This is a genomic window from Flavobacterium sp. LS1R10 (assembly GCF_003968825.1).
GTDB lineage: Bacteria > Bacteroidota > Bacteroidia > Flavobacteriales > Flavobacteriaceae > Flavobacterium.
Genome location: NZ_RYDH01000005.1, coordinates 91,034 through 148,704, shown reverse-complemented (window position 1 = coordinate 148,704; position 57,671 = coordinate 91,034). Strand labels below are relative to the sequence as shown.

Below are 57,671 nucleotides of genomic sequence, written 5' to 3'. Positions count from 1 at the left end.
ATCAGCAAATAAAACCGATGAAATACATGTTTTATAATTTTAAATAGAGATATCTCTTACAGCAAAATATTTTTTAGAGTGCGTTCTATAACTACTCTGTCAATGATTGAACTTCCTTTTTCTTAGAACAATTCTAATTAAATTTAGCTTCATCAGGACAAAATAAATTACAAAACACCTGACTGGCAGTATATTTTGGATGGATATTTCACAAATATGAGAGTAGTAATTTGCCCCAAAATTCAACAACAACAACAACAACAACAACAACAACAACAACAACAACAATAAAACTACATTCCCTAAAGCTCTTCGATGGCTTTTGCCAAATCAAGATCCTTATCCGTTACACCATCTGCATCATGAGTAGTCAGTCGAATGGTTACTTTATTATACACGTTGAATAATTCCGGATGATGATTTTTTTTCTCCGCTTTTATTCCTACTTGAACTATAAAACCTAAGGCTTGAGTAAAATCCAGGAACATAAACTTTTTCTCAATTCCATTATTAATATACTGCCAGTCTTTCAATTTTTTCAACTCTGATTGAATGGATTGTTCGGTGTACCTTTTCATACTTTTATTTATTTATGGGTTGATCTGCCTGTAACTTGCTGATGTAAAACAATATTCAGATTAAAACAATTATGAAGATCCAAATTTCAGGAATATAAAGTTAGTAAATTTTGATATATTGAAAAATAATTTAACTTTATTAACTAATTTTGGCGAAAAATATTTCTTTTTAATTTGAATTCAGCATACTCCTTTAAAATTTATACTACTACTGCGCAGCTCCATTCAAACTGGGATGACATGGCGATTTCGACTGTTTTTTTATCCAAAAAATATCTGGATGTTTTAGAAAGATCATCCCCTGAGAACATGATTTGTCATTATATTGGACTCTTTGAAAATGACACTTTAGTAGGGATTGCGCTTTCCCAATTTCTGGATTTAAACAAACTGGAATCTTTTGGAGAACGCGATAAGTGTATCAAGACAGCGGTACGAAATTTTGTTTTCAGGAACTTTGGATCTCATGTACTGGTTATTGGCAACAATATGTTAACCGGACAAAATTCTTTTGCTTTGTTAGACACCATTGATAAAAAGAGAGCTTTACAAGTATTGAATACTGCTGTAACTGAATTAAAACAACGCTTTAAATCCAAAGGCAAAAAAATTCACATTACCACCTACAAAGATTTCAATTGCGAGGAAATCAAAACCTTCCGTATTCCGGAATTCAAAAATGAATATCCGTTTTCGACACAGCCTAATATGGTTTTCACCATTAATGAAGCCTGGAAAACAGAACAAAATTATATTGACTCTCTTTCAAAAAAATACCGGGATCAATATAAAAGAGCAAGAAAGAAGGCAGATCAGATTGAAAAAAGAAAATTACACTTGGAAGACATCATTGCCTTGGAAGAAACGATTTATGATTTGTACCTTCATGTGGCTAAAAATGCTCCCTTTAATACTTTTTTTCTTCCAAAAAATCATTTTAGGATTTTTAAAGAAATTTTCAAAGACAAATTTCTTTTTTATGGTTATTTTTCAAAGGACAGACTAATAGGTTTCAATACTTTGATTAAAAACGGTTCCATAATGGATACCTACTTTCTGGGATATGATGAAAGTGTTCAGCGCGAGAAAATGCTGTACCTGAATATGTTATATGACATGATTGCCTATTCAATTAATAAAGGCTTTCAGGAAATTATCTTTGCAAGAACTGCTTTGGAAATCAAAAGTTCTGTTGGCGCTAAGCCCATAAAAATGTATGGATTAATAGGCCACAGCAATAGGGTTGCCAATCATTTTATGCCAAAGATATTCAAATATTTAGAACCTAAAATCAAATGGCAAGAACGCAATCCGTTCAAATAAATCCATAATCTGGATCAGTATATGGTACGGCAACTTTCATGTGTTTGGGTAAAATTTCGACATTTAGCTTAGTTTCGGATCCACAATATTCACCGTCAACTTGAAAGCTAACCGGCACACTAGTCGTGATTAAAGCATTTTTTACTGATATTATTTCTATATCTTCTGCATCATCTGTTGTTATATTTCCGGTAATAATTTTCCCAAGCACTACTAAATCTAAATTTTTCAAGATCACTAATTCAAATTTCCCATCGTCCATTAGTCCGTTAGGATTAATAGAAACTCCTGTTCCATATTTTTTTGAATTGGCAATAACAATCATTCTCGCTACACATTCAATAGTGGGAAAATCACCTGTTATTGTGGCAAAAAAAGGCTCATCTAAATCAATCAGAGTAGACACCGCTTGCAAAGCATACCCCAGTTTTCCCCGAATCGTACTTTTTTCATAGTTCTTAATCAATTCTGCATTAAGTCCAATATCACTTAGGTGAACACTTTTTTTTCCATTAATAGAAATCATATCAATCATCATGTACTCATTGTGAAAAGCAATTTCTAAGTTTTCCTCCAGTGTGGCAGGTAAATTCAAGTCTACTGCCAATCCATTAGCTGATCCGGCGGGTAAAATTCCTAAAATTACATCTTGATTTTCCATTGCTTCGGCTACCATTTTTATGGTTCCGTCACCCCCTGTAATAATAATTCGTTGTGGTTTGTAGGTTTGATACAGCACCTTTATTTTATCAATATCATTTACTCCCGAGGTATTATAAATTACCGGATTAAAATTTTCTTTTTCAGCAAAAAGTGCCACAGCATCAATAAATTCAGATTTATCAATGTCACCGGAAATAGGATTAACAACAACAATAATGTTATTTCTCAAACTTTATCTTCTTTTATTAATTAAAATTAATTAAATTCATCTCCAATCAAAAGTACTACAATAAATGAAACCAATTTTAAAATTATATCGTGGCTACGCTAATGAGCAAGAATTAATTGTCATGGGGCATGTGTTCAAACCAACAACAGTTAAAGAATATAATTTTCAAAAAAAGAACTTTAAAAATGCTACTTCAGTAATCAAAATGTTTCAAATAAAGACACAAGCAAATGCTGATGTGTATTTAGAACAAAACAATTCCAAAATCCATACCAGAACACTAAATGATGGTTATTTTAAGTTTTGCGTGCCACTAGATCAGGATTCTAAGTATGGCTGGATTGATTATAAAGTGAGTATTACTCATAATAACGAAACCATTACAGCCAAAGACAGTTATATTCGTCCACACAAAGGAAATCTGGGAATCATCTCTGACATTGATGATACTTTTTTAGTTTCTCACACGCTGAATCCTTTAAAAAAATTATATGTTTTATTGTTTAAAAACATATATAAAAGAAAAACTTTTGATGATGTAGTTACCCATTATCAAGCCTTGAGTTCGGCAGGAAGAACAAACAAACACGAGTTAAATGCGTTCTTTTATGTTTCCAGCAGTGAATGGAATTTGTATCGTTTTGTCATACAATTCACTGAAATTCATAAACTTCCAAAAGCCGTTTTATTACTGAAAGACATCAAGACGAGCCTGGCTGATTTTTTCATCACCGGAAGTGGGGATCACAACCACAAGTTTGACAAAATAAAACACATTCTAGAGTTTTATCCCAATTTAGAGTATGTACTTCTAGGGGATGATTCACAACATGACCCCTATTTATACGAAGCTATTTGTAAAATTTTCCCAGTTACCGTAAAAGCAGTTTATATCCGACAAACTGGGACTTCTAAAAAAGAAAAAATAATTACAATTATGGAAAATTTAGAAACCTTAAAAGTTTCTATTTGTTATTTCAAAAACAGTAGTGAAGCTATTGCACATTCAAAATCTATTGGGATTATTAAATAAAAAAAGAGCTCCAAAACCGGAACTCTTCTTTTTTACACAGTATCAATTTCTTCCTGAACAGCTTCCCAATCTAAAAGAAATTTGTCTAACTCAGCCTTTTTCTTATTGTACGCCATAAAAAACTTAGCATCCTCAATATGTTTATCATAATTAGAAGCCAGCATTTTATCATCTTGCTGAATGTCTTTTTCTAATTGCTTGATTTGGCTTTCGATCTTGCTTAACTTGTTTTGTAATGCTTTTCCTTTTTTCTGATCTTCGTATGATGCTTTATTGCTTTCTTTAGGTGATGCTACTTTCTGAGCCTCTTTTTTTTCTACTTCACGCATGTTTTCCATATTGCGTTGTTCTAAAAAATAGTTGATATCCCCTAAATATTCTTTTATTTTTTGGTCTTTAAATTCATATACTAAATTTGACATGCCCTGCAAGAAATCCCTATCGTGAGAAACCAGTAATAAAGTACCGCCAAATTTTTGAAGAGCGGCTTTTAACACATTCTTCGATTTGATGTCCAAGTGATTAGTAGGCTCATCCATCAATAAAACATTAATAGGTTGCAACAATAATTTACACAACGCCAAACGGTTTCTTTCGCCTCCGGAAAGGACTTTTACCTTTTTATCTACATCGTCACCACGAAACAAGAAAGAACCCAGCATATCGCGTACTTTCATTCGGTTCGTATCTGCCGCCGCATCTTCCATCGTTTGCAACAAAGTGATTTCGCCATCCAGATATTCAGCCTGATTTTGTGCAAAATACCCCAATTGTACATTATGTCCTAACTTGATATTTCCTTTATACTCGAATTCGTCAACAATAGCCTTAATAAAAGTTGATTTTCCTTGCCCGTTTTGTCCTACGAATGCTATTTTACTTCCACGCTCTACTAATAGATTGATATCTTTCAAAATCGTTTTGTCCCCGTAGCTTTTGGTCACATTTTCAGCTTCTATAACTACTCGTCCCGGTTCTTTCGAAACTGGAAAAGTAATATTCATAACGGAATTGTCATCTTCATCTACTTCAATACGTTCTATTTTGTCAAGTTTTTTAATCATCGATTGTGCCATGGAGGCTTTAGAGGCTTTGGCACGAAATTTTTCGATTAATTTCTCTGTTTCTTCTATTTTTTTTGCTTGATTTTTTTGCGTAGCCAATTGTTTTTCACGAATCTCATGACGCAATTCTAAATATTGAGAATATGGTTTATTGAAATCATAGGCTTTACCAAGGGAAATTTCGATTGTTCTGTTTGTCACATTATCTAAAAACATTTTATCGTGCGAAACAATTACCACCACACCGGGATAATTGCGAAGAAAACTTTCCAGCCAAATGATACTCTCAATATCCAAGTGATTCGTGGGCTCATCCAGCAGCAAAACATCATTGGCCTGCAATAATAACTTGGCTAATTCGATACGCATTCTCCATCCACCGGAAAAAGTTTCGGTTTGATTATCAAAAACATCTCTTTTAAATCCTAAACCAAGTAAAATTTTCTCCGTGTCCCCCACATAATTATAACCGCCCAATAATTCAAAACGATGGGTGTAATCCGATAAGTCTTCAATGATTTGACTGTATTCATCACTTTCATAATCCGTTCTGGTAACCAATAAGTGATTGATTTCTTCGAGCTTTTTCTCTACAATTTTAATCTCTGTAAACGCTTCATATGCTTCTTCCAGAACCGTTCTTCCTTGTTCAAAGTCAATATCCTGACGCAAGAATCCCATACGAAGGTCTTTCTCTTGAGAAATAACACCTGAATCTGGAGCAAAATCTTTTGCTAACATTTTAAGCATGGTCGATTTCCCCGCTCCGTTCTTTCCTACAAGACCCACGCGGTCTCCGGCACCCAATCGAAAGGTAACTTCTTCAAACAAATAGGAACCACCAAATGAAACGGATAAATTGTGTATATTAAGCATGTATTGTGATTTTATTCCTTTTTGAATGCGTAAATTTGTAACTCCAAAAAAGGAAAAATTAAATTTTTTGCAAATGTTAAAAAAAGGATCCAAATTATATAGCATTTTAACAGGAACTTGTCCTAAATGTCAGAATGAGAGTATGTATTTAGATAAAAATCCGTTACATCTAAACAAAATATTGAAAATGCACGAAAATTGCAGTCATTGTGGTTTAAGATATCAAATTGAACCTTCTTTTTTTTATGGCGCTATGTACGTTAGTTACGGATTAAATGTAGCAATAGGAATTGCTGCTTTTGTCATCTCTTTTGTTCTCTTCGAATCCAGTCTAAAAGTTGCATTCCTTGCAATAATAGTATCACTGGTTATTTTATTCCCTTTTGTTTTGCGATGGGCAAGGAATATTTACATCAACATGTTTGTTTCGTATGATCACAAATTAAATAAAAAATAACACTATTTTTTTCCTTTAGATACAAATCGATTGATGTCAATTACAGTGTCTAAAGGAATTTTATTTTCAATAGTGTCAAATAAAGCTTTTGCCATTGCAGGACCTAACATAACTCCTCGTGTGCCCAAACCATTCAAAATATGTACTGAATTATAATTTTGATGTGTTCCTACGAGTGGTCTTCTATCTTTTACCGTGGGGCGAACTCCGGCAAAATGAGCCACAATTTCAAAATCACAAGTAATAATCTCTTTTATTCTTTCCACTAATTCCGTTTTTCCTTCTGGAGTAGGTAAATCTGTTTTATCTTTCCAATTGTAAGTGGCTCCTACCTTGAACAAATCATTTCCAAGAGGCAAAATAAAGACACTTGTATTGACGATCACATCTAAACGCAAATTAGGTGCTCTAATGACAAAAAGCTCCCCTTTTGTACCGTCTAATGGCAAATGATTAAAATAAGGATTTCCATGCATTCCAAAGCCTTCGGCAAAAACAATATGTTTCGCTTGAATGTCTTTGTACCGAATACCATTTGAGTCAACCTGAAGCGCCTCATAATCAAAAGACTCCTCCTGAAACATCTTATTATGGATAAGATAGTCTCTGTATTTACGCAACAACAATGCGGTATCAACATAACCCGTCTGCAAAACTTCTCCGTATCCAAAGGGAGAATCAATTCCAGAAAATTTCTCAAAAATCAATTTTGTGGATAAAAATGGCGCTAACTTTATTTTATCCGAAGCTATAAACCAATTATTCTGTTCTTCGACGGAGAAAAATTTTCTCAAAATAGGTCTCTTAAAATCTACGGTACATTCTAATTTTTTTTCCAACAGCGCATAAAATTCATTCATCAAGACTAATTGCTCTTGTGCCTGCCAAACCTCACTGAATCGTTTTAAAATAACAGGGTTATACAACCCCCCGGCGATTCTTGAAGAATTTTGAGAATTATTATCCAGTACTAAAATACTTTTATCATTTCGCAGCGCAACCTCTGCAAATGAAATACCCGCTAAACCTGAACCAATTATTAAATAATCAATCATTTGAAGAAATATAATTTAAACTAAAGACAAAGTAAATACATTAAAACGCAAAACTCTTACCATCACAGTAAGAGTTTTGCGTTTATAGTAAAAAAAACTGAAATTAATAATTCCACATATCAGATTCGAAATTGCGAATTTTCTCTTTCACTCGATCGGATTCTAACAACTGATTCTGGGCATTATCTTTCATATACTCTTCAATGGATCTGTCTCCATAAACATTTTCTTCTTTGTAAATAAAACTATTAAAACGTCTTGAATTTAAGATTTGATCAAATGAAATCGGCATCGCTGAGTTTTTATCATTGAATGCTTTAGCATCATGCAACACATCTCTTGCTGCTGGAAAAAACACCCAAAACAACTCAATATAATCTTTTTGATCACTATTCATCGTATAAACATCCGGAGTCACTGGACAAATACCCAATAAACGATACTTTAATTCACTCTGCCTTTTATCAAAATACCAATACCCCTTAATTTTATACTGTGTTACGTCCTGAGCAGAAAGATCCTGTCTCAGAATATACTCTTCTGATATTTGATTCCCTGCATTTATTTGTTCTCTACCGGCGTCTGTAGTATCTATTCGAGTTAATGAAGCTTGGATGTCTTTAAATGATTTTTTAGTGTTAAAATAACTATCTGTATACACTTCTGTTAATTCACCACTTTTTATGGCTTTAGTCAGCACATCGTATAACGAACGTCTATCCGAACCAATATTTGCAGTATCTACAGGAAAATACAATGAAAAATTAATCTTTTCGTTTAAATCGATTATTTCCCAGGTTGTTTTTCCCATTAAAACATCTCTATCATGCACATATCCATAGGACAAAGGCCTATCGTTATCTGAAATTAATTGTGCATCAGATTTTAGACCTATTTCGTCAGGAGTTTTTGCATTAAGCAAATTAGATTGTGCAACCGAAGCAAGACTTCCTGTGGAACAGACTATAGCGATTAAAAAATTTCTTACATTCATCATAGTATCATTATAAGATATTGAAGTAGGTTTATATAAAAACGTACTAATTATTGTATTTCAAAAATTACTGGAGCTGTTCTTGGCAATAAGTAGCTTCCTGCACCAACAAGTTTGGTTTTAATCTCAGAAATGGTCACTTGATCACCTCTTCCTGCTTTTGATAATACGGCCTTACATTGTGCATTTAATCTGTTTCCTGATACAACTACTGTCGGCTGTCCGGTAACTTTTAAATTAAAACCAACTACATTTAAACCAACTTCAAAATCAAAATCAACTAATTTAGCTCCGATTGTAGCTATCTCTAAGTTTGATTTAGGACCTTTGACCACTCCCATTTCTCCCCTAATAGTTCCAGCTGGCCCCGGAATACCTTTGATTCTGAAAACTTTTTTATCAGTAGCCACTTTTCCGTCAGACATTTTTCCTGATACGCTGACTATAACTTCATTACCACCACCAGGATTCATAACGTATTTACCGTTGCCTACCTTTGATAAACCTGGAGCAGAAGCATTAACAGCATTATCCGGAATACCTGCAAAGGAAATAGTCATAGGATTGGATACGCCTCTATAAACGACATTCATCTTATCTGCTGAAATTGTTGCAGAATTAGGTCTTGGCACAACAACATATTTTCCAGCGAATGTTAAAGGGATTGTTTTACCATCCTCTACAAACGTAAATTGTCCTGCAATATTTTGTTCACCTACACCACCAGCTGTTAAAGCAATCTTAGCTTGTCCCGTAGCCGGATCTAATCTAGCACCAGTAACACTTGTTGGTTTGGTATTCTCGTCATAACGTCCCAAAACTACTTTACCTGTAACCTGTTCGCCCTGGAAATAAGCATTTTTATCCAATACTACAATAGCTTGATAATTACTGTAAGATGCCGCTGCAACCGCCGCTTTACCTAATGCCGTACTGTACACATCTGATTCTGCTTTTTTAACATCATTCTGCCAAGCAGATAGTTTAGCTAAAGAAGCAACTGCTGGAAAGCCTTTAAAATGATAATCTAAATAAGGTATCGCTATACCGTCTTTATTCTTAACATCTGCCAAACTAAACTTAGCTTGAACTTCAGATAAAATTGGCGCTAATTTTTTATTATCACCCAAAGCCAACTTCATGTCCGATTTATACTTTTCAACTGTTGAAATAACTTCTTTTCCTTTAGCGGAGTAACCTGCGGGACTGAACCATAAATTATCAATATTATCTCCTTTGTCCATAGCCTCATACGGTAGTTTACCCGTCTCCGGATCCACTTCGGTTCCTACTAAAACTTCCGCTTTTATTTGTCCAATATAATCGTAAAAATTTTTTGTTATCACTTCTACTTTATGAGCTGTTATGGCCGCTGCAGCAAATTCGCCTCCTGCTTCCGCTGCTTTCGCATCTAATCCAGCTAACATTTGAGCGTTTGATTGTTGAGCTGAAGCGTTTGACCCTTCAAATTTTTCATTCATTAATCCAAAAGCAGACAACACTTCTTTGGACATATTTAATGCTAACATTGCGATGAAAACCAAATACATTAGGTTAATCATCTTCTGTCTAGGGGTTAGTTTTCCTCCTGCCATATTTTCTAAATAATTAGTTTAATATTTTTTTATAGTTTGAAACTAATTATCCTTTATTATTCATTGCAGAAAGCATTCCACCATATACATTATTCAAAGAGGATAGGTTTGAAGTCAATGACTGCATTTGATCTTTTAATTTTAGGTTGTTTTCAGCAACTTCTTCATTAATTTGTACATTTCTGGAGGCGCTTTGTAATTGTATTTTATACAGACTGTTCAATGACTCCATTTGGGCTGCAGCCAAAGTCAACTCCTCGCTGTATTTTTTAGTAGATGTAATAGAATCTATTGTTGGGGCAATTCCCTTTGCTGCTGATTCGAAATTTTTGATGCTATTACCTAAACTAGCCATTAATTCCCCATCAATTTTGGCATCTTTTAACATCATATCTAATTTTTGAGACAACAATCCTTGTGCATCAGATGGTGTTTCTACTTTTTTAGTTGCTGGTTTAGCCTGACCGTTAGCTAATTCCGGATATACTAAAGTCCAATCCAAATCATTATCAACCGGTTCAAAGGCAGAAAGCGCAAAAATGGCTGCTTCTACAACAAGACCTATAGTTAGCATTAAATTTCCTGTAATAAAACCAAATTCAATATGGGTGATTTTGAATAGTGCGCCTATGATTACAACAGCAGCTCCCATGCCGTATGCGAAATTCATTGCTTTCTTACTTAATAATGCCATAATAGTGTTTTTAAAAAATGAATAGATTTGGTTTGTTTTAATTATCTCTTTTTTCCGATTCCGGTAGTTTGAACTCCCATGTAATCCTGAACGGTTCTAAAACCTATATAACTCCTGGCTGAATCAGCATATTCATAATCTCTTGTACCTACCTGTAGGAAATAAGCAACATCTTTCCATGAACCACCGCGCAGTACTTTGCGTTTATTTGAAGTATCCTGAACATTTGGATTCATTGACGATACATACTCATACGCATTTGGATCATATGAAGAATCGGTCCATTCCGAAACATTTCCTGCCATATTATACAAATTATAACCATTTGGTTCATACGATTTTGCTTCAACAGTATACAAGGCTTCATCTGCTGCATAATCGCCCCTGTTGGGCTTGAAATTTGCCAAGAAACAACCTCTGTCGTTTTTAGTATATGGCCCTCCCCAAGGATAAGTAGCAGATTCTAAACCTCCTCTGGCTGAATATTCCCATTCTGCTTCGGTTGGCAATCGAAAAGAATTGATTAAGTCTTGTCCTTTCTTTTTTGATTTGATATGGCTGTTTTTATATAATGTTCTCCAGGCGCAAAATGCTTTCGCTTGAGTCCACTTGACCCCTACCACAGGATAATCTCCGTAGGCTTTGTGCCAAAAATAATCATTATGCATTGGCTCATTGTAGGAATAGGCAAAATCTTTAATCCAAACGCTAGTATCGGGATATACATTTATTTCTTCGGTTTTGATATAGTCTTTTCGTCTTCCGTCTTTTGCTTTGGCAGCAGCCTGAATATCCATCCAAGAATAACGGAATTTCAATTTATTAACATCAATAGTGCGAAGACCATTGTATGATTCTTCTATTGGCAAATACATAGAATCCATTACTTCAGTATAATATTCATCCGGATATAGTTTCGTATCCATTATTAATTTTACTTTTTTATTCAGCTTTCTACCGGCATAAGGATCGTCAGCGGTTCCTACACTATAATAATTATCATACATGTATTTGTCATAGGCTGTCATTTTCTCTGGATCCGAATCATTAAAAGCAAAGTCACCTATACTTCCTGAATTTTTACCCTTAGCAGCTGTTGGATCAGCTGTTTGTCCGCTCATGTCTGCCATAATTGCTAATCTCACCCTCATTGTAGAGTCTTTTACCCACTCTACAAACTGACGGTATTCACTATTGGTAATTTCCGTTTCATCCATATAAAAGGAGCGAACCGTAACTGTTTTTGTTGGAGCGTCCTCTACATTGGCTAAATCAGCATCTGACTTACCCATTATAAAAGCGCCACCTGGGATTAATGCCATTCCAAGAGGTTTTTCCGGATGCCATTTCCCTCCATTAATACCAACTAGTTCTCCTCTGTCGCTTGATTTACCACAGCCAATTAAAAGGGTCAAAATTGACGTAAATGCAATGAACTTCTTCATATAAATTTGGTTATATATTCATTATTTTTAAGGGTGTAAACCTATTTATTATTTTTTAAAAAAACAATTTTTTTAAACTAAACAAACTCTATTTTATAAAAAAAGAATAAATAAGCATAAAATTATCCTAAATGATGTTTTTCCTCTGCGCTTTCCACCATCTTTCGGGCAATTCCTGATTACAAGCCATTAAATATTCTTCATAAGAACATGGTAATAACGTGTTTCTTTTTAATTTATTATTAACATTTGAAATAAATGGAATTTCGATCCACCATCGGTCTGTTTTATCACTTTTATAAAAAACAAGATCCTCTTCTTCCATGGGAACTATATATTTCAAGTAGTTTTCTTTACTTCCAAAAGGATACTCATGCGAGCGATAATGAAAGCCTTCTATGAAATACCAAATTATTTGTGCTATGATCACTGATTCTTGTGCGGAATTATTGTGATTAAAGATCCCCAATGCGGAAACTTTATCACTTATTCCTGCATATCGTGACAGCGCACATATTTCTTTCCCGTTAAAACCATTGGGTGCAAATGAACTAAAATTGCCGGAATCAGATGATTTTACAGCATTTAAATCAATACTGACCACATCTGCATCTCTGAAAACAGGTTCAGATATAGCTATATTATTCGAAACCTCCCCTAATCGATAGGCATCAAAAAACAATTTCTCTATCAAATCTATTTCTTCTTGCGAATTAAAATACGTTTGATAGCCTATGTTACAATAATTAAAGAGATTGTTCGGCTCGTCTATAATTATTTTTGTCAAATAAGAAGTGGCCGAGGCCTGTTCATTCTCTTTTCCAAAATCAAACTTATTATCGATAGCAACTAAATTCACCATCTGTTCTAAATCATCATACGCTCTGTACAAAGCATAGGTCAGATCCTGAGAACCCCCAATAACAATAGGAATAATCTTCTTTTTTATTAAACTTGCTGTTACTTTTTTTAAGGCAAAGTAGGTATCTTCCGTAGAGTTTCCAGCAAGAATGTCACCTAAATCAGCAATAGATGCATCCCAGTTTCCAGGAAATAATCCATATAATTCTTTCCTAACCGAGAGTAAATCAACAGTGGACACCGCATTGGCATTGCCTCGGTTTTCTAAAACACCTAGTACGGCAATTTTAATCTTGTTTAAATCAGGGAATTGTTCCTGGGTATGCAACACAATTTTACCGCCCAGTTGCTGTGAAGTCAATCCATTTATATATTCCAGGATTTCATCATCAACGGGCTTTAGAAAATCAAATTCCATTTTTATATTTTTTTCCCTTAATCACAACTCTTAACAAAGAGCGATGAAACCGGAATTAGTGACTAATTACTTTTTTGCGACAGGTTTCTTAACGGCTGTTTTTTTGACAGCTGCTTTCTTTGCTGGTGCTTTTTTGGCGGCTACTTTTTTAGCAGGCGTTTTTTTGGCAATCATTTCTTGGACTTCCGCCAATGTTAATTTGGCAGCATCTACGTCTTTACTCAATTCAATTTTGAGTTTTCCTTTGGTGATTACAGAGCGACCCCAGCGGGCTTTCTCGACCAGAATACCTTCATCCTCCCAATTATGCAATACTTTATCGATATTTTTTTGCAATTTATCTTCAATCAATGCTTCTATATCAGCTTGAGACAAATCATCAAAATTATATTTCTTACTTACATTAATAAACAAGCCATCCCATTTGATAAAAGGACCAAAACGACCAACGCCTTTTTGAACACCTTCGCCTTTATAAACGGCAATTGGAGCATCGGCAATAGCCTTTTCGTCGATTAATTCCTGAGCCCTTTCAAAATCAACATCCAGTGGATTTTCTCCTTTTGGCAAAGAAACAAAAGCCGCACCATGACGAATATAAGGGCCGTAACGACCATTACTTACCTCAACTTCTTCGCCTTTATATTCTCCAAGATTTTTTGGCAATAAAAATAGATTCAGCGTTTCCTCTAAAGTGATGTTCCCAATATTTTGATCATTCATCAAACTCGCGAACTTTTTTTCTTCATCATCAGCGGCACCAATTTGAGCCATTGGTCCAAATTTTCCTAAACGAACCGAAACCGGCTTTCCTGTTTTTGGATCGGTTCCAAGAATTCTCTCCCCGCTTTCACGATCTGCATTGGCCTCTACATCTTTCACTATAGGGTGAAATTTATCGTAGAACTCCTGCATCATTTTAGTCCACTCAATATTTCCTTCCGCTATTTCATCAAAATCCTCTTCGACTTTTGCAGTGAAATTATAATCCAAAATATTTCCGAAATTCTTTACCAAGAAATCCGTAACAATTGTTCCAATATCTGTAGGAACTAATTTTCCTTTATCAGATCCGGTGTTTTCTTTCAGCACCTTCGCTGCTACTTTTCCGGATTGCAACATCAATTGCACGTAATTTCTTTCTTGCCCGTCCAGATTTCCTTTTTCTACATAATTCCTGTTGATAATCGTAGAAATTGTTGGCGCATAGGTAGACGGACGACCAATTCCTAACTCTTCTAATTTTTTTACCAATGAAGCTTCGGTATATCTTGCAGGCGCTCTAGAATATCTTTCGGTTGCTGAGATGTAATTGTTTTGTAATTTTTCATTGACTTTCATTGCCGGCAACATGCCTTCCTGCTCTTCTTCATCGTCATCATGCCCTTCAAGGTATACTTTCAAGAAACCTTCAAAAAGCAAAACCTCTCCGGAAGCCGTGAATATTTCACCATGATTATTCGCTTCAATTTTCACGTTAGTACGTTCTAATTGTGCATCACTCATTTGCGAAGCCAAGGTTCTTTTCCAGATCAAGTCATACAAACGCGCTTGATCTTTGTCTATATTTACCGTATGACGGGACATATCCGTAGGACGAATTGCCTCGTGTGCTTCCTGTGCTCCCTTACTTTTATTGACAAAAGTTCGAGGTTTAGAGAACTCTTTTCCGTAGGATTTAATAATTTCAGCCTGAGCCGCTTCCATCGCATCTTTAGATAAATTCACACTATCCGTTCTCATATACGTGATCAGTCCGGCTTCATACAGGCGTTGTGCCAGTTGCATGGTAATTCCTACCGGCAAATACAATTTACGAGCGGCTTCTTGTTGCAATGTTGATGTGGTAAATGGAGCTGTTGGTGTTTTTTTGGTAGGTTTAGTCTCCAAATCGGCTACCTTATATGTAGAACCTATATTTCTATTTAAAAAATCTTCGGCTTCTTTTTTAGTATTGAAATTTTTAGGCAGTTTGGCTTTGAATATTTTACCGGTTTCATTAGTAAATTCTGCCACAACAGAATACGTAGCTACAGCATTAAAGTTTTGAATTTCCCGTTCCCGTTCCACTATCAAACGAACTGATACTGATTGCACACGGCCTGCCGAAAGCCCTCCCTTTATTTTTCTCCAAAGTACAGGAGATAATTCATAACCTACCAATCGATCTAATACACGACGCGCTTGCTGCGCATTGACTAAGTTATAATCAATTTCTCGTGGATTATCAATGGCTTTTAGAATTGCAGTTTTAGTGATTTCATGAAAAACAATCCGCTTGGTTTTGGTCGCGTCTAATTTTAATTCTTCGGCTAAATGCCAAGAAATAGCTTCTCCCTCGCGATCCTCATCACTTGCTAACCATACCATTTCAGCTTTTTTAGCAAGTCCTTTTAATTTAGTAACCAATGCTTTTTTATCAGCAGAAACTTCGTATTTGGGTTTGAAGCCATTTTCTACATCAACACCAATTTCCTTAGACGGCAAGTCAGCAATGTGCCCATAACTTGACTCGACCTGAAAATCTGCTCCTAGAAATTTTTCGATTGTTTTTGCCTTTGCAGGTGATTCCACTATAACTAAATTCTTTGCCATATTCCGATTGTTTATGTCGGCAAAAGTAGAAGATTTTTTTAAATTTTAAGTTTTTTAAATTTTAAAAGTCAATTTAATCATTCAGTTGCAAGTTTTGAATGATTTGAATCCTATACTTTAAAAAAAATAAATCACTGCGGTTTTATTAAAAATACTGCCTTTTTATGATCTATTTCCTAAAATCCAACTGCAATTAAGTATGTGAAAAGTTTAAAAGTCGTCAAGTCAAAATAAAAAACATAGCCAATAGTATCTTAAAATCAACTTGTTCCATCATTTTCTCTAATTTTAAAACACCCCATTATACAATGATTGTTACTTAAAACTTAAAAGAAGCCCTTTTACACAACAACGACATTCAACCCCATTTCTTCCAGTTTCGTTTTAGTTTCGATATCGATACCTTCATCGGTAATTAAAACATCAATTTTTTCTACATTGCAGATTTTACCAAAACCCCTGACATTCATTTTAGTTGAATCGGCCAAAACAATTACTTTTTCGGCTACATCAATCATCGCTTGATTCAAATGAGCTTCCATAGCATTTGAAGTACTTAAACCAAACTCTAAATGAAGCCCATCAGTTCCAATAAATAATTTATTACAGGAAAACTGGCTCAAAATTCCTTCAGCAATAGCACCCACAACTGAAGTTGATGCTTTTCTAATATCACCACCCAGTTGAATGGTATCAATTTCCGAATGTTTGCAGAGCTCTAAAGAAACTTTAAGCGAAGGAGTCAGTACAGTTAATTTTTGAAAGCCCCCCATCACTTTAGATAAATTATGAATCGTAGTCCCGGAGCCCATAATGATGTAATCATTGTCATTAATGTAACTCAAAGCCGCTCTTGCGATAAGCTTCTTTTGCTCTACCTGAAGCAATTCTTTATCACTTACATTTCTTTCAAACGCATAAATGGGCTGTTTACTAGCGCCTCCATGGGTACGATGCAACAGATTCTTGCTTTCTAAAAAACTCAAATCCTTCCGTATGGTTACGGACGAAACCTTGTGTGTTTCGCACAGCTCCACCACATGAACATACCCTTTTTGATTTAATTCCTCTATTATTAGTTCCTGTCTGATATTAATTATAGTCATACTACTGTTTAAATATTGAAATAAAGATAGGTATTCTTTTAGAAATAAAAAATAAAACAGGTTATTTTGAATAGTTTCATTTTGTTTCGATTTATTTCGTTATGTTTGTAAAACGAAATATTGTGTTACGGTATAAAAACAATAAAATGAAAAGATCAGAACAATTAATTCAACTTACACAAACCAAAAATTGGGATGTAATTATCATTGGCGGTGGTGCTAACGGATTAGGAATAGCGCTAGACGCAGCTAGCAGAGGTTTCAAAACCATACTGTTGGAATCAATTGATTTTGCCAAAGGAACCTCCAGTCGAAGCACAAAGTTAGTTCATGGTGGGGTTCGGTATTTAGAACAAGGAGACATTGCTTTGGTACGCGAAGCCCTAAAAGAAAGAGGCCTAATGGCACAAAACGCTGGTCACTTGGTGAAAAACCAATCCTTTGTGATTCCAAATTATAATTGGTGGGGCGGTTATTTCTATACCGTAGGATTAACCATATACGATATGTTAGCCGGACGATTAAGCTTAGGCTCTTCTAAATATGTGTCCAGAAAAAAAACAATAGAATTGCTTCCGACCATTACACAAAAAGGATTGGTTAGCGGCGTTGTATATCAAGACGGACAGTTTGATGATTCGCGTTTGGCAATCAACATTGCGCAAACAGCCGTTGAAAAAGGAGCTACGCTTTTGAATTATTCGAAAGTGATTAATTTATTGAAAGACGATAAAAACCAAGTTACGGGAGTAGAATTTGAAGATAAAGAAACCGGCACCAAATATAAATTAAACGGAACTGCCGTTATTAACGCTACCGGGGTTTTTACCAACTCAATCATGAAAATGAATGATTTGGAATACAAGAAATATATTGTTCCAAGCCAAGGGATTCACTTGGTTTTTGACAAATCGTTCTTACCAAGCGAACATGCTTTAATGATTCCAAAAACAAGTGACGGACGCGTTTTATTCGCAGTGCCGTGGCATGATAAAATTGTGGTAGGAACCACCGATACTTTGGTTAAAAAATCGAGTCTGGAGCCAATTGCCTTGGAACAAGAAATTGATTTCGTTTTAGAAACTGCTCAAAGATTTCTAGAGAAAAAACCAACAAGAGGCGATGTTTTATCAGTATTTGCAGGCTTAAGACCTTTGGCAGCGCCAGAAAAAAAAGGACAAAGTACCAAAGAAGTTTCCAGAAGTCATAAAATAATTGTTTCGGATACCGGATTAATCACCATCACCGGAGGAAAATGGACTACGTACCGAAAAATCGCTGAAGACGTTATTGGCAAAGCCATCAAAGTCCATAATTTACCTAAAAAAGGATGTAAAACGGAACACATCGCTATCCACGGCAATAAAATAACTTCCGTAACAGACCGAGAGAATCATTTATACATTTATGGAACTGACATTCCTAAAATACTGAAATTACAGGAAGACGAGCCTTTATTAAAAGAGAAACTACATCCTGATTATGATTATACCATGGCAGAAGTGGCTTGGGCTATTCGTTTCGAAATGGCCAGAACCATTGAAGATGTATTGGCCAGACGCGTGCGACTTTTGTTTTTAGACGCCAGAGCAGCGATTGATTCTTCTGAAAAAGTTGCTCAATTATTAGCCAAAGAATTAGGCCGTGACACCCCTTGGGCCGAAGCTCAAACAGCTGAATTTAGAACTCTGGCCAACGGTTTCCTTTTAACAGAATTTCAAGTAAAATAATATACAACTCTATTAACATAAAAACACCCAAAATGAAAAACAAACTAATTCTTGCCCTTGACCAAGGAACTACCTCCTCCAGGGCAATTGTCTTCAACCACGATGGAGAAATTGTCAACGTGTCTCAAAAATCTTTTGAACAAATTTTCCCAAAACCAGGATGGGTAGAACACGATCCAAACGAAATCTGGTCCTCACAAATGAGCGTAACCGCTGAAGTTATTGCAAAAGTAGGAATCTCAGGAAAAGAAATCGCCGCCATTGGCATCACCAATCAAAGAGAAACCACAATTGTTTGGGATAGAGAAACCAGTATTCCAATTTATAATGCCATTGTTTGGCAAGACCGGAGAACTGCAAAATATTGTGACGCATTGAAAGCTCAAGGGCACGGAGATATGATCAAAGAAAAAACAGGACTGGTTTTAGACGCTTATTTTTCTGCCACAAAATTAAAATGGATTTTAGATAATGTGGAAGGGGCTCGTGAAAAAGCAGAACAAGGAAAATTGTGTTTTGGAACTGTCGACACTTGGCTTATTTGGAAATTGACCCGAGGTAAAATGTTCATGACTGATGTTTCTAATGCTAGTCGTACGATGATGTTAAACATTCATACTTTAGAATGGGACCAGGAATTATTAAATTTATTCGATATCCCGCAATCGATATTGCCAGAAATAAAACAAAGTAGTGAGGTCTATGGAGTAACCTCAACCACGCTGTTTTCTACAAAAATCCCTATAGCAGGCGTTGCAGGAGACCAACAAGCAGCTCTTTTTGGACAGTTGTGTATCAATCCCGGAATGGTAAAAAACACGTACGGAACCGGTTGTTTTATGCTAATGAATACTGGCGAAAAGCCCGTTTATTCTAAAAATAATTTATTAACAACCATAGCCTGGAAAATTAACGGAAAAACAACTTATGCATTGGAAGGCAGTGTTTTTGTGGGTGGTGCAGCCGTACAATGGCTAAGAGATGGTGCTAAAATGATTGATGCTGCCCATGAAATTGAAGAACTAGCAGCCAGCGTTCCGGACAACGGAGGTGTGTATTTTGTTCCCGCATTAACAGGTCTAGGAGCTCCTTACTGGGACCAATACGCTCGAGGAGCCATAGTTGGGATAACCAGAGGAACCACAAACGCGCACATTGCGAGAGCAACTCTTGAAGGAATAGCGTATCAAGTCTATGATTTAGCAAAAGCCATGGAGGCCGATTTTGAAAAAAAAGGAACAGAACTACGAGTGGATGGCGGAGCAGTTGCAAATAATTTATTGATGCAATTTCAATCGGATCTTTTTAATTTCAAAGTGATTCGCTCAAAGACATTAGAAACAACAGCCCTAGGAGCAGCTTATTTAGCCGGTTTAGCTATTGGATATTGGGACAGCGTAGATGAATTACAAAAACAATGGACAATAGACCGTGAATTTTCACCCGAAATGCCCAGAGACACTGTCACTGAATTGGTAAAAAACTGGGATAAAGCGGTAGGCCGAGCTGGAAACTGGATAGAAAATTAATCACTAAAACCATACATTATGACTCCATTTATTGCAGAAATTCTCGGTACCATGCTAATGATTTTATTAGGTAATGGCGTAGTTGCCAATGTAGTTCTTAAAGGAACCAAAGGAAATAATTCCGGATGGATTGTCATCAGTACAGCATGGGGTTTTGCCGTTTTTGTAGGCGTTGCTGTTGCCGGTCCGATTAGCGGTGCGCATTTAAATCCTATTGTCACCTTAGGCTTGGCACTCATAGGAAAATTTGCCTGGTCACAGGTTGCTTCCTACATCTTGGCTCAATTCATTGGAGCTATGCTAGGAGCCTTTTTAGTTTGGCTTTCCCATAAAGATCATTTTGCAGCCACAGAAGATGAAGGCGGAAAACTTGCTTGTTTTTGCACAGGACCCGCGATTCGGAATTACTCCTCCAATTTAATGAGTGAAATCATCGCCACTTTTGTATTAATTTTCGTGATATTCTATATTGCCGGTCCAGAACTGATCATGAGTTCTGATACTGGCGCTGCAATTGGACTTGGAACTGTTGGCGCTTTACCGGTCGCTATTTTAGTTTGGGCTATAGGATTATCCTTGGGAGGAACCACAGGGTATGCTATAAATCCTGCAAGAGATTTGGGACCTCGAATCATACACGCTATTTTACCCATAAAAGGCAGCAGCGATTGGAGATATGCCTGGGTTCCTATCGTTGGCCCTATAATAGGTTCCTGTTTGGCCGCAACCTTATATATGTTACTTCTCTAACCTTCTTTTTTAAAAGTAAAATCATGCGAAAATTATTTTTTACCACTATAATCTCTATTATAGGGCTAGCTGGATATGCCCAAGAAACTCCTGTTGCCGATACCATTCCAGCAGCTGTAGCAAACACAAAAACGAACCGACTAGATTTTGATGTAGAATTAAAAACGAGCCACCTCTGGAGAGGACTGGTTATCAACGGAAGCATGACTGCCATGGGAAACATTCATTATGCTTTGGACAAAAAACGAAATCTAACCGTGGGTCTTTGGGGCGGGAATGGGTTTGATGGCGAGTACAAAGAAATTGATTATTACATTCAATACAAAAAAAATGGTTTTTCAATCGCCTTATGGGACCTATTCAATACTACAAATATTGAAAACCCTGCCGTTTTTAATTACGATCGAAAAACAACCACGCACATTCTTGACTTAAGAACATCCTATCAATTTCCTGACCGATTTCCTTTGCGGATAGAAGCTGATTTTCTGCTTTACGGTAATGATCGTGAATTAATGAATAACCTCGATTATAAAAACAGATATTCCACCTATGTTGAATTAGGATATCCGTTATTGAAAAATCAAAAAATCACTTTAGAGGCCTATTTAGGAGCCGGATTTGCCTTAAACGGAGAATCCCATTTATATACAAATGATCCCAACAGTAATTTTGATATTGTAAATACCGGAATCAGGGCGTATAAAAACATTCACATTCTAAATTACAAACTTCCTGTTTCCGCAGTAGCCATGTGGAATCCAGCCCTTAAAATTGCCCGAATTCAATTGGGTGTGGTATTGTTCTAATTACAACAACAACACCTGGTTTGATAACGAAAACGTTCTTTTAGAAACAAAAGAACGTTTTCGTTATTCCAAAATTAAAACCCAAAATAGTGTTAATTCTTAATCTGACATCTTGTCATATTTATTTCAATTGCGTTATCTTTGCACTTTGAAAATATGCAATGGAAAAGATAATAGAAGAAAGCAAGCAGGGAGAAAGTCTTGTTTTAGAAAACAAACCCGAGAACACGAAGAAACTTTTTATTGAGAGTTACGGTTGCGCAATGAATTTTTCGGATAGTGAAATTGTAGCTTCTATATTATCCTCAAACGGATATAATACGACGCAAATTCTGGAAGAAGCCGATTTAGTTTTGGTGAATACCTGTTCTATTCGGGATAAAGCAGAGCAAACAATTCGCAAACGTCTGGAGAAATACAATGCCGTAAAACGCATTAATCCAAAGATGAAAGTGGGCGTTTTGGGCTGTATGGCAGAACGTTTGAAAAGTAAATTTCTGGAAGAAGAGAAAATTGTTGACCTCGTTGTAGGTCCTGATGCCTATAAAGATTTGCCGAACCTTTTGCAAGAAGTAGAAGAAGGACGTGATGCCATTAACGTGATCTTATCGAAGGATGAAACTTATGGCGATATTTCTCCTGTTCGATTGATGAGCAACGGAATTACGGCTTTGGTTTCAATTACTCGTGGTTGCGATAATATGTGTACGTTTTGTGTGGTACCTTTTACCAGAGGACGCGAACGCAGCCGTGAACCACAAAGTATAATGAAAGAAATTCAGGATTTGTGGGACAAAGGTTTCAAAGAAATTACACTTTTGGGACAAAATGTGGATAGTTTTCTTTGGTACGGCGGCGGATTAAAAAAAGATTTTGAGAACGCTACCAAAATGCAAAAAGCAACTGCTGTTGACTTTGACCAACTCCTTGAAATGGTAGCCGTAGGTTTTCCTAAAATGCGTATTCGATTTTCAACCTCTAATCCGCAGGATATGCATGAAAGTGTGTTGCACGTGATTGCAAAACATCCTAATATTTGCAAACACATTCACTTGCCTGTCCAATCTGGAAGCAATAGAATTCTGAAAGAAATGAACCGTTTGCACACGCGTGAAGAGTACATGACTTTGATTGACAAAATCAGGACTATTATTCCAAATGGTTCCATTTCACAGGATATGATTGCTGGTTTCCCTACAGAAACCGAACAAGACCATAAAGACACCTTGAGTTTAATGGAATATGTAAAATATAATTTTGGGTATATGTATTCGTATTCCGAACGTCCGGGAACTTTGGCTGGAAGAAAAATGGAAGATGATGTTACCGATGAAACAAAAGCAAGAAGACTGCAAGAAATTGTCGATTTACAACAAAAACATGCTTGGTTCCGCAGTGAAGAATTCATTGGACAAACCGTAGAAGTTTTAGTAGAAAAAGTTTCGAAAAAATCGACTGAGGAGTTTTCCGGCAGAAATTCACAAAGTATTACCGTAGTTTTTCCGAAAGAAGATTATAAAATAGGAGATTTTGTTTTGGTTAAAGTTGAAAGTTGTACAAGCGGCACTTTGAAAGGGAAAGCAGTTGGTTTGAGTGAAATGAATTAATAAAATTAGTGGCTAATTTTTAATTCATTAGAAATAAAAGAATTTAAGTAATTATTAATGAGATTGCTTCGTGCCTCGCAATAACAATATGGAATCAGTTCAAAACATAAAACAACGATTTGAGATTATCGGGAATGACCCGAAGCTTAATCGTGCGATAGAAAAAGCCATTCAAGTTGCTCCTACTGACATTACCGTTTTGGTAGCCGGAGAAAGCGGAGTTGGAAAAGAAAATATTCCCAGAATTATTCATTCGCTTTCGCACAGAAAGCACGGAAAATACATTGCTGTAAACTGTGGCGCCATTCCAGAAGGAACCATTGACAGTGAGCTTTTTGGGCATGAAAAAGGCGCTTTTACCGGAGCAACAGGAACTCGGGAAGGTTATTTTGAAGTGGCTGATGGAGGAACTATTTTTCTGGATGAAGTGGGCGAATTACCCTTGACCACCCAAGTGCGTTTGTTGCGTGTTCTTGAAAATGGTGAATTTATAAAAGTAGGTTCTTCACAAGTACAAAAAACAAATGTGCGAATTGTGGCGGCCACAAATGTCAATTTATTTGATGCTATCGAAAAAGGGAAATTCCGTGAAGACCTCTATTATCGTTTAAGTACAGTGGATATTACTTTGCCCCCTTTGCGCGATCGAAAAGAGGATATTCACTTATTGTTTAGGAAATTCGTCGCTGATTTTGCCCATAAATATAAAATGCCGCCTTTGAAACTGGATGAAAGTGCTGTGCAATTATTGCAAAAATTTCGTTGGAGCGGAAACATCCGACAATTGCGAAATGTAGCGGAACAAATATCCGTTTTAGAAACCAACAGAGAGATATCTGCAGTGACATTACAATCCTATTTACCCGTACAAGGAAACAATTTACCTTCCGTTATTAAAGACCAAAAAAACGAAAGTGATTTTAGTACCGAAAGAGAAATTTTGTACAAAGTACTTTTTGATATGAAAAGCGATCTAAATGATTTAAAAAAACTGACCTTAGAACTCATCCAGAATGGCGTTTCTAAAGTCCAGGAAACAAATCAAAACTTGATCAAGAAAATATATGGATCTAAGGAAAATGATAGTGAAATTGATTTTGAAGAAGAACCAAGAGCAACTTTAATAGCTGTAAAAAACAATGACAACGATTATCAGGAAAGGGATGATACTTATCTTTTTGCCGAAACTGTCGAAGAAGAGGAAACCTTGCGTCTGGAACAAAAGGAAATAGAAATGATTAAGAAATCATTAGAAAAAAATAAAGGAAAACGAAAAGCCGCTGCAGATGAATTGGGAATTTCCGAAAGAACTTTATACCGGAAAATCAAACAATTTGATTTATAATGTAGTCCGAAAAATACAACTTGTTTAATTGAAAATGAATATATTTGACCCGAACATTGGTGAGCCGGCGAAGCAATTTTTAAAAAATAAAATGAAATATCTAAAACGTATACTTCTCTCCGTACTTATAATAAGCATCAACAGCTGCTCGGTTTACAACTTTACAGGGACGGGGAAAATTGATGCTGAAACATTTCAAGTGGGCTTTTTTCAGAATAATGCTGAATTAATTGAACCCGGAATTGACCGGACATTTACACTAGAACTTCAAGATTTGATTCAGAATCAAACCAATTTAAACTTGGTACAAAATGGTGCAGATTTAACCTATGAAGGAGAAATTGTTGATTACAGAATTAGCCCTATGACAGCAACGGCAGACCAGCAAGCTTCTCAAAACCGTTTGACAATTCGTGTGAATGTTCGTTTTACCAATAAGAAAAAAGAAACAGATGATTTTGAAAAACCATTTACTTTTTTCTTTGATTATCCTGCACAACAACAATTGACAGGCGCAACCTTGAATGCTGCTTTAAAAGATATTTTTGAAAGAATAACACAAGATATATTTAATGAATCTCTGGCTAAATGGTAAATAAAGAAATATCCAGTTGGCAGTTTTTAGTATTCAGTGCAATATACTAAAACTTGAAGCCTAATTGTTGAACATTGATTACTGAACATTGAACACTTGAAAAATGAATGTAACTGATTATACTTATTTGATTAACAAACCTGATGTTGTACATCAAAAGCAAACAGAAGCTTTGGAAAAAGTATTAAACGAATTTCCTTATTTTCAGAGCGCCAGAGCACTTCACCTAAAAGGCCTGTACAATGAGAACAGTTATAAATACAATGGTGCTTTAAAAATAACGGCTGCTTATACAACGGACAGATCCATTTTATTTGACTTTATTACCTCCGATGTTTTTACTTCAATTCACAAAAGTCTCTTTACTAAAAAAGCACTTGAAATCCTTGACATTCCGGTAGTTGAAAGTGAAATTATTTCGTTTCAAGAAAAAAAAGAACCCAAATTAAATCCTTTAGAACAATCCATTCTTACCTCAATAAAGGAAGCTTCTCCAACCGCCCCAATCCAAACGAATTCTATACCAATAGCAGAAAAAATGGATCTTGGAAAACCGTTGGATTTTTCGGCAAAAGAACAACATTCCTTCCAAGAATGGCTACAGCTCTCTCGTACAGAACCTATAGAAAGAGAGAATGAGGATTCTAAAAAACCGGATGCTCCAATGGACGAGGAGAAAAGAAAAAAATTAGACTTAATCAATAAATTTATAGAAACAAGTCCAAAGATTTCTCCTGTAAAACACGGCGCTGCTTCCTCAGTATCCTTAGACCTAAATGCACCAGATAACTCGTACTTGATGACCGAGACTTTAGCCCGAGTTTACTTGGAACAAAAAAAATATCAAAAAGCGATACAAGCTTATGAAATATTAATTTTGAAATATCCAGAAAAAAGTAGTTTCTTTGCAGACCGCATAACGGATATTAAGATTTTACAACATAATAATAATTAAACAATGAGCACATTTTCAATTTTTTTAGTTTTAATAACTATAGTTTGTTTTCTATTAATCGTAGTAATCATGGTTCAAAACCCTAAAGGTGGTGGATTATCCTCTACAATAGGTGGTTCTCAAATGTTAGGCGGGGTACAAAAAACAACTGACTTTTTAGACAAAAGCACTTGGACATTAGCAACTATATTAATCGCACTTATATTACTTTCAAGCTTGAGCTTTACAGGAACATTAAGTGATACTGATTCTAAAATCATTGACAATATGGGAACCGCTGCACCAAACACAACTACTCCTATAGCAGTACCTGCTCAAAACACACCTGCAGCTACAAATCCAGTAAAATAAATCACTTCTACATATTCTAAATGCCAGCCTGTCAAAGCTGGCATTTTTTATAAGAAAATGTGTCAGTTTGATTAAGATGGCACAATTTCTGAAATCTTCATCTTTATTAATTAATATTGAATACTAAAAAATATAAAATCATGGATTTAAACATTAAACCTCTTTCAGACAGAGTCCTTATCGAGCCCGTTGCTGCTGAAACAAAAACGGCGTCAGGAATCTTCATCCCTGATACTGCCAAAGAAAAACCACAAAAAGGAACTGTTGTTGCTGTAGGAAACGGAACAAAAGACCACACTATGACAGTGAAAATTGGTGATTCTGTTTTGTACGGAAAATATGCTGGTACTGAATTGAAACTAGAAGGAAAAGATTATTTGATCATGCGTGAAGACGATATTCTTGCAATTATCTAAATTAAAGTACGGACAAGTCGTGACTTGTCCCTTCAAATAAACATTAAACAAAATTTAAAATGGCAAAAGATATAAAATTTGATATAGAAGCACGTGACGGATTAAAACGTGGTGTTGATGCATTGGCAAATGCAGTAAAAGTAACGCTAGGGCCAAAAGGTCGTAATGTTATTATTGGAAAAGCTTTTGGCGGACCAACCGTTACTAAAGATGGTGTAACTGTAGCAAAAGAGATTGAATTGAAAGACCCACTAGAAAATATGGGCGCACAAATGGTAAAAGAAGTAGCCTCTAAAACGAATGATTTAGCCGGAGACGGAACTACAACTGCAACCGTTTTGGCACAAGCGATCGTAAAAGAAGGATTGAAAAATGTTGCTGCCGGAGCCAATCCTATGGATTTGAAACGCGGGATAGACAAAGCAGTTGATGCTATTGTTGCTGATTTGGCTAAACAAGCCAAAGTAGTAGGTACGGATTCTGAAAAAATCAAACAAATCGCTTCAATTTCTGCTAACAATGACGAAGTAATTGGGGAGTTAATCGCTGCTGCTTTCGCAAAAGTGGGAAAAGAAGGGGTTATTACTGTTGAAGAAGCTAAAGGAACAGATACGTATGTTGATGTTGTTGAGGGCATGCAGTTTGACAGAGGATATCTTTCTCCTTATTTTGTTACCAATTCAGAAAAAATGGAGGTAGAACTAGAAAATCCATACATCCTTTTATATGACAAAAAAGTTTCTTCTTTAAAAGAATTATTACCGGTTCTTGAGCCTGTAGCACAATCTGGGAAACCATTATTGATTATTGCTGAAGACGTAGATGGGGAAGCATTGTCTACACTAGTGGTAAATAAATTACGTGGAGCCTTGAAAATCGCCGCTGTAAAAGCGCCTGGTTTTGGAGACCGAAGAAAAGCTATGCTAGAAGACATCGCTATTTTAACTGGTGGAACTGTAATTTCAGAAGAAAGAGGATACACTTTAGAAAACACAACTATCGAAATGTTAGGTACTGCTAAGAAAGTGACTATCGATAAAGATAATACTACAATTGTAAGTGGTGCAGGTGATGCGGATATGATCAAAAATCGTGTCAACCAAATCAAAGGTCAAATGGAAGCTACCACTTCTGATTATGACAAAGAAAAGTTGCAAGAACGTTTGGCTAAATTAGCTGGTGGAGTTGCTGTACTTTATGTAGGTGCTGCATCTGAAGTAGAAATGAAAGAGAAAAAAGACAGAGTAGATGACGCACTTCACGCTACTCGTGCTGCAGTTGAAGAAGGAATTGTTGCTGGTGGTGGAGTTGCTTTACTGAGAGCTAAAAATGCACTTAGTGCTATTAAAGCAGATAATGCTGACGAAGCAACCGGAATTCAAATTGTATCTCGTGCAGTGGAGTCTCCATTGAGAACTATTGTTGAAAACGCAGGTCTTGAAGGGTCTGTAGTTGTTGCAAAAGTCGCTGAAGGTAGTGGTGATTTTGGTTATAACGCAAAAACAGACGAATATGTCGACATGCTTAAAGCAGGAATTATTGATCCTAAAAAAGTAACTCGTGTAGCTTTAGAGAATGCAGCTTCAGTTGCCGGAATGATATTGACTACTGAGTGTGCTTTGATTGATATTAAAGAAGATAATGGTGGTGGAAACCCAATGGGTGGCGGCATGCCAGGGATGATGTAATCTCAATTCTTTTCAAATAAAAAACCGTCCCGATAAAAAATTGGGACGGTTTTTTTATGAGTTATAATTTGTTTATTCTTGAACTTTAGCTTTTTTGCTAAACTTATAAATTACCGGTAAAACAGTAATCCCTACTAAAATCAATACAATTAATTCGATATGCTCCTTTAGATCAATCTGATAATTCTCAAGTAAAAAACCATATAAATAATGTCCGGCAAAAATTAGGGTGAACGACCAAATAAAAGAACTTAAAATATTATAAAACATAAACTTCTTCTTATCCATTGAAACGATTCCGGCAACTATTGGTGCAAAAGTCCTCAATATTGGAAGAAATCGAGCAAAAATAATTGCCTTACCTCCGTATTTTTCAAAAAAATCTTTTGATTGAACCAAGTACTTTTTCTTAAACCAAAAACTATCTTCCTTGTTGTATAGATAATACCCGCTTTTAGAACCAAACCAGTAGCCTACTACGTTTCCTAAAATTCCTGACAATGCGACAAGTGTGGATAAGAGAACCACATTTAGAAAATCGTTATTGATAACTAAAATATTCTCTATCAATTCGCGACTGTAAATTCCTGCCAAAAACAATAAACTATCTCCTGGCAGAAAAAAACCTGCAAAAAGACCCGTCTCCGCAAAAACAATAAATAAAACTATATAAATACCCAATTTAATTCCATTAACATCAAAATGAATATAAAAAAGTGGGTCAATTAAATTCTTCCAATCAAAATCGTTCATTCTAAGGTGTTTTATGCTAAAATTATTCGTGCGTGAAAGTACGGATAATATATCTCAACCACAATTTATGATACTATTTTAAAGTTTTATTAACTATTTAAAGTAGCAGAATTATCTTTACATTATTTACAGCCAAAAGTTGTTTATAAAAATCCTGATTTTAGTTATGTGTATAACCGTTTTTCATAGTTAACAACTACAATTTTTACTCAAAAAAAATTAAAGTATGGCATTAAAAAAACCAAAGTTTTCACTTTGGCGTTTCTTTAAAATTATTTTCGTTTATATTGACAACAAGCATGAAGACTGTCATAATCTTCCTTTAAAGCCCTGGCTCCCTCTGTGTCGTGACCTACTTTCGCAATCGCTTTTTGAATTGTTGGAACATTCGTTTTTTGTTCGTTTATAATCAGATATAAAGTACCACAATCCATATGCCATTCGGCAGATTTCACACCAGAAACACTAAATGCCACTTTTTCAATTCTCTTTTTGCACATGTCACAATTCCCGCTCACATGAAATTCAACCTTAGCATTTTTGCTTTTCCCTTCTTGAGCCTGAACCGTAAACCCAACAAAAATCAGTAACATTACTAGTGTTATATTTTTCATCATTTAATTTTTTTTAACCTATTTAATTTTAAAACGTAAACCCGCATAATACATTTGTCCAAAAACTGGACCATAAACTATTGACGCGTCAAAAGTAGGTCCAAATGGATTTTCATTACCCAAGATAACATTGTCCTGCTTGTAATTACCAATGTTTTCTCCGCCAATATAGATTTCGAAAGTTGGAGAAAAAGATCGTGTAACCTGTATATTCATCACAGAAAATGAAGGTGAAAATTCAGGCAGCCTGTCAACTTCAGGATTGATTGACGTATTGGGTAATTGTTGTTTTCCGAGCCAGTTAAGCGTATAATCAAACTTCCATTGTTTTCCTTCTTCTAATATTTGCGTTTCAAATCCTAAATTTCCAAAGAAACGATGTTTTGCCTGTAGTGGTCTTTGATAGGTTCCTGATAAATAATCCGTTTGAACATCATAGTATTTGTAGGCTGTTCTCAAATTAAAACGCTTTATTGGTTCATAATTAAATTCTACTTGCAAACTATTCGCATGCGATTTTCCGTTCAAGTTATAAAACAAAACCTGTTGCGGACTTTGCATTATATCAACAATTGCTTGGTTCTGAAAATCAGTTCTGTAGAAATCAAAACCAACATCAGCACTTTTGCCAAAAAACAAAAAACCCTGCATAAAACTCAATCCATAATTCCATGCAATTTCAGGATTTAAACCGTATATTTTTCCTTTGGTATCTAAAAATTCAAAAGTTCTTGAACTAGCTAAAAGCTGTTGGTTTTCAGCAAAAACATTAGCACTTCGTTTCCCTCTACCTGCTGAAAATCGCAAAACACCTTTCTCCCAAGGATTGTATCGCACATGTAATCTTGGCGTAGCAAAAGTCCCTAAACGATTGTGATTATCTATTCTGCCGCCTAGAACTACGCTAAAATTCTCCGTATTATCATACGTATATTCAAAAAAAGCACCTACTGAGTTATCAATTCTGCTGTAATCATTCACATTGACAAACTCACCGTATTTATCATAGGTAAAGTTTAGACCTGTAGAAAATTTATGCATTGTATTATTAATAATCGAATTGAAAATCAGGTTCGAATAATAACTTTTTTGTTCAATATTATATTGATTTAGTCCAAAATAAGAGTTTTGATCGTGACTGTTAAAGGCATTCTGAAAACCAATACTTTGATATGGCATGTCAGGAAAAACATAGCCTAATTTAGCGGAAACATCAAAACGTTCCGTATTGATTTCGGAACCCCAATAATTTGTCGTTCCCCTGTCTCTATCCGGATCAAAATTTAATTCTCCTGTTTGTTTTTGATCATTCATATATCGGAAATTGATGAAACTCACCCACCCTTTTTTGGCATTGGTATATTGCCAACGATTTAAAACATTGATTTGTTTTGCTAATGGATTATCAAGAAAGCCATCGTCATTCATATCGTTTTTTGCAACTCTGGTATTTCCGTGTACAAATAAACTACTGCTCCATTTATCAGAAATTTTAGTATTGAAATGTGTATTTAATTCAAATCGAGAATCTGTCGAACCATAGACATTTAGAAAAAATGGAATATCGCTGATTGGTTTTATTAATTCGGTATTAATTTGTCCCGAAATACTTTCGAAGCCATTGACAACACTTCCTGCACCTTTGGTAATTTGGATACTTTCTACCCAAGTTCCTGGTGTAAATGACAACCCGTAGGCTTGAGAAGCACCACGTACCGAAGGAATATTTTCCTCGGTAATCATCAAGTAAGGACTCGTCAATCCTAGCATTTTTATTTGTTTCGTTCCCGTCAAAGCATCCGAAAAATTAACATCAATTGAAGGATTTGTTTCGAAACTTTCTGCCAGATTGCAACAAGCGGCTTTCAGTAATTCTTTGCTTGTCAGTGTTGTAGTATTAGTTGTTAGTTTGTACGATTTTTTTAAACTTTTGCTGCTGCCTTGTATTTTTATCTCTTGCAAAGTATCTTGCGAATAAGAATTAAAAACACATAAAAGAAACAATAAAAATATTGAAATTTGTTTTTGCATGATTGATTTTTAATGTTAGAATAATGTAAAACCACTAAAGTGTGATTCAAGTTCTACTAAAACATTAAAAGCTACGCGTAGAAAATATATTGGTGGTATAATTTAAAAAAAAGCGGCGCATTTGTATCGAAACAATACGACGTAAATTGGCTGTTTTGAAAATTTGAAATAAATGAAAAGACATAAGGATTCCATTCTTTTATTGAAAATGTAAAATCTGTATCGGCAGAAACTGTTTTTTGGACTAATTTATCAGTCTTCTTTTGAAAATTAACCTCTTTGTCTTCGCAACAATTTGATTTTTTTTCAACAACATTACAACATTTTTTTTCTAATTTTTGATCTTCAACAGGAGTTTTAAGAGTAATAGACGAAATTTCATTTCCGCAATAACGCAGATTAAATGCTACTCCTACATTGGAAACCAATAGGAAAAAAGCAAGAAGAACACTAACCAGTCCTTTGAATTTCATCATGCAAAAGTAGTGATTTAATCAAACTCCAAAAGCTAAATTCAAGTTAAAATCTACAATTCAAGTTCTTGTCCCATCAAAGGAACTTTACATTCAAAACTATATTTTTCCTGGACTTTGATACGGAGTTCATCCAGTGGCTGATTTTCACCATGCGCTGACAACCTTTTTATTTCCTGAATTTTTGCTTTTACCGGATAATATTACCCGCGAATATTAATTCCTTTTGCCCCTTGTATCAATTTTCTTTCTCGTGTTCCTTCGGCGTGATACCCCACTGTAATTATTATAAATCCCCTCCATGGCTTCCTCATAATCCGAAACTCATGAAAACATTTTACTCATTTCAGCACATTCTCCTAGCGGTAACTTGTGCCATTTTTTATTAGTAGAAAAAATATTCAGTGCATTGATTCCCATTGAAGCATCAATAATATAAGGGATCTTGGAGATTCTGTCTTCTTTCTGAATTTTAGCGCTATCCAAAAGGATTTAAAACGAGACCGAATACACCTCGGAACTTTCACATCCGTAGCAACCTCTCGACCCGTATCATACTTATATTCGACCATAGCGATCGTTTCGTTTTTTTGACCAGCACATCTATTTCATGCGAGACACATTTACCTTGTAAGGTCAAATTATTAATTTGATTTATAATGCTACGCGAAATAATTCGTCCTATATATTTTTCAAAAAAACTGCAGTACCTGAGAGTCCAATTGTTTCTCTTAAATTATAACGTGTGACATGAAAATCAGCTTTTTCTTCAATAATGAAAAAGCCATTTTGTAGATTTCCTTTGTAGAAATACCCTCATACATCTGCTTTTTTATAGCCTGTAAAATTGCGTCAACCTCCATAATGCTAGCACCAGATTTGATCAGTGATTTTTTAAGTTTATCCGAATTAAATTAGGCTATATAGTCAGAATGTTTCACTGTTTTAATAGCAATAGAAATTTGATTTACAGACACTTAAATCGACATTGAAGACAAACAAAAAAGACTACTTATTTTGTTTCTGATAATAAAATCCAGGAACAAACAATAATAAAAAAATAGGCTGAATTAGAAACCGACGGATATAAAACAATATCCAATTGTGGTTTCCCCAAATAAAATAGATGATGTAGAAAAAAGCAACCATTAAAATCATAAAAAGAAAATAATACAGCACAAAGGCGAATTTCACCATCATTATTTCTTTAAAAAGCACATAAATAATCCCCAATGAAATAGCGGTATTTAATGTATAACGAAACAATAGCCCATAAAATAATTGGACTGCATTGAAACTTGGCAACGGTAACTTCGCAAAATCTTTCTTGAAGAAATCCAGAAAAGGATCATAAAACAACTGATTTTCAAAAGCACGAACAAGCACCAGTAATACAACAAAAAAAAGAAATTGCAGTACGCGAACTTTGTTATTAAGAATCTTTTGAAGCATATCTTGAAAATTTACGAACCCAAATTAACCACAATACAAAAACTAAACTATAAATGTACAAAGGAAAAAGAACTCCGTGCAAGAAGGGTTCCTGTTTTGGAAAATAAAAAATAAGTGCGCTTAAAACAGCTATTCTCAAAACATTCAATACATAAATAAACAGACTTCCGCCAAAGATAAAAAGCAGCGTCGTTAGTAGTTTTCCAGAAAAGGCCACGACAAATGAAATAAACAAAATAATTACGCTAATTGCATTACATCCTTCTACAATTCGGGCTACATATTTCTGGTTATAAAACAACTTCATATAAGGAGATGCAGTGCTCTCTTCAATTGAAGATTCATCATTAAATAACTGCAGCACTTGCTCTGTATTTTCACTTACCATTCTGGTAACAGAATCTATTTGATTTTCTTCAAAACCATTAAGAAACCGCTGATACAAAAAAGTCAGCACTATATAAGTTAAAAAAAAAGTACCTAGAAAAATCAAAAAAGGCTTGTAGAGAATAAAATATTTTTTCAAAATTTATTTTTTTAACAAATTTATGTAATTTTTAAAACTGGCTTTAAATACTTTTGTACAAATAAAAATAAAAAAACATGACATTTCAAGAACTACAACCAAAAGTAACAGAAATCACATTAAATACAACGTTGTCAAGAGATGAAAAACTATTGTCTATTTGTGAGCTGCTTAGTAACTCTGTTGCCTATTATAATTGGGTAGGATTTTATTTTGCAAATCACGAGTCTAAAACATTGCACTTAGGACCCTATGTGGGAGCAGCAACAGACCATACGGTAATCCCTTTTGGAAAAGGAATTTGCGGACAAGTGGCTGTTTCAAACGAAAACTTTGTAGTTCCTGACGTTGCAGCGCAAGATAATTATATTGCTTGTAGTTTTACCGTGAAATCAGAAATCGTTGTACCCCTTTTTGTAAACGGAGAAAACATAGGACAAATTGATATTGACAGCCATGTCATAGATCCATTTACAAAAGAAGACGAAAAGTTCTTAGCCTTTGTGAATGAGGAAATTGCAAAATTGTATTAAGATTTAAAATAATTCATAATTCATAATTCATAATTCATAATTATTTTTTACTTTTGCACCCGTCTTACAATAGCTGTAAGGCATACATAAAAATCATTAAACAAATATTGGAATGTATTTAACTAAAGAGATTAAAGAAGAAATCTTCGCTAAACACGGAGAAAAAACAAACACTGGAAAATCAGAAGCTCAAATTGCTTTGTTCACTTTCAGAATTAGCCACTTAACGGAGCACTTGAAAAAAAATCGTCACGATTATAATACAGAGCGTTCATTAGTCTTGCTAGTAGGTAAAAGACGATCTTTGTTGGATTATTTGAAGAAAACAGAAATCAACAGATACCGTGAAATTATCAAAGTATTGAATATCAGAAAATAATCAATATGTAAAGAGGCGCGAGAGTGCCTCTTTTTGTTTTTATATTTCCGCGTCCAAAGTTCATTTTATAATCCTGACACAAAAGGGATTAGAATTAAGACCGCATTATAAGGTAAGTACCAATTTGTATTTGCAAATAAAAAAGTTTCGTTTTTCATTGGGTTTTAAGCATTAACTACGCAAAATAACTACAACACAACTAAAATCCATTGTTTAATCAAGAAAATACAATTATGATTCCAAAAGTTTCAAGAGAAATTATCGATTTAGGAGATGGGAGAAGCATCTCAATCGAGACCGGAAAATTAGCCAAACAAGCTGACGGTGCCGTAGAAGTACGAATGGGAAATGCAGTGTTGCTGGCAACAGTTGTATCTGCCAGAAAAGCAAGCCCAGGAATTGACTTCTTGCCCTTAACATTAGATTATCGTGAAAAATTTGCTGCCGCCGGGCGTTTTCCAGGTGGTTTCTTTAAAAGAGAAGCAAGACCAAGCGATAATGAAATATTAACTATGCGTTTAGTGGATCGTGTATTGCGTCCTCTTTTCCCAAAAGATTATCATGCAGAAACGCAAGTGATGATTCAATTGATGTCGCATGATGAAAACGTAATGCCAGATGCATTAGCCGGTTTAGCCGCTTCGGCAGCTTTATCTTTATCTGATATTCCTTTTTCAACTTTAATTTCTGAAGTTCGTGTAGCCAGAGTTGACGGTCATTTCATCATCAACCCAAGTCGTACTCAATTAGAATTGTCTGATATTGACATGATGATTGGCGCTTCAAAAGAATCTATCGCAATGGTAGAAGGAGAAATGAAAGAAATTTCAGAAGCCGAAATGGTTGAAGCGATTAAATTTGCGCACGAGGCAATCAAAATTCAAATTGCTGCTCAAGAACGATTAGTTGCTGCTTTTGGTAAAAAAGAAGTACGAACTTACGATCAAGAAAGAGAAGATGTGGCTATTTATGAAAAAGTAAATGCTGCAGCTTATGACAAATGTTATGCAATTGCAAAACAAGGAACAGCAAAACACGAAAGAACAGCTCAATTTGCGGAAGCAAAAGAAGCTGTAAAAGCATTGTTTACTGAGGAAGAATTAGCTGAAAACGGTGATTTAGTTTCAAAATATTTTGCTAAATCCAGTAAAGAAGCCGTTCGTAATGTAACCCTTGATTTAGGCACACGTCTGGACGGTAGAAAAACAAATCAAATTCGTCCAATTTGGGCTGAAGTTGATTATTTACCTTCAGTTCACGGATCTGCTTTATTTACAAGAGGAGAAACTCAAGCATTGGCAACAGCTACTTTAGGAACTTCCAGAGAAGCAAACCAAATTGACTCTCCATCACAACAAGGCGAAGAAAAATTCTACTTGCATTATAACTTCCCTCCTTTTTCTACTGGTGAAGCAAAACCATTAAGAGGAACTTCAAGAAGAGAAGTGGGTCACGGAAACTTAGCACAACGTGCTTTGAAAAACATGATTCCTGCTGATTGTCCTTATACCATTCGTATTGTATCTGAAGTATTAGAATCAAATGGTTCATCTTCAATGGCAACCGTTTGTGCCGGAACATTAGCTCTTATGGATGCCGGGATTCAAATGACCAAACCCGTTTCCGGGATTGCAATGGGATTAATTTCTGATGAAAAAACAGGCCGATTCGCTGTATTGTCTGATATTCTTGGTGATGAAGATCACTTAGGAGACATGGATTTTAAAGTAACCGGAACCGCAGATGGAATTACCGCTTGTCAAATGGACATAAAAATTGAAGGATTGGCGTACAACATCATGGAAGAAGCTTTAGCTCAAGCTCGTGAAGGTCGTTTGCATATTCTTGGAAAAATTATAGAAGTTTTAGCTGCTCCAAAAGCAGATGTAAAAGCGTATGCTCCAAAAATCATCACAAGAACAATTCCTGGCAACTTTATTGGTGCATTGATTGGACCTGGTGGAAAAGTGATTCAAGAATTACAAAAATCTACAGGAACTACTATCGTTATCAATGAAGTAAATGAGCAAGGAGTTATTGAAATTCTAGGAACAGATCCTGCCGGAATTGAAGCGGTATTGGCTAAAATTGAGTCCATCACTTTCAAACCACAAATGAACGAAGCTTACGAAGTGAAAGTAATCAAAATGCTAGATTTTGGTGCCGTTGTAGAATACACAGCTGTTCCAGGAAACGAAGTTTTATTACACGTATCCGAGTTAGCTTGGGAACGCACTGAAAACGTTTCGGATGTGGTCAATATGGGCGATGTCTTTATGGTGAAATACCTTGGACTGGATCCAAAAACCAGAAAAGAAAAAGTGTCCAGAAAAGCACTTTTACCAAGACCTCCTCGTGAGGAAAGAAAAGAGTAATCAGATCTTAGTTTACTAAAGGTTTATTTATAGGGAATCCCGTTTCATGAATTTGAAACGGGATTTTTGTTTTATATAAATTTATTTTAAAACAATTGTAACTTTTAGGCAACTTCATACGTATAACCATTTGTACACTTAAAATTTAGGAGACAAAAAAAACATGAGACAACTAAAAATCACCAAGCAGGTAACCAATCGTGAAACCGCTTCATTAGACAAGTATTTACAAGAAATTGGTAAAGTTGACCTTATTACCGCAGACGAAGAGGTAGAATTAGCACAAAAAATTAAAGCCGGCGACCAGAAAGCATTAGAAAAATTGACGAAAGCCAATTTACGTTTCGTAGTATCTGTAGCCAAACAATACCAAAATCAAGGATTAACCCTTCCCGATTTGATCAACGAAGGAAACCTTGGACTTATAAAAGCAGCACAACGTTTTGATGAAACACGTGGTTTTAAATTCATCTCGTATGCCGTTTGGTGGATTCGTCAATCTATCTTACAAGCATTGGCTGAACAATCTCGTATCGTTCGTTTGCCTTTGAACAAAATTGGTTCTATCAATAAAATCAACAAAATGTACGCTTTATTAGAGCAATCTAACGAGCGCCCACCTTCTGCTGAGGAAATTGCAAAAGAACTTGATATGACCGTAAATGACGTAAAAGAGAGTATGAAAAACTCTGGCCGTCACTTATCCATGGATGCGCCTCTTGTAGAAGGAGAAGATTCTAACCTTTATGACGTTTTACGTTCCGGCGAATCACCAAATCCAGACAGAGAATTAATCCACGAATCATTGCGTACCGAAATCGAGCGTTCCCTAGAAACATTGACTCCAAGAGAGGCTGATGTAGTTCGTTTGTACTTTGGTCTTGGTGATCAACACCCAATGACCTTAGAGGAAATTGGCGAAACTTTCGACCTGACTCGAGAACGTGTTCGTCAAATCAAGGAAAAAGCAATCCGAAGATTAAAACACACTTCAAGAAGCAAAATACTAAAAACCTATTTAGGATAAAACAGTCAATTTTTTAAAAATCAAAAGTCATAACGTTCTACAACATTATGACTTTTGATTTTAAACTTGTGACTAATAGCTAACGACGGTCTGATTAACTGTTCGTTTTTTGATTGATGATTGAAACTCCGGCTGATTACCGGAGTTTTATTTTTTTAAGCAAAACTCCATTCAGTTCGCTTAGCTCGGCTCGGATATCAGGAGTTATATTTTTAAAATCTAAATTCTTCTCACCATTCATTTCTCACTACTATGGCGTAACCCTCCGTAAAAACTTCGGGTCGGGCTATCGGCTGTATCTCTCCGCTACGCTACGAGGATGCCGCCTCTATCCCTTACGCGCAATGTACGGACAACTCGCGAGTTGTCCCTTCTAAAAAAACTTTCACCAATTGCTGCAAAAAAACTACTTTTGCACAAACAACACAAACTGTAAAGATGCACTACAGTGCATCTCTATAAAACAACTACACAATGAAAAATACTCTTATTGCACCATCAGTACTTGCGGCCGATTTTGGAAACCTGCAACGCGATATCGAAATGATCAATGACAGTGAAGCCGATTGGTTTCATATTGACATCATGGATGGTGTTTTTGTACCTAACATTTCGTACGGAATGCCCGTTTTGGAAGCCATAAACCGCCATGCAAAAAAAACAATCGACGTTCACTTGATGATTGTAGATCCAGATCGCTACATCAAAACTTTTGCTGAATTGGGCGCCAATATTCTAAGCGTACACTACGAAGCTTGTACCCATCTTCACAGAACCCTGCAAGCCATCAAAGCCGAAGGAATGAAAGCTGGAGTCGCCATTAATCCACACACAAATATCGACCTATTAGAAGATGTAATCAACGACATTGATTTGGTTTGCATCATGAGTGTAAATCCAGGTTTTGGCGGACAATCATTTATCGAAAATACCTATGCTAAAATTGAGAAGCTAAAAGCTTTAATCACTAAAAAAGAAGCAAAAACAATTATTGAAGTAGATGGCGGTGTTACCAACAAAAACGCAAAACAACTTGTAGAAGCCGGAGCTGATGTACTGGTAGCCGGAAGTTATGTTTTTAAAGCAGAAAATCCAACAGCTACAATTGCTGATCTGAAGAAATTGACAAACCTATAATACTAAAAGTCCCGATTCAATAGTTATTAGATCGGGACGGGTTTAAAATGAAAATAGCAATTACAAAAACCAACTAGAGGCTGTCACGGTCAATGCAACTTTTATAAAGGAACGCTCTGAAAAACTCATTGAGCGCTTTAAAGACAAAATAGAAAAAGCTTAAACAAACAATTACGGATTTAAAAGACCAATCATCTAAATTTTCTCGCTGTGGTTTAAGGTTGAAACTGCAACTAAAAACGCATTACTACTTACTTTTTCTTCAAACTACCATACCATTCCTGTAGCGAAGGATAAATGAATCCAGCTGTTTTTTGGATTGGATTATAAAAAAGAGAATTATCCAGCGTCTCTTTTTTGGCCAACAGATGGTTGTAGTTAATCTTCTCGAAAACCGCGAAAACAATACCCAGAATCAAAACAGTTTTCAGCACCCTGAAAAAACCACCTCCCAAAGCATTCAACCAGCCCAAAAAAGCAAAATCAGCTACTCCTGTCAGGAATTTACCTAAACCTGAAACCACAACAACTACAATAATGAACGTAAGAACAAAAGCTACTACTTGAATGGTATTAGGATTCCATTTGACAAATCCCACTAAAATATCCCGCATATAGGAGGAAAATTGTACTGCAATATAAATACCGGCCAGTAGTGAAATTAGTGATGCTAACTCCACAAAAAGACCGTTTTGAAGGCCTTTGTAAAAAGCAAAAGCAAGCAATACACCCAAAATGATATCAAAAAATCCCATACTTAATTAATTTGCAACGATCAAACAGCAAATATAAAAGAATTATTCTTTACCATAGTCAATTTTCAAGTTCTTATCTTTGCGCAAAATAATTTTATGACAAATGAATTAATAACTCATGACTCATAATTCATAATTCAACAAAAATGTCAAGAGACACACAACTTAAAGAACGCTGGGAACAGCTTGTAAATATACTTTCCAATCAATTTTCTCAAGGGGAAGATTTAGATTTAGACGCTATTATTTATCTAATTGGCGTACAAGAACTCGGGAAAGTACATAACGAATACAAGAAAGACGAAAAACTAAACCTAATGCATATCGCGATTTGCAGGTTATTAGAGCCTTATGGATTCTATGAATTTGAATTTTTTGACGAGGAAGGTTGGCCACATTACAAAGTAAAAGAGGAATTACCACCGCTAAAAGCTGGAGAACAATCCGTTTTAATGAAAGAAGCCATTGTGAATTATTTCCTGGAGAAGGAACTTATTGATTGATATTATTTATTGTACGGGCCAGTCGTGACTTGTCCCTATCAACAAAAATCACTAAATTTGCATAATTAATTATTGGAATGAAAATGATAGATAAGATAAAAGAATATATTGGCGAAGCAAATGCTTTTTCAACGCAAAACGCAGCAGAACTAGAAACGTTCCGAATCAAATTCTTAGGAAGCAAAGGGCTTTTAAAAGACCTTTTTGCGGAATTCAAAAATGTGCCTAACGATCAAAAAAAGGAATTCGGACAAGTAATCAACCTGCTCAAAACATCTGCCGAAGACAAAGTAAAAACCCTTCAGGAAGCTTTAGAAAACAAAGAAGAAACCAAAGGCTTTTACGGGGATCTCACGCGTTCGGCTGAACCAATAACTATCGGTTCCCGCCATCCTATTTCATTGGTGAAGAACCAAATTATTGATATCTTTTCAAATATTGGTTTCAATGTTTCCGAAGGTCCTGAAATCGAAGACGACTGGCATAATTTTACCGCATTGAACCTCCCGGAATACCATCCGGCTCGCGACATGCAAGACACATTTTTCATACAAACCAACCCTGATATTTTGTTGCGCACACACACGTCTTCCGTACAGGTACGTTACATGGAAGAAAATAAACCGCCAATTCGGACCATTTCTCCGGGAAGAGTTTTTCGTAATGAAGCCGTGTCCTCTCGTTCTCACTGCATTTTTCACCAAGTGGAAGGGCTGTATATAGACAAAGATGTTTCTTTTGCCGACTTAAAACAAACCCTTTTGTATTTTACCAAAGAGATGTTCGGAAAATCAAAAATCCGTCTGCGTCCCTCCTACTTTCCTTTTACGGAGCCAAGCGCTGAGGTTGATATTTATTGGGGACTTAAAACAGAAACTGATTATAGAATAACCAAAGGAACCGGATGGTTAGAGATCATGGGCTGTGGAATGGTGGATCCAAACGTTTTGAAAAATTGCGGCATCAATCCTGAGGAATACAACGGATTTGCCTTTGGAATGGGAATCGAAAGAATTGCCATGTTGTTGTATCAAATAGGCGACATCCGTATGTTCTACGAAAATGACGTACGTTTCTTAGAACAATTCAAATCAAGTATATAAAAATTTAAGAGCACTGATTTTTGATTTTAGAAGTTTAAATCTGAAATCAAAAATCGGTAATCATCACTCAACAATCAAATGAAATCCGACATCATCACCCCCGAAGTAGAAAACGTATTCCTAGCTGCAGTCCAAGAATGGAGCGACGATTTCATGGAAAAAGTATGGTACGCCTATTTAATAAATGACAGTGACTTTTTAATCGAAAGCGTCATGGTTGTTTCTAAGGCATTTGGAACCATCAACGGTGAAATGAAAAAAACATCCCTCTTGCGCCACGCTTTTGTAGCAGTTCCGCCAGTTTCAGTAATGAAAATCGAAATGATTGAAAAAAGCGTTTTAGCACTCAACAATGAATTCATGCTGACTTTCTTTATCGGAGACAAACTATACGATAAAAAATACATTTTCAAAGCACAATCCATCTGCGAATCAGCAGTCGAAGAAGTGCCTATTTTATTTATTGATGGTATTATCGTGAGATAAATCAGCACTATTGTCGCGTTTATTTTTTTTCTTCCAATTTAAATATCCTATTACAAATATTCCGAATAAGACGAAATAAAGCGTTCGGAACAGGTTTCTTTTGGAGAAAAAAGCATCTTCAAAAGAGCGTTCGAATAAGTCAAAAACGAGCAAGCTTAGGGAAAGAATAATTCCCCAACGCATTCCGTTTTTAATCTGAAATCGCCACCTTTTACTCATAAAAATGATTTAGCGATTTTGTTGTTTAACTTTAGATTTCCAAGTAAAATAACCTAAAACAAAAATCCCTACACCGATATAAGCAGCTGCTCGAATATAAAAATTAGGCGTAGCAACCTGTACTGAAAAAGGGATTTCTTTAATGTCGAATAACACATTGAAAACTGTCATAAATACACCCCAAATTCCGCCAGTTTTAATTTGATATTTCCATCTTTCACTCATGACATGATTGTATTTTGATTATTAAATATATAGCAGAATTAATCCAGTTTGTCGGTCAGTTTCTTAAATATGGTTTTCGCATCTTTTCCTTCGTATAAAACCTCATAAACGGCATCAATAATAGGTGTTTTGGCACCATAAGCCTGATTTAGCTTATAAGCACTTTTAGTAGCGTAATATCCTTCAGCAACCATGCTCATTTCCATCATTGCTGATTTCACCGTGTAGCCTTTACCTATCATATTACCAAACATTCTGTTTCTCGAAAAAACGGAATAGCCTGTAACCAGTAAATCGCCTAAATAAGCAGAATCATTGATGTTGCGTTTCATTTTATGAACTTTCTTGATAAATTTTTTCATTTCCCTGATCCCATTACTCATCAATACGGATTGGAAATTATCTCCATAACCCAGTCCATGGGCCATTCCTGCAGCAATGGCATAAATATTCTTTAGCATCGCAGCATATTCAGTTCCTATAATATCATCTGTAATTTTAGTCTTAATGTAATTTCCAGCAAGAGTATCGGCAACAATTTTTGCCTTATCAGAATCGCCACATGCGATTGTCAGATATGATAACCGCTCCATAGCCACTTCTTCTGCGTGACAAGGACCAGAGATTACACCAATGTTATAATAAGGAATATCATATTTTACATGGAAATGTTCCCCTACAATCAAACTGGTCTCAGGAACAATCCCTTTTATAGCCGAAAAAATAATTTTATCTTTCAACGAAACAGTCAATTTTTCTAATTCACCCTCTAAAAAAGCGGAAGGAATAGCAAAGATAATGTAGTCCGCATAGGCTACTGCTTCATTAATATCATTGGTTAGCTTCAATTTTTGGGTATCAAATTCAACAGAGCTTAGGTAATTTGGATTGTGTTTGTAGGTCTTGATGTGTTCTATAGCAGCATCATTGCGCATGTACCATGAAATTTCGGTAAGATTTACGCATAACATTTTAGCTATGGCTGTTGCCCAGCTCCCACCACCAATTACTGCAAATTTTATGTTTTCAGTCATTTTTTATTGAATTTAATCAAAAGTACTTAAAAACTATGAATCAAGCCAAAAAAGCACCGCCTTAAATCTGGGATTCACAGGGGTTTTCAATAATAATATCACAATATATTAAATTAAATTTAAAACATTTGATTTTCAAACACAATATAAACACATTAATACCGTTATTCTTTTATTATAGTTACTGTTTTAACAAAAAAAACAGAATTGAATTAGTTAGTTATAATTTGAATTTTAAAAGGCGTTCCCATACAAAATGAGAACGCCTTTTTATTTAAAAATACTTCAATCGGTAATCTGATTATTTGAATTAATAACTCATTTCTACAATTGATTTCACTTTTTCTAAAGTGATATTTTCTTTTTCTCCTAATCCCAGCCAACCTCTTTCTTTGAAGCGGTTTACTATAAAATCAGCCGTTTTATCATAGTCTTTGGTGTAATCCGATAATTTAGTCTCCATTCCCATTGTATGGAAAAACTCAACTGTTTTATTGATCGCTTCGTTTGCTATTTCATCTTCGGTTCCAGTCAAATTGAAAATACGCTTTCCGTATTGTGCCAGTTTTCCTTTTTTAGTTTCAAACATCACTCGGTATAAATTTGGACCTACAACCGCCAATGTTCTAGCATGATCAATTCCGTACAAAGCGGTTAATTCATGGCCAATCATGTGTGTAGCCCAATCCGAAGGAACTCCTTTCTGGATTAATCCATTTAGAGCCATCGTACAACTCCACATAAAGTTAGAAGCCAAAGCATAATCTTTAGGATTCTCAACAACATCAGGACCAACTTGAATCAAGGTCTGTAAAATACTTTCGGCAATTCTATCTTGAAGATATCCTTCATGTGGATAGGTTAGATATTGTTCCAAAACATGGGTATAGGCATCAACAACTCCGTTTTCCAATTGTCTTTTGGGTAAAGATTCAATGACGGTTGGATCGCAAATAGAAAATTTTGGAAACAAGGCGCTACCACCAAATGATAATTTTTCCTGTGTGGATTCAATAGTAACAACTCCGCCAGAATTCATTTCACTTCCCGTTGCCGGTAAAGTTAAAACGGTTCCAAAAGGAATAATTTTAGATACATCTTTAGTCAACACTCGTTTTTGAAGAATATCAATTGGGTTTCCGTCAAAATTTACAGCAGCCGAAATGAATTTTACCCCGTCAATTACAGAACCTCCACCCACAGCAAGGATAAAATCGATATTTTGTTCTTTGATAACTGCTACTGCTTTCATCAAAGTTTCAAAATGTGGATTTGGCTCAATTCCCGAAAATTCGACGATTTCAAAACCTTTTAAAGCATTAACTACCTGTTCATGGATTCCATTTTTAAAAATACTTCCGCCTCCATAAGCCAAAAGAATTTTTGCGCCCTGTGGAACTAAAGTAGAAAGTTTTTCAATTTGTCCTTTTCCAAAAATTAAATTAGTAGGATTGTATAATTCGAAGTTTAACATGTTTTTATTTTTTTAAATTCAATTGATTTAATAATTTTTCTGCAACGAGTTTAGATGAAGCCGGGTTCTGACCTGTAATCAATAAGCCATCTTCTACTGCATACGGTTGCCAATCCCCTATTTTTGAATATTTGGCCCCGTTAGCTTGCAACGCATCCTCTAATAAAAATGGTACGACATCAGTTAAGCCTACAGCTTCCTCTTCCGTATTAGAAAATCCGGTTACTTTTTTTCCTTTTACCAAAAAATCCCCATTTACTTTTACGTTTTTTAAGACTGCTGGTGAATGACATACAAAAGCGACAGGTTTATTATTCGTATAAAAAGCTTCAATCAAAGCGCTTGAATTTTCATCCGTGGCTAAATCCCATAACGGTCCATGACCTCCTGGATAAAAAACGGCATCATAATCCGATTCTTTTACATCGGCTAATTTGTGCGTATTTTTCAGTTTTGCCAATAATTCAGTATCAGCATCAAATCGTTTAGTATCTTCAGTTGCTGCAGATGGATCTTCACTTTTTGGATCTATAGGTGGTTGTCCTCCTAACGGGGTAGCAATATCAATAACAACTCCTTTATCTACTAATTCATAATATGGCGCGGCAAGTTCTTCTGTCCAAAATCCTGTTTTTTCTCCCGTGTTACCTAGTTTATCGTGACTCGTAACAACAAATAATACTTTTTTCATACTTTTTTTATTTTGTGCAGTTGCTGTAATGCAACTTACTGTTAATGCTATAATGGCTAAGAATGCAATTTTCTTCATTTCTTATTTTGTTTCTACAAATTTAGTGCGAATATGCTATTAGTAAAAATAATTTAAATTATGTTTGTGATAAATATATTTATATCATGGTCAATCTCGAATGGTACAGAACGTTTAAATCCGTTTATAAAAACGGTAATTTTTCGTTGGCTGCCAAGGAATTATTTATCAGTCAACCCGCTGTAAGTCAACAAATATCAATGTTGGAAGCGCATGTAGGATACAAGCTTTTCAATCGAAAGTCAAAAGGTGTGGAGCCAACGGAATACGCTAAGTTACTCAATAATCTAATCATCGAGGCGTTGGACCGATTGGAAAATGTGGAGAATGGTTTTCGTGCCAAAGCGTTTGATGCGAATCGATTAATATCCATTGGCATCTCGAAACACTTGATGATCAGTTTGGGAAATGCCTTAATTTCAAAATTTGATTTTATCGATTTTAGTTTCCATGAGAACGACACACTTTTTGAATTGGTCGATTCTAAAAAACTCGATTTTGCTGTTGTTACCAAACAATATGACACGTTTGACACCATTCAGAAAAAGGTTGGCGAAATCAAACAAGTGATTGTTGGTTCCAATAACATTGATGCTTCTGAGTTAAAATCTAATATCAAAATAAAGAATTTCGCTGCAACTGAACAGTGGTTAAACGACCAAAAGTGGTTCAGCCACAATGCACAGATTCCGCATATAAAGTTGTTTTGGCTGCATGTTTTTAGTAAAAAAAGGCCCTCGATGATTCCCAATTATATCATTCCGTCCGAGTATGAAATGCTAGAAATAATTTCGAAAAATACCGGAATAGCCGTTGTTTGGGATATAAACGTAAAAAGTTTAATAGCAGAAAATAAAATCCAATTGATGTGGAACAGCAAGCAAATGCCAAGTACAGAAGTATTTGTGTTATCCGGTAAAAATGATAATTTGAGTCCTGTTTTTGAGAATATTCAATTGGAATTAAAAAGAATTCTGGCGTAATTACTTCTTATAAAAGTTATTGTGATCAATACATTCCCAAACTTTAGCGGGCAATAAAGGCTGTACATTTTTCCCTTTTTTGATATTATCCCGAATAAATGTAGATGATATTTCAACAACCGGAGCGTCAATCAGGTGGATTTTTGGGTGATTCTTGAAAGTTAGATTTTCTACTTCCAAAGAAATAGCTTCACCGGTTTGGCCCTTGGTTTCGAGTCTAGGATACACATAAATCTCGTGATGCGCCAGAATAGCTTCGTAGTTTTTCCATTTGTACAACGACCTTAGATTGTCTTCGCCCATGATTAACGAGAATTCGTAATTGGGGTATTTTTCCTGCAAGTGAACTAAGGTATTTATTGTATAATTGGGCTGTGACAATTTAAACTCAATATCCGAAGGTTTGATTTTTGGAAAATCTTCAGTAGCAAGATATACCATTTGCAACCGATGGTAATCATCAAGCAAAGTATTTTTTTTCTTCAAAGGATTGTGTGGCGTAACCACCATCCATACTTGGTCTATATTAGCATGCTCGGCCATGTGATTGGCAATGATAAGATGTCCAATATGAATGGGGTTAAACGTTCCGAAATAAAGTCCTATTTTCATAATATTTTGTTTCACGAAGATTCACAAAGTGTTTATAAAATTTTCGTATGAGCCTATTATTTCCTTTGTGCCTCTTTGTGTTATATTTTAATCCTTTACAAAATTCTTTACCAATTGATAAGCTTCTTCCAAAGCAATATTTAAATCGTAGTTTTTTATAATCACATCAAATTGTGGCGCTGTAGCCAATTCAACAGAAGCTTTAGCGATGCGCATATTGATTTTGTCATCACTTTCGGTAGAACGTTCCTTTAATCTTCTTTTTAGTTCATCTACGCTTGGTGGTTTCACGAAAACGGCTAACGTTTCTTCCGGGAATTTATGCTTGATGCGCAATCCACCAGAGACATCAATATCAAAAATTACATTTTTTCCTTTTGCCCAGATGCGCTCCACTTCACTTTTTAAAGTTCCGTAGAAATTATCGCGGTACACTTCTTCCCATTCCAAGAAGTCTTCGTTCTTGATGTGTTTTTTAAAGTCTTCGGTAGACATGAAATAATAGTCTTTTCCGTTTACTTCTTCGCCTCTTGGTTCGCGGGAAGCTGCCGAAATAGAAAACTCCAGATTCAAATCTTCTTTGCTTAATAAATGCCTAACTATGGTGGTTTTCCCAGATCCTGATGGTGCCGAAAAAACGATTAATTTTCCTCCTGTGCTCATTTTATGCTGAATTTATTTCAGTATCTATATTATAGAACGTTCAATACCTGCTCCTTTATTTTTTCCAATTCGTCTTTCATCTGAACGACTAATTTCTGCATTTGTGCGTGATTGGATTTAGAACCCATCGTGTTGATTTCACGTCCCATTTCTTGGGTAATGAAACCTAATTTTCTACCGTTGGCCTCCGTTCCGTTGATGGTTTCCAAGAAATAATCCAGGTGATTCGTCAAACGTACTTTTTCTTCGGTAATGTCTAATTTCTCCAAATAATAAATCAATTCCTGCTCAAAACGGTTTTCGTCTACATTCACTTTAAGTTCAGCAATTGCAGTTTGCAAACGGTCTTTTATTGCCTGAACACGTTCTGGATCAAGCGCCAAAGCTTCGGTCATATACTGCCTAATGTTACCAATTCGCAATTGAAATTCTTTTTCAAGAGACATTCCTTCATCTCTTCTAAAGGTCAAGATGTTTTGCAAGGCTTCTTCGATAACGGTTTGAATTTGTACCCAGTCGTTATCATCGATTTCATCGCGTTCTATTTTCATGGTGTCCGGCATACGGATCGCCATTTTCATCAGTTCCGTTTCATCTGCATCAGCATACACTTCTCTTAACTGATTGATGTACCCTTTTACAATGGGCACATTTACTTTCGTAGAAGTTTGTTCGGCGGTAGTTTCGATAAAAATAGAAAAATCTACTTTGCCTCTTTCCAGCTTAAGTGCGATTTGGTTGCGTAAACCCAATTCCATTTCGCGGTACAGCGAAGGCATTCTCACATTCAAATCCAAACCTTTACTGTTTAAAGATTTCACTTCTACCGTGATTTTTTTGGTTGGTAATTGCAAAGTAGCTTTACCAAAACCCGTCATTGATTGTATCATATAATTTTCTAAAAGAGGTCAAAGATACTAAAAAAGTGGTCAGTGGTCCGTTTTTAGTAAACAGTGACTCGGCATAAGTACATATTTAGTAATCAGATTTTAATTTTTGAGTTGATATAAATAGCCCAACGAACGTTATAAAAGACAATAACCTGCAATTTAGGCGCTGAACACTAACAGCTGATTACTGCACACTCTTTTTCTGTGTCACTAAATAAACGCCGATAAATATCAAAACTGCCGAACCAATTTTTACCAAACTCAATTCGTCTTTGCCCAAGCTTATCGCAAAAATAGTGGCAAATAGCGGTTGCAAATAAATAAAAACGGCAACCGTCGTTGGTTTTAATTCTTTCATCGAAAGCAAATTAAGCAAATAGGTCAGAAATGTAGAAATGACGACAACAAATCCAATTTTCCAGCAAATATCCATGGGAACCAAAGCCCAGTCCACCGTTTGAAATTGGCTCCAGCCAAAAGGCAAAACCATAATAAATCCAAATAAATAAATCCATTTTACAAACGTAAACGCATTGTATTTATCCATTAATTTCTTGACGATAATCAGGTAAAATCCATAGGAAATAGCATTGACCAATACCAGAAAATTCCCCAATCCGGCATTTGTGGCGCTGCCAATGGATTTTCCGTACAGAATAAGAAAAGCAGTCCCTATCAGACCAAGTATGATCCCAAAAACCATTCGTTTTTGCATGCGTTCCTTCATGATAATGGCCGAAAGCGTCAACACAATCATTGGTGTGGAAACCATGATAACTGCAGCACTAATAGGCGAAGTAAGGCTTAATCCTTTGAAAAATGTAAGCATATTAAATGCTACGCCAAAGAAAGCTGCGGCAATAATTCGGGGAAAGTCATTGAAGGCAATTTTTTCCTTCGGCATAAAAAGCCAAAAGATCCAAAACAAAATCATTGAACCACCTACGCGCAACAGTATAAAACCATAGGCATCAATATACAACGGCATGACATCTTTGGCAATAGTAAACGTGACTCCGTAAATAATAGAGACAAAAGTGGCACCAATTAGTGCAAGATTTCTTTTGGACATTATGCCAAGGCTTTCATTACCTGCAACATATTTTGTTGGGTATTCCCGATATAAATCTTGTCTTTGATGATAAATACAGGGCGACTCAAAAACGTGTAATGTTCCAGAATGTATTTTTTATAATCGTCTTCGGTCAAGGATTTATTTTTTAAATCCATCGATTTGTACAGTTGTGCTTTTTTGCTAAAAAGCGCTTCATAACTTCCTGAAAGTTCGCGCATTCGTTCTAATTCGGCAACAGTAATTGGATCTTGTTTGATGTCGTGAAACTTAAAATCATGCTCTTTAGGAAGTGATTTTATGATTTTTCTGCAGGTGTCGCAAGAAGCGAGATAATATATTATGTCCATATAAATAGCAATTTCTTTGTGCAAAGAAAATTCATTTGACACGGAAAATGATTATTTTTATCAAAAAATAAAAAAATGGATCAAATATTAGACATTACTTTAACCAGCCGAAAAATAGTTTCACAGTTTTTAAAAGGATATACTTTAGCGCAACTTAACACGATTCCGGAAGGATTCAACAATAACCTGATTTGGAACATCGGTCATATAATAGTGACACAGCAAGTATTAGTGTATAAATTATCGGGTTTACCGATGATGGTTTCTGAGGAAATGGTAGAAAAATATAAAAAAGGAACTAAGCCGGAACATATTGCAACACAAGAAGAATTAGCCGAAATGAAGGATTTGTTATTTGAAACTATCAATCAAACTAAACTTGATTTTGAAAATAAAAACTTCAAAAACTTCACTGAATATCCTACATCAACAGGGTATACGCTAAAAAGTGCTCAGGATGCAATGGCTTTCAATGATTTTCATGAAGGGCTTCACATTGGGATTATGATGAGCATTAGAAAATTTATTTAATCTCTTTTGGCAAAAGAAAAATTCCCTGTTACTTGCTTTGTTTTTCATTAAGACACAGCCCTGAAAAGGAAGCACAAGCAGTTTGGTTTTTTGTACTTGAATACCAAAAAAGGATTCTTTTTTCTAAAAAAAGTAGTAATTTGTATAACTCACAGCGTATAATAATAGCAACATGCAAAGACCTTCATTTTCCATATACGATGCATCAGCTGGATCCGGAAAAACCTATGCGCTTGTCAAAGAGTACCTCAAGATTATTCTTGTTGCAAAAAAAAATGATGCCTATCGCACTATACTGGCCATTACGTTTACCAACAAAGCGGTGCACGAAATGAAAAGCCGAATTGTGGGTAGTCTTTCTGAATTTGCAAAAGACGAGCCCAGCCACAAAGCCCAGGACTTGATGCAGGATTTAGCAATAGATACAGAACTTTCGATCCTCGAAATCAAAACTAAATCACAGCAAATTATCAAGCATATTATTCATAACTACGCTGCATTTGATATTTCTACGATTGATAAATTCACCCACAAGGTAATTCGGGCCTTTGCGCATGATTTGAATTTGCCCATGACTTTTGAAGTCACCCTGGACACTGAAAATTTATTAATTGAGGCTGTAGATGCTATAATTGCTCAGGCCGGTGAAGATGAAACGTTAACAAAACTGCTCATCGATTTCACGATGGAAAAAACTGACGATGATAAATCTTGGGATATTTCCCGTGAAATTCTAGAGACAGGCCGTTTGATCCTCAATGAAAATAACAGAAACGAAATCACGCAGTTTCAGGATAAATCCATCGCTGAGTTCGTTGCAATAAAAAAGAAATTAGTAGAAGCCAGTAAAGATTTAGAAAAACAGACTGTTGTTTTTGCAACAGCGGCCTTGTTATTAATTGACACCAATGCAATTGACATAAAATCGTTCTCGGCAGGACATTTTCCCAAACATATATTGAGCATTCAAGAAGGAAAATTCAATCCAAAAAACAAAACCTTTCATGAATTTGAGGATATCAAAATCAATAAAACGGCAAAAGATCGTGCGATTATTGAAAACATAATTCCAGATTTATTGCAATTCTTAGACAAAGTTTACAAAGCTTTCGAAAAGATCCATTTCTATAAAGCCTTCCTGAAAAACATTACTCCACTTTCCTTATTAAATACGGTAAGTAATGAATTAGCCAAAATACAAAGTGAACAAAATGTACTTTCCATTTCAGAATTTAATGCCATAATCCATAGGGAAATTCAAAACCAGCCGGCGCCTTTTATATACGAACGATTGGGGGAACGCTACCGCCATTTTTTTATCGATGAATTTCAGGATACTTCGGAGATGCAATGGCAAAACCTGATTCCGCTTATTGATAATGCCCTTTCCGGACAGGATGATTATGGAGAAAAAGGAACTTTGATGATTGTGGGCGATCCCAAACAGTCTATTTACAGGTGGCGCGGCGGAAAAGCCGAACAGTTTATTGAATTGAGTAAAGATCAAAACCCGTTCAATAATCCTGATAAAAAACTTGAACATCTTGATAAAAATTACCGAAGTTATTCGCAGGTAATCGAATTTAATAATGAATTTTTTAAATTGTTGTCCGGTGAATTTGCTCATTTAGATTACAAAGAATTGTATAAAAATCACAGCCACCAAAAAACCAATGACAAAACAGGAGGTTATGTGAATATTTCTTTTATCCCAAAAGTAGAGAAAACAAATGATAATCCGGAAGCTTCTGGAGACGAAGAAGCTTTAGATAAAACTGATTTATATGTTTTGGCCACGCTGAATACGATTCAAAAAGTAATTCAAAAAGGATTTGAATACAAAGATATTGTCATTCTTACCCGGAAACGAAGTCAGGGAATTGCGATTGCGAACTATTTGACAGAGCAAAGAATACCGCTTTTATCCTCGGAAACGTTAATGATTCAAAATGCTACTGAAGTACGATTGATTATTCATTTATTAAAATACCTGAAAAACAACGCTGATTTAGAAGCTAAGGCGAATTTCCTTTACTATATAGGAACGCATATTCAGGACAGATCACCTGTTGCTGATTTCATTGCCAAAGGAATGGCATTGTTTCAGGAAACGGATTTCGAAAATTGGCTGGTGAGTTTTAATATTTCATTGTCGTTTCAAGACATTAGAAAAAAATCATTGTATGAAGCGGTGGAGGTTATTATTGCAAAGTTCCTCTCCCCGTCCCTCTCCAAAGAAAAGGATGACGAAGTGGTTAATCGTAAGGATAAATTCCATCTTATTGAATCAATACATGCTGAGAAAATTCTTTGGATGGAGTTTAAATCTAGATCATTTGAAGATTATAAATTCAGGCAACACCATTTGATAGCTGATTTTATTGTCCATTTTGTTTGTTTATCGAAAAAACTGGTTGTTGAAGTGGATGAGGATTATCATTTTACCGAAGAGCAGGTTCAGTTAGATAATAATAGAACAATTACCCTAAATAAATTAGGGTATAAAGTCATTCGATTTACCAATGAACAGGTTATAAAGAATATTTCGGAAGTTTTAAAACGAATAAAAGAAGAATTAATCCAACGAGAAGAAATTCAAGACTCCAACTTATCGGTGTCGGCTCCTGCCCCTTCGGGGAAGGTTAGGGAGGGGAATGCCTACGTCCAATATTTTTTAGACATAGTTCTGGAACGTGACATTCGCAACCAAGCAGGAATTTCTGACTTTTTAAATTTCTGGGATAAAAACGCACAAAAATTTAGTATTCCCTCACCAGAAGGAAATAATGCCGTTCGGATTATGACAATTCATAAATCAAAAGGATTGGAGTTTCCGGTAGTCATTATGCCATTTGCAGAGGAAGATTACAACAGGAAACCAAAAGATAAATTGTGGCTCAATGCTGAAGGAGGAATTTTTGGCCTGTCAAAAGTATTAATTGATAACAATAGCGCCGTAGAAGGATTTGGAGAGGAAGCGGCTGAGATTTACAATCAAAAGAAACAGGAAGAATTATTAGACAATATCAATGTGCTTTATGTGGCTTTGACCAGAGCGGAGGAACAGTTGTATGTGATTTCAAATATGAATTTATCCAGTAAAGGGGAAGTTCCAAAAAATAATATGTGTGCTTTTTTTATTAATTATTTAGAGAGCAAAGGGGAATTTGATACCGATAAATTGGAATATGACTTTGGGGATATTGCTAAATTATCAAAAGAAAAAAAACACATTGATACCTCCAAAACAATTCCGTTAGTTTTGGAAATTTTGAATCCAAAAAACATCAAAATTGCACAAAGAGAAGCATTGATGTGGGGAACACAACAACAGGAAGCCATTGCCTATGGAAACGTAATTCATGAGATTTTATCTTTTGTGAAAACGAAAAACGATATAGATTTAGCTATAACAAAAGCGATTGAAAACGGACTCATCGTTTTTAAACAAAAGGAAGCCGTTTACAGTACCATACAGGAAATTGTCACTCATACAGAGCTAACCGATTATTTTTCGGAAGGAAATGAGGTACTGAATGAACAAACAATTATTCAAAAGGAAGGAAAGACTATAATACCGGACCGAATGGTTTTGACAAAAAATAAAGAAGTGTTGCTGCTGGATTATAAAACAGGAACACATAATGTAAAACACCAACAGCAATTAGAAAATTATCAAACAGCAATTGAGTTAATGGGTTATAAAGTGACAAAAAAAGCACTTATTTACATCGGAAAAGAAATCGATGTAGTAAATTTGTAGCCTAAAAAATGAATTATTCGCAAAATTGAATTTTAAAAACCTAAAAAATGTACGGAAAAATTAAAGACTATTTACAGTCAGAATTACAAACAATAGAAGACAATGGAATCTTCAAATCAGAGCGCATTATCACCTCACCACAAGATGCAGAAATAACGATTTCGACAGGAGAAACGGTTTTAAATTTTTGTGCCAATAATTATCTTGGCTTGTCATCCCATCCAGAAGTTATTCAGGCTGCAAAAGACGCTCTTGATACGCATGGTTTTGGAATGTCATCGGTGCGTTTTATTTGTGGGACACAAGACATTCATAAAACTTTGGAAAAAAAGATTTCTGAGTTTTATGGCACAGAAGATACCATTCTTTATGCGGCCGCTTTTGATGCAAACGGAGGTGTTTTTGAACCCTTATTAGGAGATCAGGATTGTATTATTTCGGATAGTTTAAATCATGCCTCTATTATAGATGGTGTTCGTTTGTGTAAAGCGACGCGATATCGCTATGAAAATAGCAATATGGGAGACCTGGAAAAGCAACTGATTAAGGCTACAGAAGCCGGTACCCGTTTCAAATTAATTGTTACGGATGGTGTTTTCTCCATGGATGGCGTTGTAGCTCCGTTGGATAAAATTTGTGATTTGGCCGATAAATATGACGCAATGGTTATGGTTGATGAATGCCATGCTGCTGGATTTATTGGTGCTACCGGAAAAGGGACACTTGAATTAAAAGGAGTCATGGGAAGAGTAGATATTATTACGGGAACCTTAGGAAAAGCACTTGGTGGCGCCATGGGCGGGTATACGACCGCTAAAAAAGAAATTATCGAAATATTACGCCAACGTTCCAGACCGTATTTATTTTCAAATTCTTTAGCTCCAGCAATCGTTGGAGCTTCCATTAAAGTTTTTGAACTCTTAGAAAAAGATACAACACTTAGAGACAAACTAGAATGGAATACTAATTATTTTAGAGATGGGATTAAAAAAGCAGGTTTTGATATCATTGATGGGGATTCTGCAATAGTACCGGTGATGTTATATGATGCAAAATTGTCTCAAACTATGGCAAATGAATTATTAAAAAGAGGAATTTATGTAATAGGCTTCTTTTTTCCAGTAGTTCCTAAAGATAAAGCAAGAATTAGAGTACAACTTTCTGCGGCACATACAAAAGCGCATTTAGATCAGGCAATAAATGCCTTTGTAGCGGTAGGAAAAGAGTTAAATGTTATATAATTCGCACTTTTAGCCTTGTTTGTAGGTTTTTTTTAACATAATATTTTGTAGTTTAAAAATTACGTCCTATTTTTGCTTGTAATTAACTAAATTGTAATTAAAAAAATTAAGTATGAAACATCTTAACAAAATTTTAGTTGCTGCGATGATGGTGATGGGTTTAAGTTCTCACGCACAAGACAGTAACAACCCATGGGCAATCTCTTTTGGAGCAAATGCCGTAGACACTAGAACTAGTGCTGGTGGAGGAAATAATTGGCTAGACCGTCATTTTTCGCAACCTTTTGACGCGAAAACAAACTGGAACGTCCTTCCTTCTGTATCGTATTTAAGTGTCTCAAAATACGTAGGAGATAATTTCTCTTTTGGTCTTACTGGATCTGTAAACAAAATTGATAAGTTTGTAACTTTTGCTCCAGGTGCTGTAGGTCATGACTCCAGAGGATATCTTGTCACTAATCCTGGTGATTTAATGTATTATGGTGTTGATGCTACGATAAGATACAGCTTCATGAATTTAATTAAATCTAAAGTTATAGACCCATCTCTTTCTATTGGTGGTGGATATACATTCTTGGGAGACAGTAGTTTTGGAACTTTAAACCCAGGTGCTGGTTTAACTTTATGGCTTTCCGAAAATGTTGGTTTCGAACTTGCAACTAGATACAAAAAATCTTTTGGCGATGACCGATCTCTCTTTCAACACTCTGCTGGTATTATCTTCAAATTTGGTGGAAAAGATACAGATGGTGATGGAATATATGACAAAGATGATGCTTGTCCAGAAGTTGCTGGTTTAAAAGAATTCAACGGATGTCCTGATACAGATGGAGACGGAATTCAAGACAGTGAAGATGAGTGTCCAAATGAAGCTGGTCCTAAAGAATTAAAAGGATGTCCTGATACAGATGGAGACGGTGTTGCTGATAAAGATGAT

Annotated in this window: 56 protein-coding genes; 27 read left to right on the top strand and 29 right to left on the bottom strand. The window is 35.5% G+C overall.

Annotated features, from left to right (window positions below; genetic code table 11):
• Nucleotides 1–302: 302 nt before the first annotated feature.
• A complete protein-coding gene (locus tag EKL96_RS10585; RefSeq protein ID WP_126461950.1) occupies nt 303–578 on the bottom strand; it encodes a 4a-hydroxytetrahydrobiopterin dehydratase in 276 nt (91 codons plus the stop codon).
• 174 nt (nt 579–752) lie between these two features.
• On the opposite strand from EKL96_RS10585, the gene EKL96_RS10580 reads away from it, so the two are divergent.
• A complete protein-coding gene (locus EKL96_RS10580) occupies nt 753–1,901 on the top strand; it encodes a GNAT family N-acetyltransferase (RefSeq protein ID WP_126461947.1) in 1,149 nt (382 codons plus the stop codon).
• On the opposite strand, the gene EKL96_RS10575 is transcribed toward EKL96_RS10580, so the two are convergent.
• Nucleotides 1,894–2,793 carry a diacylglycerol/lipid kinase family protein gene (locus tag EKL96_RS10575; protein WP_126461945.1) on the bottom strand — a complete coding sequence of 300 codons (900 nt, stop codon included), beginning with the start codon at nt 2,791–2,793 and terminating at the stop codon, nt 1,894–1,896. The genes EKL96_RS10580 and EKL96_RS10575 overlap by 8 nt on opposite strands.
• 64 nt (nt 2,794–2,857) lie before the next feature.
• Here EKL96_RS10575 and EKL96_RS10570 point away from each other — a divergent pair, with 64 nt between their 5' ends.
• Nucleotides 2,858–3,826, top strand: a complete 969-nt coding sequence (locus tag EKL96_RS10570; RefSeq protein ID WP_126461942.1) for an App1 family protein — start codon at nt 2,858–2,860, stop codon at nt 3,824–3,826.
• A 32-nt stretch (nt 3,827–3,858) separates the two neighbouring features.
• Here the strand turns inward: EKL96_RS10570 and EKL96_RS10565 are convergent, their stop codons facing one another.
• Nucleotides 3,859–5,766, bottom strand: a complete 1,908-nt coding sequence (locus EKL96_RS10565; protein WP_126461939.1) for an ABC-F family ATP-binding cassette domain-containing protein — start codon at nt 5,764–5,766, stop codon at nt 3,859–3,861.
• 73 nt (nt 5,767–5,839) lie between these two features.
• Here EKL96_RS10565 and EKL96_RS10560 point away from each other — a divergent pair, with 73 nt between their 5' ends.
• Nucleotides 5,840–6,223 carry a DUF983 domain-containing protein gene (locus tag EKL96_RS10560; RefSeq protein ID WP_126461936.1) on the top strand — a complete coding sequence of 128 codons (384 nt, stop codon included), beginning with the start codon at nt 5,840–5,842 and terminating at the stop codon, nt 6,221–6,223.
• 2 nt (nt 6,224–6,225) lie between these two features.
• Here EKL96_RS10560 and EKL96_RS10555 read toward each other — a convergent pair whose 3' ends face one another.
• The 8 genes from EKL96_RS10555 to EKL96_RS10520 form a co-directional block, all read right to left on the bottom strand.
• On the bottom strand, nt 6,226–7,278 hold the full coding sequence (locus tag EKL96_RS10555) for an NAD(P)/FAD-dependent oxidoreductase (RefSeq protein ID WP_126461933.1): 1,053 nt from the start codon (nt 7,276–7,278) through the stop codon (nt 6,226–6,228).
• A gap of 103 nt (nt 7,279–7,381) precedes the next feature.
• Entirely contained in the window at nt 7,382–8,272 is an 891-nt protein-coding gene (gene gldN, locus EKL96_RS10550) for a gliding motility protein GldN (RefSeq protein WP_126462161.1), read from the bottom strand.
• Nucleotides 8,273–8,322: 50 nt separating this feature from the next.
• Entirely contained in the window at nt 8,323–9,867 is a 1,545-nt protein-coding gene (gene gldM, locus EKL96_RS10545; RefSeq protein ID WP_126461930.1) for a gliding motility protein GldM, read from the bottom strand.
• A 46-nt stretch (nt 9,868–9,913) separates the two neighbouring features.
• Nucleotides 9,914–10,561 (bottom strand): gliding motility protein GldL, encoded by a 648-nt coding sequence (gene gldL / locus EKL96_RS10540; protein ID WP_126461927.1) that lies wholly within the window; start codon nt 10,559–10,561, stop codon nt 9,914–9,916.
• Between the two features lie 41 nt (nt 10,562–10,602).
• A complete protein-coding gene (gene gldK / locus EKL96_RS10535) occupies nt 10,603–12,006 on the bottom strand; it encodes a gliding motility lipoprotein GldK (RefSeq protein WP_126461924.1) in 1,404 nt (467 codons plus the stop codon).
• Nucleotides 12,007–12,133: 127 nt separating this feature from the next.
• Nucleotides 12,134–13,285 carry a formimidoylglutamase gene (locus EKL96_RS10530; protein WP_126461921.1) on the bottom strand — a complete coding sequence of 384 codons (1,152 nt, stop codon included), beginning with the start codon at nt 13,283–13,285 and terminating at the stop codon, nt 12,134–12,136.
• Nucleotides 13,286–13,351: 66 nt separating this feature from the next.
• Nucleotides 13,352–15,880, bottom strand: coding sequence for a type I DNA topoisomerase (gene topA, locus EKL96_RS10525; RefSeq protein ID WP_126461918.1), 2,529 nt, complete (start codon nt 15,878–15,880; stop codon nt 13,352–13,354).
• Between the two features lie 341 nt (nt 15,881–16,221).
• Nucleotides 16,222–16,986 carry a DeoR/GlpR family DNA-binding transcription regulator gene (locus EKL96_RS10520; protein WP_126461915.1) on the bottom strand — a complete coding sequence of 255 codons (765 nt, stop codon included), beginning with the start codon at nt 16,984–16,986 and terminating at the stop codon, nt 16,222–16,224.
• A gap of 146 nt (nt 16,987–17,132) precedes the next feature.
• Between EKL96_RS10520 and EKL96_RS10515 the strand changes: the two genes are divergently transcribed.
• From EKL96_RS10515 to groL, 11 genes are all read left to right on the top strand, one after another.
• Nucleotides 17,133–18,716 carry a glycerol-3-phosphate dehydrogenase/oxidase gene (locus EKL96_RS10515; RefSeq protein WP_126461912.1) on the top strand — a complete coding sequence of 528 codons (1,584 nt, stop codon included), beginning with the start codon at nt 17,133–17,135 and terminating at the stop codon, nt 18,714–18,716.
• Between the two features lie 32 nt (nt 18,717–18,748).
• Complete coding sequence (gene glpK / locus EKL96_RS10510; protein ID WP_126461909.1) at nt 18,749–20,245, top strand: glycerol kinase GlpK; 1,497 nt, start codon at nt 18,749–18,751, stop codon at nt 20,243–20,245.
• Nucleotides 20,246–20,263: 18 nt separating this feature from the next.
• On the top strand, nt 20,264–20,995 hold the full coding sequence (locus EKL96_RS10505; protein WP_126461906.1) for an MIP/aquaporin family protein: 732 nt from the start codon (nt 20,264–20,266) through the stop codon (nt 20,993–20,995).
• Between the two features lie 23 nt (nt 20,996–21,018).
• On the top strand, nt 21,019–21,804 hold the full coding sequence (locus tag EKL96_RS10500) for a hypothetical protein (RefSeq protein ID WP_126461903.1): 786 nt from the start codon (nt 21,019–21,021) through the stop codon (nt 21,802–21,804).
• 161 nt (nt 21,805–21,965) lie between these two features.
• Nucleotides 21,966–23,411, top strand: a complete 1,446-nt coding sequence (miaB, locus tag EKL96_RS10495; RefSeq protein WP_126461900.1) for a tRNA (N6-isopentenyl adenosine(37)-C2)-methylthiotransferase MiaB — start codon at nt 21,966–21,968, stop codon at nt 23,409–23,411.
• 88 nt (nt 23,412–23,499) lie between these two features.
• Nucleotides 23,500–24,756, top strand: coding sequence for a sigma-54 interaction domain-containing protein (locus EKL96_RS10490; protein ID WP_126461897.1), 1,257 nt, complete (start codon nt 23,500–23,502; stop codon nt 24,754–24,756).
• Nucleotides 24,757–24,847: 91 nt separating this feature from the next.
• Nucleotides 24,848–25,351: an LptE family protein gene (locus tag EKL96_RS10485; protein ID WP_126461894.1), complete on the top strand. Its 504-nt coding sequence runs from the start codon at nt 24,848–24,850 to the stop codon at nt 25,349–25,351.
• 103 nt (nt 25,352–25,454) lie between these two features.
• A complete protein-coding gene (locus EKL96_RS10480) occupies nt 25,455–26,306 on the top strand; it encodes a tetratricopeptide repeat protein (RefSeq protein WP_126461891.1) in 852 nt (283 codons plus the stop codon).
• Between the two features lie 3 nt (nt 26,307–26,309).
• Nucleotides 26,310–26,657 carry a preprotein translocase subunit SecG gene (gene secG / locus EKL96_RS10475; protein WP_126461888.1) on the top strand — a complete coding sequence of 116 codons (348 nt, stop codon included), beginning with the start codon at nt 26,310–26,312 and terminating at the stop codon, nt 26,655–26,657.
• Nucleotides 26,658–26,797: 140 nt separating this feature from the next.
• Nucleotides 26,798–27,073 carry a co-chaperone GroES gene (gene groES / locus EKL96_RS10470; RefSeq protein ID WP_126452815.1) on the top strand — a complete coding sequence of 92 codons (276 nt, stop codon included), beginning with the start codon at nt 26,798–26,800 and terminating at the stop codon, nt 27,071–27,073.
• A 59-nt stretch (nt 27,074–27,132) separates the two neighbouring features.
• The gene (gene groL, locus EKL96_RS10465; protein WP_126452813.1) at nt 27,133–28,761 is read left to right on the top strand and encodes a chaperonin GroEL; all 1,629 of its coding nucleotides are present in this window, start codon (nt 27,133–27,135) and stop codon (nt 28,759–28,761) included.
• Nucleotides 28,762–28,833: 72 nt separating this feature from the next.
• Here the strand turns inward: groL and EKL96_RS10460 are convergent, their stop codons facing one another.
• The 7 genes from EKL96_RS10460 to xrtF all read right to left on the bottom strand — a co-directional run bounded on the left by EKL96_RS10460 (nt 28,834) and on the right by xrtF (nt 34,610).
• On the bottom strand, nt 28,834–29,514 hold the full coding sequence (locus EKL96_RS10460) for a DedA family protein (protein ID WP_126461885.1): 681 nt from the start codon (nt 29,512–29,514) through the stop codon (nt 28,834–28,836).
• Nucleotides 29,515–29,786: 272 nt separating this feature from the next.
• The gene (locus EKL96_RS10455) at nt 29,787–30,131 is read right to left on the bottom strand and encodes a metal transporter (protein ID WP_317125142.1); all 345 of its coding nucleotides are present in this window, start codon (nt 30,129–30,131) and stop codon (nt 29,787–29,789) included.
• A gap of 15 nt (nt 30,132–30,146) precedes the next feature.
• The gene (locus tag EKL96_RS10450) at nt 30,147–32,159 is read right to left on the bottom strand and encodes a TonB-dependent receptor plug domain-containing protein (protein WP_126461882.1); all 2,013 of its coding nucleotides are present in this window, start codon (nt 32,157–32,159) and stop codon (nt 30,147–30,149) included.
• Nucleotides 32,160–32,230: 71 nt separating this feature from the next.
• Entirely contained in the window at nt 32,231–32,635 is a 405-nt protein-coding gene (locus EKL96_RS10445; RefSeq protein WP_126461880.1) for an HYC_CC_PP family protein, read from the bottom strand.
• Nucleotides 32,636–32,956: 321 nt separating this feature from the next.
• Nucleotides 32,957–33,118, bottom strand: coding sequence for a hypothetical protein (locus EKL96_RS14215; RefSeq protein WP_158615227.1), 162 nt, complete (start codon nt 33,116–33,118; stop codon nt 32,957–32,959).
• A gap of 522 nt (nt 33,119–33,640) precedes the next feature.
• Nucleotides 33,641–34,084 (bottom strand): exosortase F system-associated membrane protein, encoded by a 444-nt coding sequence (locus EKL96_RS10440; RefSeq protein ID WP_126461877.1) that lies wholly within the window; start codon nt 34,082–34,084, stop codon nt 33,641–33,643.
• Nucleotides 34,065–34,610 (bottom strand): exosortase family protein XrtF, encoded by a 546-nt coding sequence (xrtF, locus tag EKL96_RS10435; protein WP_126461866.1) that lies wholly within the window; start codon nt 34,608–34,610, stop codon nt 34,065–34,067. Before xrtF ends, EKL96_RS10440 begins: the two co-directional genes overlap by 20 nt.
• A 77-nt stretch (nt 34,611–34,687) precedes the next feature.
• On the opposite strand from xrtF, the gene EKL96_RS10430 reads away from it, so the two are divergent.
• From EKL96_RS10430 to rpe, 5 genes are all read left to right on the top strand, one after another.
• Nucleotides 34,688–35,143: a GAF domain-containing protein gene (locus EKL96_RS10430; protein WP_126461863.1), complete on the top strand. Its 456-nt coding sequence runs from the start codon at nt 34,688–34,690 to the stop codon at nt 35,141–35,143.
• 112 nt (nt 35,144–35,255) lie between these two features.
• Complete coding sequence (rpsO, locus tag EKL96_RS10425; protein ID WP_066079886.1) at nt 35,256–35,522, top strand: 30S ribosomal protein S15; 267 nt, start codon at nt 35,256–35,258, stop codon at nt 35,520–35,522.
• 233 nt (nt 35,523–35,755) lie between these two features.
• Complete coding sequence (locus EKL96_RS10420) at nt 35,756–37,897, top strand: polyribonucleotide nucleotidyltransferase (protein ID WP_126452801.1); 2,142 nt, start codon at nt 35,756–35,758, stop codon at nt 37,895–37,897.
• Nucleotides 37,898–38,060: 163 nt separating this feature from the next.
• The gene (locus EKL96_RS10415) at nt 38,061–38,924 is read left to right on the top strand and encodes an RNA polymerase sigma factor RpoD/SigA (protein ID WP_007137700.1); all 864 of its coding nucleotides are present in this window, start codon (nt 38,061–38,063) and stop codon (nt 38,922–38,924) included.
• 474 nt (nt 38,925–39,398) lie between these two features.
• Nucleotides 39,399–40,061 carry a ribulose-phosphate 3-epimerase gene (rpe, locus tag EKL96_RS10410; RefSeq protein WP_126461860.1) on the top strand — a complete coding sequence of 221 codons (663 nt, stop codon included), beginning with the start codon at nt 39,399–39,401 and terminating at the stop codon, nt 40,059–40,061.
• A 251-nt stretch (nt 40,062–40,312) separates the two neighbouring features.
• Here rpe and EKL96_RS10405 read toward each other — a convergent pair whose 3' ends face one another.
• A complete protein-coding gene (locus tag EKL96_RS10405) occupies nt 40,313–40,816 on the bottom strand; it encodes a CvpA family protein (protein WP_126461857.1) in 504 nt (167 codons plus the stop codon).
• Between the two features lie 146 nt (nt 40,817–40,962).
• On the opposite strand from EKL96_RS10405, the gene EKL96_RS10400 reads away from it, so the two are divergent.
• The 3 genes from EKL96_RS10400 (at nt 40,963) to EKL96_RS10390 (ending at nt 42,908) form a co-directional block, all read left to right on the top strand.
• Entirely contained in the window at nt 40,963–41,319 is a 357-nt protein-coding gene (locus EKL96_RS10400; protein WP_126461854.1) for a hypothetical protein, read from the top strand.
• A gap of 83 nt (nt 41,320–41,402) precedes the next feature.
• Nucleotides 41,403–42,422: a phenylalanine--tRNA ligase subunit alpha gene (gene pheS / locus EKL96_RS10395; RefSeq protein WP_126461851.1), complete on the top strand. Its 1,020-nt coding sequence runs from the start codon at nt 41,403–41,405 to the stop codon at nt 42,420–42,422.
• Between the two features lie 78 nt (nt 42,423–42,500).
• A complete protein-coding gene (locus EKL96_RS10390) occupies nt 42,501–42,908 on the top strand; it encodes a hypothetical protein (protein ID WP_126461849.1) in 408 nt (135 codons plus the stop codon).
• Here the strand turns inward: EKL96_RS10390 and EKL96_RS10385 are convergent.
• The 5 genes from EKL96_RS10385 to EKL96_RS10365 all read right to left on the bottom strand — a co-directional run bounded on the left by EKL96_RS10385 (nt 42,879) and on the right by EKL96_RS10365 (nt 46,629).
• On the bottom strand, nt 42,879–43,127 hold the full coding sequence (locus tag EKL96_RS10385; RefSeq protein ID WP_126461846.1) for a hypothetical protein: 249 nt from the start codon (nt 43,125–43,127) through the stop codon (nt 42,879–42,881). The genes EKL96_RS10390 and EKL96_RS10385 overlap by 30 nt on opposite strands.
• Nucleotides 43,128–43,136: 9 nt before the next feature.
• The gene (locus EKL96_RS10380; protein ID WP_126461843.1) at nt 43,137–43,352 is read right to left on the bottom strand and encodes a hypothetical protein; all 216 of its coding nucleotides are present in this window, start codon (nt 43,350–43,352) and stop codon (nt 43,137–43,139) included.
• Nucleotides 43,353–43,390: 38 nt separating this feature from the next.
• Nucleotides 43,391–44,386, bottom strand: a complete 996-nt coding sequence (locus EKL96_RS10375; protein ID WP_126461840.1) for an NAD(P)H-dependent glycerol-3-phosphate dehydrogenase — start codon at nt 44,384–44,386, stop codon at nt 43,391–43,393.
• 310 nt (nt 44,387–44,696) lie between these two features.
• Nucleotides 44,697–45,860 (bottom strand): iron-containing alcohol dehydrogenase, encoded by a 1,164-nt coding sequence (locus EKL96_RS10370; protein WP_126461837.1) that lies wholly within the window; start codon nt 45,858–45,860, stop codon nt 44,697–44,699.
• Between the two features lie 4 nt (nt 45,861–45,864).
• Nucleotides 45,865–46,629: a type 1 glutamine amidotransferase domain-containing protein gene (locus EKL96_RS10365; RefSeq protein ID WP_199739606.1), complete on the bottom strand. Its 765-nt coding sequence runs from the start codon at nt 46,627–46,629 to the stop codon at nt 45,865–45,867.
• An 86-nt stretch (nt 46,630–46,715) separates the two neighbouring features.
• Here EKL96_RS10365 and EKL96_RS10360 point away from each other — a divergent pair, with 86 nt between their 5' ends.
• On the top strand, nt 46,716–47,612 hold the full coding sequence (locus EKL96_RS10360; RefSeq protein WP_126461834.1) for a LysR family transcriptional regulator: 897 nt from the start codon (nt 46,716–46,718) through the stop codon (nt 47,610–47,612).
• Here the strand turns inward: EKL96_RS10360 and nadD are convergent, their stop codons facing one another.
• The 5 genes from nadD to EKL96_RS10335 all read right to left on the bottom strand — a co-directional run bounded on the left by nadD (nt 47,613) and on the right by EKL96_RS10335 (nt 51,199).
• Entirely contained in the window at nt 47,613–48,224 is a 612-nt protein-coding gene (gene nadD, locus EKL96_RS10355) for a nicotinate (nicotinamide) nucleotide adenylyltransferase (protein ID WP_126461831.1), read from the bottom strand.
• A gap of 87 nt (nt 48,225–48,311) precedes the next feature.
• Nucleotides 48,312–48,887, bottom strand: coding sequence for a guanylate kinase (gene gmk, locus EKL96_RS10350; protein ID WP_126461828.1), 576 nt, complete (start codon nt 48,885–48,887; stop codon nt 48,312–48,314).
• 29 nt (nt 48,888–48,916) lie between these two features.
• Nucleotides 48,917–49,777 carry a YicC/YloC family endoribonuclease gene (locus EKL96_RS10345; RefSeq protein ID WP_126461825.1) on the bottom strand — a complete coding sequence of 287 codons (861 nt, stop codon included), beginning with the start codon at nt 49,775–49,777 and terminating at the stop codon, nt 48,917–48,919.
• Nucleotides 49,778–49,961: 184 nt separating this feature from the next.
• Nucleotides 49,962–50,849 carry a DMT family transporter gene (locus EKL96_RS10340; RefSeq protein ID WP_126461822.1) on the bottom strand — a complete coding sequence of 296 codons (888 nt, stop codon included), beginning with the start codon at nt 50,847–50,849 and terminating at the stop codon, nt 49,962–49,964.
• Nucleotides 50,849–51,199 carry an arsenate reductase family protein gene (locus EKL96_RS10335; RefSeq protein ID WP_126452753.1) on the bottom strand — a complete coding sequence of 117 codons (351 nt, stop codon included), beginning with the start codon at nt 51,197–51,199 and terminating at the stop codon, nt 50,849–50,851. Before EKL96_RS10335 ends, EKL96_RS10340 begins: the two co-directional genes overlap by 1 nt.
• Before the next feature lie 75 nt (nt 51,200–51,274).
• On the opposite strand from EKL96_RS10335, the gene EKL96_RS10330 reads away from it, so the two are divergent.
• The 4 genes from EKL96_RS10330 to EKL96_RS14465 all read left to right on the top strand — a co-directional run.
• On the top strand, nt 51,275–51,730 hold the full coding sequence (locus EKL96_RS10330; RefSeq protein ID WP_126461819.1) for a DinB family protein: 456 nt from the start codon (nt 51,275–51,277) through the stop codon (nt 51,728–51,730).
• A gap of 172 nt (nt 51,731–51,902) precedes the next feature.
• Nucleotides 51,903–55,493 (top strand): UvrD-helicase domain-containing protein, encoded by a 3,591-nt coding sequence (locus tag EKL96_RS10325; protein ID WP_126461816.1) that lies wholly within the window; start codon nt 51,903–51,905, stop codon nt 55,491–55,493.
• A 47-nt stretch (nt 55,494–55,540) separates the two neighbouring features.
• The gene (kbl, locus tag EKL96_RS10320; RefSeq protein WP_126461813.1) at nt 55,541–56,734 is read left to right on the top strand and encodes a glycine C-acetyltransferase; all 1,194 of its coding nucleotides are present in this window, start codon (nt 55,541–55,543) and stop codon (nt 56,732–56,734) included.
• A 112-nt stretch (nt 56,735–56,846) separates the two neighbouring features.
• The coding region (locus EKL96_RS14465) for a thrombospondin type 3 repeat-containing protein (RefSeq protein ID WP_233579293.1) at nt 56,847–57,671 on the top strand (825 nt) is incomplete at its 3' end.

Excerpts from the sequence above, each read along its gene's own strand:
- EKL96_RS10420 (WP_126452801.1), top strand. The coding sequence starts at position 35,756 with ATGATTCCAAAAGTTTCAAGAGAAATTATCGATTTAGGAGATGGGAGA.
- groL (WP_126452813.1), top strand. The coding sequence starts at position 27,133 with ATGGCAAAAGATATAAAATTTGATATAGAAGCACGTGACGGATTAAAA.
- EKL96_RS10455 (WP_317125142.1), bottom strand. The coding sequence starts at position 30,131 with ATGATGAAAAATATAACACTAGTAATGTTACTGATTTTTGTTGGGTTT.
- EKL96_RS10505 (WP_126461906.1), top strand. The coding sequence starts at position 20,264 with ATGACTCCATTTATTGCAGAAATTCTCGGTACCATGCTAATGATTTTA.
- gmk (WP_126461828.1), bottom strand. The coding sequence starts at position 48,887 with ATGAGCACAGGAGGAAAATTAATCGTTTTTTCGGCACCATCAGGATCT.
- EKL96_RS10565 (WP_126461939.1), bottom strand. The coding sequence starts at position 5,766 with ATGCTTAATATACACAATTTATCCGTTTCATTTGGTGGTTCCTATTTG.
- EKL96_RS10520 (WP_126461915.1), bottom strand. The coding sequence starts at position 16,986 with ATGACTATAATTAATATCAGACAGGAACTAATAATAGAGGAATTAAAT.
- EKL96_RS10560 (WP_126461936.1), top strand. The coding sequence starts at position 5,840 with ATGTTAAAAAAAGGATCCAAATTATATAGCATTTTAACAGGAACTTGT.
- EKL96_RS10515 (WP_126461912.1), top strand. The coding sequence starts at position 17,133 with ATGAAAAGATCAGAACAATTAATTCAACTTACACAAACCAAAAATTGG.
- kbl (WP_126461813.1), top strand. The coding sequence starts at position 55,541 with ATGTACGGAAAAATTAAAGACTATTTACAGTCAGAATTACAAACAATA.
- EKL96_RS10485 (WP_126461894.1), top strand. The coding sequence starts at position 24,848 with ATGAAATATCTAAAACGTATACTTCTCTCCGTACTTATAATAAGCATC.
- topA (WP_126461918.1), bottom strand. The coding sequence starts at position 15,880 with ATGGCAAAGAATTTAGTTATAGTGGAATCACCTGCAAAGGCAAAAACA.
- gldK (WP_126461924.1), bottom strand. The coding sequence starts at position 12,006 with ATGAAGAAGTTCATTGCATTTACGTCAATTTTGACCCTTTTAATTGGC.
- EKL96_RS10450 (WP_126461882.1), bottom strand. The coding sequence starts at position 32,159 with ATGCAAAAACAAATTTCAATATTTTTATTGTTTCTTTTATGTGTTTTT.
- miaB (WP_126461900.1), top strand. The coding sequence starts at position 21,966 with ATGGAAAAGATAATAGAAGAAAGCAAGCAGGGAGAAAGTCTTGTTTTA.
- secG (WP_126461888.1), top strand. The coding sequence starts at position 26,310 with ATGAGCACATTTTCAATTTTTTTAGTTTTAATAACTATAGTTTGTTTT.
- EKL96_RS10390 (WP_126461849.1), top strand. The coding sequence starts at position 42,501 with ATGAAATCCGACATCATCACCCCCGAAGTAGAAAACGTATTCCTAGCT.
- rpe (WP_126461860.1), top strand. The coding sequence starts at position 39,399 with ATGAAAAATACTCTTATTGCACCATCAGTACTTGCGGCCGATTTTGGA.
- EKL96_RS10480 (WP_126461891.1), top strand. The coding sequence starts at position 25,455 with ATGAATGTAACTGATTATACTTATTTGATTAACAAACCTGATGTTGTA.
- gldM (WP_126461930.1), bottom strand. The coding sequence starts at position 9,867 with ATGGCAGGAGGAAAACTAACCCCTAGACAGAAGATGATTAACCTAATG.
- EKL96_RS10585 (WP_126461950.1), bottom strand. The coding sequence starts at position 578 with ATGAAAAGGTACACCGAACAATCCATTCAATCAGAGTTGAAAAAATTG.
- EKL96_RS10430 (WP_126461863.1), top strand. The coding sequence starts at position 34,688 with ATGACATTTCAAGAACTACAACCAAAAGTAACAGAAATCACATTAAAT.
- EKL96_RS10345 (WP_126461825.1), bottom strand. The coding sequence starts at position 49,777 with ATGATACAATCAATGACGGGTTTTGGTAAAGCTACTTTGCAATTACCA.
- pheS (WP_126461851.1), top strand. The coding sequence starts at position 41,403 with ATGATAGATAAGATAAAAGAATATATTGGCGAAGCAAATGCTTTTTCA.
- EKL96_RS10325 (WP_126461816.1), top strand. The coding sequence starts at position 51,903 with ATGCAAAGACCTTCATTTTCCATATACGATGCATCAGCTGGATCCGGA.
- EKL96_RS10370 (WP_126461837.1), bottom strand. The coding sequence starts at position 45,860 with ATGTTAAACTTCGAATTATACAATCCTACTAATTTAATTTTTGGAAAA.
- EKL96_RS10330 (WP_126461819.1), top strand. The coding sequence starts at position 51,275 with ATGGATCAAATATTAGACATTACTTTAACCAGCCGAAAAATAGTTTCA.
- EKL96_RS10400 (WP_126461854.1), top strand. The coding sequence starts at position 40,963 with ATGTCAAGAGACACACAACTTAAAGAACGCTGGGAACAGCTTGTAAAT.
- EKL96_RS10500 (WP_126461903.1), top strand. The coding sequence starts at position 21,019 with ATGCGAAAATTATTTTTTACCACTATAATCTCTATTATAGGGCTAGCT.
- nadD (WP_126461831.1), bottom strand. The coding sequence starts at position 48,224 with ATGAAAATAGGACTTTATTTCGGAACGTTTAACCCCATTCATATTGGA.
- EKL96_RS10440 (WP_126461877.1), bottom strand. The coding sequence starts at position 34,084 with ATGCTTCAAAAGATTCTTAATAACAAAGTTCGCGTACTGCAATTTCTT.
- EKL96_RS10555 (WP_126461933.1), bottom strand. The coding sequence starts at position 7,278 with ATGATTGATTATTTAATAATTGGTTCAGGTTTAGCGGGTATTTCATTT.
- EKL96_RS10570 (WP_126461942.1), top strand. The coding sequence starts at position 2,858 with ATGAAACCAATTTTAAAATTATATCGTGGCTACGCTAATGAGCAAGAA.
- EKL96_RS10530 (WP_126461921.1), bottom strand. The coding sequence starts at position 13,285 with ATGGAATTTGATTTTCTAAAGCCCGTTGATGATGAAATCCTGGAATAT.
- gldN (WP_126462161.1), bottom strand. The coding sequence starts at position 8,272 with ATGAATGTAAGAAATTTTTTAATCGCTATAGTCTGTTCCACAGGAAGT.
- EKL96_RS10405 (WP_126461857.1), bottom strand. The coding sequence starts at position 40,816 with ATGGGATTTTTTGATATCATTTTGGGTGTATTGCTTGCTTTTGCTTTT.
- EKL96_RS10335 (WP_126452753.1), bottom strand. The coding sequence starts at position 51,199 with ATGGACATAATATATTATCTCGCTTCTTGCGACACCTGCAGAAAAATC.
- rpsO (WP_066079886.1), top strand. The coding sequence starts at position 35,256 with ATGTATTTAACTAAAGAGATTAAAGAAGAAATCTTCGCTAAACACGGA.
- glpK (WP_126461909.1), top strand. The coding sequence starts at position 18,749 with ATGAAAAACAAACTAATTCTTGCCCTTGACCAAGGAACTACCTCCTCC.
- EKL96_RS10490 (WP_126461897.1), top strand. The coding sequence starts at position 23,500 with ATGGAATCAGTTCAAAACATAAAACAACGATTTGAGATTATCGGGAAT.
- EKL96_RS10385 (WP_126461846.1), bottom strand. The coding sequence starts at position 43,127 with ATGAGTAAAAGGTGGCGATTTCAGATTAAAAACGGAATGCGTTGGGGA.
- EKL96_RS10460 (WP_126461885.1), bottom strand. The coding sequence starts at position 29,514 with ATGAACGATTTTGATTGGAAGAATTTAATTGACCCACTTTTTTATATT.
- gldL (WP_126461927.1), bottom strand. The coding sequence starts at position 10,561 with ATGGCATTATTAAGTAAGAAAGCAATGAATTTCGCATACGGCATGGGA.
- EKL96_RS10380 (WP_126461843.1), bottom strand. The coding sequence starts at position 43,352 with ATGAGTGAAAGATGGAAATATCAAATTAAAACTGGCGGAATTTGGGGT.
- EKL96_RS10340 (WP_126461822.1), bottom strand. The coding sequence starts at position 50,849 with ATGTCCAAAAGAAATCTTGCACTAATTGGTGCCACTTTTGTCTCTATT.
- EKL96_RS10360 (WP_126461834.1), top strand. The coding sequence starts at position 46,716 with ATGGTCAATCTCGAATGGTACAGAACGTTTAAATCCGTTTATAAAAAC.
- groES (WP_126452815.1), top strand. The coding sequence starts at position 26,798 with ATGGATTTAAACATTAAACCTCTTTCAGACAGAGTCCTTATCGAGCCC.
- EKL96_RS10375 (WP_126461840.1), bottom strand. The coding sequence starts at position 44,386 with ATGACTGAAAACATAAAATTTGCAGTAATTGGTGGTGGGAGCTGGGCA.
- EKL96_RS10415 (WP_007137700.1), top strand. The coding sequence starts at position 38,061 with ATGAGACAACTAAAAATCACCAAGCAGGTAACCAATCGTGAAACCGCT.
- EKL96_RS10445 (WP_126461880.1), bottom strand. The coding sequence starts at position 32,635 with ATGATGAAATTCAAAGGACTGGTTAGTGTTCTTCTTGCTTTTTTCCTA.
- EKL96_RS10365 (WP_199739606.1), bottom strand. The coding sequence starts at position 46,629 with ATGAAGAAAATTGCATTCTTAGCCATTATAGCATTAACAGTAAGTTGC.